Here is a 57,057-nt window from a genome sequence, read left to right as displayed (position 1 = left end):
GGTGGAGGCGTACGTGCGGCGCGCACACCCCGCCTACCGCTTCTCCGAAGGGACCGACGTGACACGCAAGACGGTGCGTATCGCCATGAACGGCGTGACCGGCCGCATGGGCTACCGCCAGCACCTCGTACGCTCCATCCTCGCCCTGCGCGACCAGGGCGGACTCGACCTCGGCGACGGCACCCTGCTGTGGCCGGAGCCGATCCTCGTCGGCCGCCGCGAGCACGCCCTCACGGCGCTCGCCGAGCGGCACGGCCTGGAGCACTGGGCGACGGACCTGGACGCGGTCCTCGCCGACCCCACCGTCGACATCTACTTCGACGCCCAGGTCACCTCCGCCCGCGAGGAGGCGATCAAGAAGGCGATCGCCGCCGGCAAGCACGTCTACACGGAGAAGCCGACGGCGACCGGCCTCGCGGGCGCCCTCGAACTGGCCCGGCTGGCGGCGGCCGCCGGCATCAAACACGGCGTGGTCCAGGACAAGATCTTCCTGCCGGGCCTGCTGAAGCTGAAGCGCCTCATCGACGGCGGCTTCTTCGGCCGGATCCTCTCCATCCGCGGCGAGTTCGGCTACTGGGTCTTCGAGGGCGACTGGCAGCCCGCCCAGCGCCCCTCCTGGAACTACCGCGCCGAGGACGGCGGCGGCATCGTGGTCGACATGTTCCCGCACTGGGAGTACGTCCTGCACGAGCTGTTCGGCCGGGTGACGTCCGTCCAGGCCCTCACCGCCACCCACATCCCGCAGCGCTGGGACGAGAACGGCAAGCCCTACGACGCCACCGCCGACGACGCGGCGTACGGCATCTTCGAACTCGAAGGCGGCGCCATCGCCCAGATCAACTCCTCCTGGGCGGTCCGCGTCAACCGCGACGAACTCGTCGAGTTCCAGGTCGACGGCACGGAGGGCTCCGCCGTCGCCGGGCTGCGCAACTGCCGTGTCCAGCACCGCAGCGCCACCCCCAAGCCGGTCTGGAACCCGGACATCCCCGCCACCGAGGTCTTCCGCGACCAGTGGCAGGAGGTCCCGGACAACGGCGACTTCGACAACGGCTTCAAGGCGCAGTGGGAGCTGTTCCTCAAGCACGTCTACGCCGACGCCCCCTACCACTGGGACCTGCTGGCCGGCGCGCGCGGCGTGCAGCTCGCCGAACTGGGCCTGAGGTCCTCGGCCGAGGGCCGCCGCCTCGACGTGCCGGAGGTCTCCCTGTGACGATCCGACTGCCTCGGGGCGACGGGCGGCTGCGGGCGTACGAGCCGCGCGGCGAACCCCTCGCCGTGACCCCCGGCACCCCCTTCACCTCCCGGACGGTCTTCTCGGCGGCGCATGTCGTCGCCGACCCGTTCGCCGACGTGACCCCGGACTCCCCGGCGGCCGTCGACTGGGACACCACCCTCGCCTTCCGCCGCCACCTGTGGTCCCACGGGCTCGGCGTCGCCGAGGCGATGGACACCGCCCAGCGGGGCATGGGGCTGGACTGGGCGGGCGCGGCGGAGCTGATCCGCCGCAGCGCCGCCGAGGCGCGTGCCGTGGGCGGCCGTATCGCCTGCGGGGTCGGCACCGACCAGCTGGCCGCCGGTTCCCTGGCGGAGGTCCGGGCGGCGTACGAGGAGCAGCTCGCGCTCGTGGAGGAATCCGGAGCCCAGGCGATCCTCATGGCCTCCCGCGCCCTCGCGGCGGCGGCCCGGGGACCCGAGGACTACCTGGAGATCTACGGCCGGCTCCTGCGCCAGTCGGCCGAACCGGTGATCCTGCACTGGCTGGGCCCGATGTTCGACCCCGCGCTGGAGGGCTACTGGGGCTCGACCGACCTGGACGCGGCGACGGAGACCTTCCTGGAGGTGATCTCGGCCCACCCCGACAAGGTGGACGGCATCAAGGTGTCCCTCCTGGACGCCCGGCGCGAGATCGACCTGCGCCGGCGCCTGCCCGACGGGGTCCGCTGCTACACCGGCGACGACTTCAACTACCCCGAGCTGATCGCGGGCGACGAGAAGGGCTTCAGCCACGCCCTGCTCGGCATCTTCGACCCGCTGGGCCCCCTGGCGGCGGAGGCGGTACGGATCCTGGACACGGGGGATGTGAGGGGCTTCAGGGGGGTGCTGGACCCCACGGTCGAGCTGTCCCGCCACCTCTTCCAGCCCCCGACCCGCTTCTACAAGACGGGAGTCGTGTTCCTGGCGTGGCTGGCCGGCCACCAGAGCCACTTCACGATGGTCGGCGGTCTGCAGTCGGCCCGCTCCCTCCCGCACTTCGCGCGCGCGTACGAACTGGCGGACGGGCTGGGCCTGTTCCCCGACCCGAAGCTGGCGGAGGAACGCATGAAGAACCTGCTCTCGCTGTACGGGGTGGACCAGTGACGTCGGATCTCGCGCGTTTCAGCATCAACCAGATGACGGTGAAGCAGCTGTCGATGCCCGAACTGGTCGAGGCGTGTGTGCAGTTGGGCGTGCCAGGGGTCGGCCTGTGGCGCGAACCGGTCCACGCGTACGGCGTTGAGGCGACGGCCAAGTTGATCCGCGAGGCGGGCCTGACGGTCACGACCCTCTGCCGGGGCGGCTTCTTCACGGCGATCGACCCGGCGGAGCGGACGGCGGCCCTGGCGGACAACAGGCGGGCCATCGAGGAGGCGGCCACGCTCGGCACGGACGTCCTGGTCCTGGTGTCGGGCGGTCTCCCGTCCGGCTCGAAGGACCTCCACGCCGCCCGCGAACGCATCGCGGACGCACTGGCCGAACTGGGCCCCTACGCGGAACAGCACGGCGTGAAGCTGGCGATCGAACCCCTCCACCCCATGTACGCCTCCGACCGCTGCGTGGTCTCCACCCTGGCCCAGGCCCTGGACCTCGCGGAACGCTTCCCGGCACACCAGGTGGGCGTCACGGTCGACACGTACCACATCTGGTGGGACGACACGGCCCCGGCCCAGATCGCCAGGGCGGGCGCCTCCGGCCGCATCCACACCTTCCAACTCGCCGACTGGACCACGCCGTTGCCCGAGGGCGTCCTGAACGGCCGGGGCCAGATCGGCGACGGCGCGATCGACATGCGGGAGTGGCTGGGCCATGTGACGACGGCCGGCTACACGGGACCGATCGAGGTGGAACTCTTCAACGAGGACCTGTGGGCGCGGGACGGACGGGAGGTGCTGGGGGAGACGGCGGAGCGGTTCGCGCGGCACGTGATCGCGTGAGTCGCCGCCGGGGGAAGGGCCGCACGGCCGTCGGGCGCGAGGGAGCGCCCGGCGGCCGTTTGGCTTGACCTCGCGTTGCGTTCGCAACAGCGCGCACGAGAGGGTGGTCTGTGAGCTGAAGTGCGAATGTGCTGTCGGTCAAGTGGTTTCGTCGCTGGGTGCCCACAAGCAGGGGATGTTCGGGCCCGGTGCTGACCAGATCATTTTTGCCGAGGATCTGGCGCGCAGCGGAGTACCGCCGCAAAATATGGACTTTGAATACAAAATCCCGCCGGGTTCGGATGCTGATATTCGCATCAGGGATGATTCAGGATTCGTGTATTCCTATCAAATGAAGCACCTCAATAACCCTGCGAATGAAGTAGCCGAGATTACGAGAGGTAAGTATTTGCTGCAGTTGGCCCGGAGTGAGGCCGACTGTCGCATCATGCTCGTGGACGGTGCTCGAGGGACGCGAGCCGATTGGATCGCGAACGGCTCCTACGATGCTCTCATGGATGTTCATAACGGCGTAGACGGTCCGAAGGGTGAGGGCATCACCTTCGTCGTACGCCTGGAAGACGGCACGCTGGTGATCCCGCCCGGCGCCAAGACCGACCCTAAGGACATGCTGTGATCACCACCGACCCCGTTGGCGAGTGGACCTGGGAGGTCGACTCCGACGGTCCCGGCGTCCAGCCTTCGAGAGCGCTCGAACTCGTGGTGGTCGTTTGGAAGACCTTGGTCAAGACCGGAATCGCCGTCGCGGCCGCAGAGGCCGACATCGCTGTACGTGCCATGCGTGACGCGCGGGATATCGCTTTCGAGGAGACCGGTCTTTCCATAGAAGGAGAACCGCTTGCGCCTGGGTCTGCGTGGTCCCGCGTCGCCACGCATGTCGATTCCTTGTCGGGTGACTTTGTCATCGGCGTTCGTATGCGATGCCCGGGTCTGTGGTCGGAATCGGGCGCTCGACATCGAGCTGAGGAACTGTTCACGATCCAGGTCGACGTCTGGAAGCGGAGTCTCGTCGTTGTGACACTCCAAACCTACTCCGATGTCTGGCTGACAATGGACACTCGCGGTCGTGAACAGATCGCCATCTGCAAGGAGAACGCCCCTCGGCTTGCGCTGGCCCTGAATGAAATTTCGGGTCTTATCGGCTGTCCTCCTGAGCCAGGTGACGAGAACCGCTATGCGGTCCCCACTGTGAGTGGCTTTGAAGATGTCAGGGACGAGGGTCCCGCATATGTCGACGCCTGGGGAACGTTCGAGGTCGCGGCCCGCTCTCGACGGCTCAGATCCCCGCTTCCTTCGACTGAGGACGAGTATCCGGAGACCACCGAGCAGCCCGTTCATTACTTCACCGTGCAGGACGACGGCGGGACACTGGGCTACGTATGGGCGGCACAGGGAGACAACGCAGCCGGCTTCGAGCCCCGGACTGCCGCAGGTGAGCCGGCGTTCCAGGCCGGGCGGGCGTGGCTTCTGAGGCTGCGCGAGGCACATCGGCTCGGCATTCCCGCCGCCGGTGTCCTGAACTGGCTTGTCCAGCAGAAGACCCCTGCTGGGGCAGGGCACATCGCGGAGGACGAACCCCGAACCTGCGCCTCGCTCGATGCGCTGGAAGAGCTCTCAGGGCGCTGGTAGCCATGGCGCGCTTCACTCGTTCCCCTGAACGGCATCGAGCTCACGGAGACACCGGATGACGAAGGATGTCGTCGCTCTCACCCCGAAGATGCCCGATACCCGCTCCTTGCTGGTCGGTCTCTTCGCGGGAGGCCCGGAACTGCGCCTGACCGCTGCCAGTGACGGTGCCGTCCTCCATCTGTGCACCCCCGACGGCAGCCCGCTGGTTTCCATGGAGGCCCCGCTCCTCGTCCACACGCCGGGTGAGGCCGAGCGGCTCCTCGGCCCGGATGTGTCCGTTCCGCCGCTGCCCTACTGGTGGACGGACATCAGGACCTCGGACGCCACACCCGAGGCTGGCGTGCTCGCCGGGTCGGTTGGTGGGAGGCTGACGACCCTTCTCGGAGGCACCGTGTGGCCACGGGGCGCGGCCACCACCCGTACGGTGGACATCCCGGCAGCTCAGGACCGGGCGATTCCCGATCAGCACGATGACCTCGCGGCCTCGGTCGACGTCCTGACCGAGTCGACGGCCGTCGTCCTCTCCGATCGCCCGGTGCTCGGCCTCACCACCCGGCTGGCTGATCTCCTCCGCCTGACCAGCGCCGCGAACCGCGCCCTTAACCTGGTCACCCCCGCCCGCACCCGCCTCACCCTGCCGTTCCGCACAGCCCTGGGGGCGGCGCCGAACCGCTGGGTGGTTCAGGATCGCGACGGTGGCTATTACGACGGCCTGTCCGGGGTTCCACTGGCCTGGCGGGGCGGCTCGTTCCTGCCGACCGGTGACGGGGTGGTCGCCGACTCGTTCACCGGCGGAGCCGCACCCACCGAGCAGCGGCAGCTCACCCTTGCCTTCCGGTCCGTGCACGCACCCGACCATCACCTCGTCCTCGGTCGTGCCCTGGAGGCCGCCTGGCGCCACCTCACCGGCGCGGCGCCCGTCGGCTGGGGTACCGCCGAGCCGGTCAACCTTCCCTGGTCGACGGCCCAGTTGACCGACCTCGCCCGCGATCGGGCGCCCGCCCCCACCCAGCTCATCGCCGTGGGCAGTCCCGACCGACCGGCCATCGCCACGCACCGCGTCTCCCGTACGACGGCGGGTGTCGTCGAGGAGGTCAACCTCACCCTCGGCTATGACCAGCCCCATGACATGCCCCTGGATGCCGTGGAGTCCCTCGCCGAGATCCTCGTCGCGGAACACGGCCTGACGACCATGCTCGTCACCGTCCGCGCGGCCCGCGCCGACCTCACCGTGCCCGCGCATGTGGAGGGACCGCCCCTCCCGATGTCCTTTACTCTCGGCCCGCGGGACGTGCGCAAGGTCGGCCTCGCTCAGCGGCGCCCCGCTGCGCGCCGCCCGCAGCACGTTGGGTCGTCTGCGTCACCGGCTCTGCACTACCCCCTTGGGGACGGGGCCGACCCCAATTCTTGGATGGTGCTCCAGAGTCTCGCCGCGCACCTCAAGACAGCGGCGACCAGCGGAATTTCCCGTCTCTGACGGCAACCACGAACGCCGACCAGCTGTCCGACGAGAAGACCACAGCCGGGCCGGTGGCCGCCTTGCTGTCGCGGACCGGTATGGCGGCGTGGCCACGGGCGACCTCTAGGCAATCGGCCTGACTTCCGCCGCTGTAACTGGACTTGTACCAGCCGGTGATCGTGAGTGCATCGGTGACGGTGTAGTCACTGCTGACCATGTGCGTGCTCCTCAGCCGCGGCTCTGACGAGGGCCAGCGACTCCTGTCGGGACATTGCGTCACTCAAGGCCAGAGCGTAGGCCGTCTGACAGGCGTTCACCAACGGTGGATCGTCCATCAGGCGCCCGGTTTCGAACGCGTCGACGTAGGCCACCGGGGCGGAGTCCTCGAAGCTCATCAACGTGAGCAGGCTCTCCATGAGCGGGTGCGCACCAACGCTGTACGGCAGTACGTGCAGCCGAATCCGTCGTGACTCGGCCAAGTTCGCGATCTTTCGCAGCTGTTCCGCCATGACCTGAGGTCCCCCGACCGCGCGTCGCAGTACGGCCTCGTCCAGAAGCGTCCAGATGACAGGGGCCGACGGTCCGTCGAGGATCCGGGCACGGCCTGTTCGAATGACAACCGCTTCGTCAAGTTCCTCTTCCGTGGAATTGGTGCGATATGCGGCGAACACCGCCCTCGCGTAATCGGGGGTCTGAAGCAGTCCTGGAACCAGCGTGAGCGCGAACTGCTGGATCAGCGTGGCCTGCCGCTCCAGTTCGGCAGCAGCAGCGAATCGGGGGTCGTACCTGCTCTCCAGGTCCTCAAGCCACCGCGCGAAGAACCCGTCCGTGCCCAGCGCCTGATCGATCCGCTGAGCGTCATCCGGCTTCGGCAATCGCCGCCCCGCCTCGAAGTGGCTGATCAACGTGGCCGAGCACACGACCAGTTCACCCAGTTCCTCCTGCGTGAGGCCGGCCGCTGTGCGCCGAAGCCTCAGCTCTTCCCCGTACTTCTCCCGCTGAGTGCGCGGTGTTCGAGGATTCGACATCCGGCAACTCCCAACTTGACGAGTGCGTTGTCAAGCTCCACCCCCTGGAAGCGTAGCCACGGCCGACCCCACTCTGTGAGTGATTCGCAACAGACCGCAGTCACCCCAGGTGAGAAAGCAGGCCGACGTGCCCGGATCCATCGCCCGTCTCTTCGAGGGGCTCCGGAAGCTCTGCCCCCTGGCGCGCAAGCGTCGCCCCATTGCCGTAGAGGAACGTCCGCCCACAACGCCGCCCAGCGTCCTTGGCGTCGGCGTCGGCTCGCTGTTCTTTCCGCGTGAGGAGAGCGACAAGTGAGCGGCACGGGACACGAGGAGCCGGCTGCACGCCTGCTGCCCTGGACGAGCCCCGAGGGCAAGCCCTGCTACGTCGTGGGTGACGGCACCGGCTACGTCTCTCGGCTCGCCGACGAGATGGAAGGTGTCCAGCTCCGCATGGCCGGTGAGCTGCTCGGTCACGCCGACGCGCTGCTCGCGGAACGTCGGGCCACCGCCGGGGAATTGCGTTACCTGGCCCGACGGCTCTGTGATTCACTACGCGATCTCACCCGCATCGCCGAGAGCCGTGGGGCCCGGCTGGGGCACGGTGGTGACGCCGGGGTGGAGTTCTTCGTTGAACAGGGCCTTGGTAGTGAATGAAGAAGGGTCGCCGGCTGATGGGTGAAGTCGTGGGGACGGTCGGGGCGTTGTGGCGGTATCCCGTCAAGTCGATGCTCGGGGAGCGGATCGCCGACGCGGAGGTGAGTGAGCGGGGGATCGATGGCGATCGGGGGTTCGCCTTGTTGGATCAGGAGACCGGCAAGGTCGCCAGCGCCAAGTCGCCCCGCTTGTGGCGGGAGTTGCTGCGGTGTACGGCGACCGGCACCACCGGCACCGGGGGTGTTCGGATCGCCACGCCCGACGGTGCCTCATGGCACGCCGGTGATCTCGACGTCCACGACGGGCTCTCCGCCTATCTGAATCGCAAGGTGAGCCTCATCGACATCCCGCCGACCGGCGCCACGCTCGTGCGGGACCGGCCCGACGAGGTTCTCGAAGCCGGGGTCGACGCCGATGTCGCCGCCGACCTCGTACCGTTCGGTTCCGCCGCCCCGCCCGGCACCTTCTTCGACTTCGCCCCGCTGCACCTGGTCACCACCTCGTCCTTCCGGAGCATCGCGAGCCTCAGCTCACGAGGTGACATCGAGATCCGGCGCTACCGCCCCAACCTCGTCATCGACACCGACGCCGCCGGGTTCCCCGAGCACGAGTGGGTCGGCGAGCGGCTCCGGATCGGCGCCGACGTCATCGTGGAGATCGTCGCCTCGACTCCCCGGTGCGCCGTGCCCACCCTCGCCCACGGCGATCTTCCCCGTGACACGGAAGCCCTGCGCGTTCCGGCCCGGCACAACCGCGTCCCCGCTCTGCCGGGGCGTGCGCCGGATGCCTGTGTCGGGGTCTACGCGAGGGTCGTACGGGGCGGGCGTCTCTGTGCGGGAGACGGCGTACGGATGTGACCGGTTTGTGTCGGATCTGACCGTTTTAAAAAATCTTCGGGAACCCTGCAACCCTCCCGACTCCGAGCGTGTCGTACATGGCGTCAGAACTTCTGGAGGGGGACCCGGGGGGATCGGGGGGTTCTGGCAAGAGGGGGGCAGCCGAGGGGCCCGGTCGACGGACCGGGTCCCTCGAAGTAATTTCGCGGGTCGAAGTATTTCCGCAGGGCGAAGAGTTCCGCAGGGCGGTCGGTCAGAAAAATACCCCGCACCTCAGCAGCACATTCGCATACGGCCGAGCCTCCCCCGTCCGCACCACCAGCCGCGCCCCCGCCGACAGCTCCTTCAGCCGCTCGTGCGAGACATACGTCAGCTCACCGAAGCTCTCCTCCAGCAGCTCCGCCGCCGCCGGATTCGCGCCCCGTACCTCGGATGCCGCCGTCGCCCCCTCCACCACCAGCTCGGCCAGCAGTCCCTCCAGCACCTCCGCGAAGGACGGCACCCCGGCCCGGAACGCCAGGTCCACCACCCGTGGCCCGACCGGTATCGGCATGCCCGCGTCGCACAGCAGCACCCCGTCCCCGTGCCCCAGCTCGGCCAGCGCGCCCGCGAGATGGCGGTTCAGGATTCCCGCCTTCTTCACAGCGCCTCGACCTCCTGCGCCGTCGGGAACGACTCCTGCGCCCCCGGCCGCGTCACCGCCACCGCCCCGACCCGGGCCGCGTACGCCGCCGCCTCCGCCAGGGACGCGCCCGCGCCCAGCCGCCATGCCAGGGCCGCCGTGAAGGAGTCACCCGCGCCGGTCGTGTCGACGGCCTCCACCTTCACCGGGTCCACCCGCACCACGCCCTCGGCGGAGGCCACCAGCGCGCCCTCCCCGCCGAGTGTTACCACCACCGACCGCGGCCCCTTCGCCAGCAACAGCCGGGCCCAGTCCTCCGGCGCGTCACTGATACACGCCTCGCCCAGGATCACCTTGGCCTCGTGCTCGTTGACGATCAGTGGGTCGCAGGCCGCGAGCAGCACGGCGGGCAGCGGGCGGGGCGGGGATGGGTTCAGCACGAAGCGGCTGCCCGGCGCGAGGCTCGCCGCCACCGCCACCACCGTCTCCAGCGGGATCTCCAGCTGCGCCGACACCACCCGCGAGGCGTGGAAGAGGCTCGCCGCGGCCCGTACGTCCGCCGGTGTCAGCCGGCCGTTCGCGCCCGGCGACACCACGATGCTGTTGTCGCCCGACGGGTCCACGGTGATCAGCGCGACCCCGGTCGGCGCCCCGCCCACCAGCACGCCCACCGTGTCGACCCCGGCCGCCCGCTGGGCGTCGAGCAGCAGTCGGCCGTGCGCGTCGTCGCCCACGCGGGCCAGCAGGGCCGTACGGGCTCCGAGGCGGGCGGCGGCGACGGCCTGGTTGGCGCCCTTGCCGCCGGGGTGCACGGCCAGGTCGGAGCCGAGCACCGTCTCACCGGCCGCCGGCCTGCGCTCGACGCCGATCACCAGGTCGGCGTTGGCCGACCCCGCGACCAACAGGTCGTAGTCGTACATCAGGCAACTCCCCCATCACACATCAGCTATCTCCCCGATCACGCATCAGCCGTTTCCCCGATCACACATCGCACTTCTCCCCGTCACGTCCAGCGGGCGGTCACCCCCAGGCGACCGCCCACCCCTCACCCGTCTCAGCCGTCTCAGCCGCTGAACCCGGCCACGTTCTCCTTCGTGACCACCTTCACCGGCACCTTCACCGTCTGCGGGACCTCCTTGCCCTGCAGGGCCCGCAGCGCGTTGTCCACCGCGATCCTGCCGAGCTGGGACGGCTGCTGCGCCACCGAGGCGAACAGCGCACCCTGTTCAACGGCCTTCAGCCCGTCCGGAGTTCCATCGAAGCCGACGACCTGCACGGACGTACCGGCCTTCGCGCCCAGCGCCTTGATCGCGCCCAGCGCCATCTCGTCGTTGGCGGCGATCACGCCCTGCACGTCCGGGTGGGCCTGGAGCAGGTTCGACATCACGTCGAGGCCCTTGGTGCGGTCGAAGTCGGCCGGCTGCTGGGCCACCACCTGGATGCCGGGGTACGCCTTCAGCCCCTTGGCGAAACCTTCCGCCCGCTCGCGCGCCGCCGACGTACCGGCCTGCCCCTGAAGGATCACGATCTTGCCCTGGCCGCCCAGCTTCTCGGCGATCGACTTCGCCGCCAGCTCACCGCCGGCCACGTTGTCCGACGCCACCAGGGCGTTCACATCGGCCTTGTTGACGCCGCGGTCCACCGCGATGACCGGGATCTTCGCCTTGTCGGCGGCCTTCACCGAGTTGCTCGCCGCGTCCGAGTCCACCGGGTTGACGATGATCGCGCCGAAGCTCGAACTGGTGAAGTTCTGCAGCTGGTTGGCCTGCTGCGAGGCGTCGTTCTGCGCGTCCGTTACCGTGAGGTCCACGCCCAGCTTCTTGGCCTCGGCCTGCGCGCCGGAGCGGATCTGCACGAAGAAGGGGTTGTTCAGCGTCGACAGGGACAGGCCGACCTTCGGCCGGTCCGTGGCGGAGCCGCCGTCGTGCAGGAAGGACGTCGCACCGACGATCGCCACGGTCACCACGGCCGCGAGGGCGTACGTGGCGGCCTGCCGGCCCTTGCCGAAACCGCCACCGATACCGCCGCCGAGACCGCCGACCCCGCCCGCACCGCCGGCCGCGGGAGCCGCCCCGGCCTTGCGGCGCACCGTGTCGAGCAGCACCGCCAGCGCGATGACCACGCCGATGACGACCTGCTGCCAGAAGGCGGAGACGGACAACAGGTTGAGCCCGTTGCGCAGCACCGCCAGGATCAGCGCGCCGATCAGCGTGCCGGACGCCTTGCCGGTGCCGCCCGCGAGAGAGGCACCGCCGATGACGACGGCCGCGATCGCGTCGAGCTCGTAGCCATCGGCGGCCTGCGGCTGCGCGGAGGACAGACGGGCGGCGAGCACGATGCCCGCGGCGGCCGCGAACAGGCCGGAGAGCGCGTAGATCGCGAGCTTCTGCCGCTTCACCCGCAGACCGGAGAGGCGGGCGGCCTCCTCGTTGCCGCCGATCGCGTACATGGAGCGGCCGATGTACGTCCGGCCCAGCACGAAGGCGGCGATCAGACCCATGACGACCATCACCAGCACCGGCACCGGCAGCCAGCCGCCGAGCGTGTCCCCGAGGTGCGAGACCGAGTCGGGGAAGGCGATCGGGGAGCCCTCGGAGATCACCAGCGACAGACCGCGGCCCACCGACAGCATCGCGAGCGTCGCGATGAACGGCGGCAGCTTGCCGTACGCGATGAGGAAACCGTTCACCAGACCGGCCGCGACGCCGGTCGCGACGGCGAGCACCACGGCCAGGACGACCGGCACCCCGTGGGACGTCGCGCTCCACGCGAGGACGGTGGCCGACAGCGCCGCGACGGACCCGACCGACAGGTCGATGCCCGCCGAGACGATCACGAAGGTCACACCGAAGGCGAGGATGGCGGTCACGGCCGCCTGGACACCCACGTTGAGCAGGTTGTCCGTGGTGAGGAAGTCACCCGACAGCGCCGACATGGCGATGACGAGGACGATCAGCGCGGTGAGCGCGCCGTTGTCGAGGAGCAGACGGCGGACCGCCGCGGCGCCACCGGCGCCCGTCGTGCTGCCCTTGAGCGTGTCAGTGGCCACGAGCGGCCTCCTTGTCGTGCGTGGGGTCGGTCGTGGAGGTGACCGCGGGGTTGCTGACGGCGAGTGCCATCACGGAGTCCTGGGTGGCCTCGTCGGCGGACAGCTCGCCCGCGATCCGGCCCTGTGCCATCACCAGCACCCGGTCGCTCATGCCGAGCACCTCGGGCAGATCGCTGGAGATCATGAGTACGGCGGCACCCTGAGCGGTGAGCTCGTTGATCAGCTGGTAGATCTCGACCTTCGCGCCGACGTCGATGCCGCGCGTCGGCTCGTCGAGGATGAGGACCTTGGTGTCGGCGAGCAGCCACTTGCCGATGACGACCTTCTGCTGGTTGCCGCCGGAGAGCGTGCGCACCTGCTGGCCGAGGCCCGCCATGCGCACACCGAGCTGCCGCGCGATCCGCTCGGCCGCCGTGTGCCGGCTCTTGAGGTCGACGAGCCCCGCGCGCGTGGTGGACCGCAGGGTCACCAGCCCGAGGTTCTCCTCGACGGACTGGTCGAGCACCAGGCCCTGGCCCTTGCGGTCCTCGGGCACCAGGCCGATCCCGGCCGCCATCGCCGCGTTCACGTCGTGCCGGCGCAGGCCCTGCCCGCCGACCTTCACGGCGCCCTTGTCGTACGGGTCCGCGCCGAACACCGCCCGGACGACCTCGGTGCGGCCGGCGCCGACCAGCCCCGCGATACCGACGACCTCGCCGGCGTGCACCTCGAAGCTGACGTCGTGGAAGACGCCGTCGCGGGTGAGGCCCTCGACGGACAGCAGCGCGGCGCCCCGGTCGGCCCGCTCCCTCGGGTACTGCTGCTCGATGGACCGCCCGACCATCAGGCGTACGAGCTCGTCCTCGGGCGTGGTCGCGGGGACCTGGCCGACCGACCTGCCGTCCCGGATGACCGTGACCCGGTCACCCAGGGCGGCGATCTCCTCCAGGTGGTGGGTGATGAAGACGATCCCGACGCCGTCCTCGCGCAGCGTGCGCACGATCGCGAAGAGCTTCTCGACCTCCTCCGAGGTCAGCACGGCGGTCGGCTCGTCCATGATGAGCACGCGCGCGTTGAGGCTCAGCGCCTTGGCGATCTCGACCATCTGCAGGCGGGCGATGCCGAGTTCGCGCACCCGCGCGCGGGGCGACACGTTCACGCCCACGCGCGCGAGGAGGACCTCGGCGTCGGCCTCCATCCGCTTCCGGTCGATCATCCCCAGGCGGCGCGGCTGCCGGCCGAGGAAGATGTTCTCGGCGACCGTCAGATCGGGAACGAGGTTGAACTCCTGGTAGATGGTGGCGATGCCCAGCCGCTCGGCGTCCTGGGCGCCACGGATGCGCACCTCCTCGCCGTCCACCAGGACGCGGCCCGCGTCGGGGTGGTAGGCGCCCGAGAGCATCTTGATCAGCGTGCTCTTGCCGGCGCCGTTCTCGCCGAGCAGCACGTGCACCTCACCGCGGCGCAGCTCGAAGTCGACGCCGTCGAGCGCGACCACGCCGGGGAAGGTCTTCCGTATGCCCTCGATGCGCAGCAACTCGTCCGGGTTGCTCACGACTGGCTCCTGTTCACTACGGGGGGCCGCACAGCGGGGGACTGTGCGGGGTACTGCGCCGGGTTCTCGCCGCACGAGCGGCGTACGACGAGCCGGGCGGGGAGGGTGACGGACTGCGGGGGCCGTCCCTCGATGCGGTCGACCAGCGCGCGTACGGCCGCGCGCCCCAGCTCGCCCGTCGGCTGGGCGATCGCCGTGATCGGCGGATCGGTGTGCACGAACCACGGGATGTCGTCGAACGCGGCCAGCGCGATGTCGTCCGGTACGCGCAGCCCACGCGCGCGTACGGCGTCCAGCGCGCCCAGCGCCATCAGGTTGTCCGCGGCGAACACGACCTCGGGCGGCTCGGGCAGGTCGAGGAAGCCCTCGGTGACCCGCCGGCCGCTCTCGGCCTGGAAGTCGCCCTGGCCGATGTAGGCGTCCGGGAGGGGCAGCCCGTACTCGGCGAGCGCCGCCCGGAACGCCTCGACGCGCTCGCTGCCGGTGGTGGTCGCCGCCGGGCCCGCGATGATGGCGAGCCTGCGATGCCCCAGCCCGTGCAGATGCGCGACGAGATCCCGTACGGCCTCGCGCCCGTCGGCCCGTACGACCGGCACGGCCACGCCCGGGATCCACCGGTCGACGAAGACCATGGGCGTCCCGGCCCGCACGGCGTCCAGCATCAGCGGGGAGCCGCCGTCCGTGGGGGAGACCAGCAGACCGTCGATACGGCGGTCCAGCAGGGTCCGTACGTGGTGGTCCTGGAGGTCGGGCCGCTCGTCGGCGTTGCCGATGATGACGCTGTAGCCGAGCGCGCGGGCCTCCTCCTCGACGGAGCGGGCCAGCTCGGTGAAGTACGGGTTGAGCACATCGCTGATGACGAGGCCCAGGGTGTGGGTCTGGTCGGTGCGCAGCGACCGGGCGACGGCGTTCGGGCGGTAGCCCAGCGCTTCGACGGCGGCCAGCACGCGCGTGCGTGCGTCGTCGCTGACCGACGGATGGTCGTTCAGGACGCGCGAGACCGTCGCGACGGATACGCCCGCCTCGGCGGCGACGTCCTTGATGCTCGCCATCGCCGTTCCACCTCCTCGTGGAATCGATTACATCGACTGTAGGGAGGATTGGAATCGATTACACGGCGATTAATCAAGCCCTCAACCACATCCCGAGACCGGATCGTGATGAAGGCGGGTGGGCGATGTCCTCGGAGGCGCGGTGGGCGATGGTCACGGAAACATCACCTCTTTCACGCTTCCTCCATGCGGGCATCCGGCGCGCACTACGGTCACCCCCACCCGTAACGCCCTGGGGGGACGAGATGAGCAATCCGTACAACGCGCCCATGCCGCCCGTGCCGCCGATGCCGCCCGCGCCGCGTCCGCCCGACCTCCGCCCGCTGCGCAGGCGCAAGCGCGTGTGGTTCGGCGGCGCGGGTCTGTTCCTCGCGGGCGCGCTGATCGTCGGCGGCGGGAACAGCGGGAACGACGCGAAGCAGCCCGTCGAGGCCAAGGTCCGGCCCGCCGTGACCGTCACCGCGACCGTGACGGCCACGCCCGCGCCCGCCCCGACCGTCACCGAGACCGTCAAGGCCACGGCCGAGCCCGGCCCCACCGTCACGGTCACCCGGACCGCCGCCGCCAAGGCGGCCGGCACCGGCAGCGGCACCGGCGCGAGCAGCCAGGACAGCGGCAGCGAGGACAGCACCGGGACGTGCTCGATCGTCTCCAACGCGGGGAACTGCTACTCGGCGGGCCAGTACTGCCGCAACAGCGACCACGGCGCCTCCACCACCACCGCGAGCGGCGCGAGGATCGCGTGCGTGTACCGCTCGAACGCGTGGCGCTGGGCCTACGCCTGACGGGGCTTGGTCAGGCGGCGGCACTGTCAGTCGCCGCCGGTACCGTCGGATCATGGCCAATGAGGCGGGGAGCGGGGAGCGGCGACCAGCCGTTGTCGAAGGCGTACTGGAGCGGATCACCTATGCCAACGAGGAGAACGGCTACACGGTCGCCCGGGTGGACACCGGCAGAGGAGCGGGCGATCTCCTCACGGTGGTCGGCGCGCTGCTCGGCGCCCAGGTGGGGGAGTCCCTGCGCATGGAGGGACGCTGGGGATCCCACCCCCAGTACGGCAAGCAGTTCACGGTGGAGAACTACACCACCGTCCTGCCGGCCACCGTCCAGGGCATCCGCCGCTATCTGGGATCCGGCCTGGTCAAGGGCATCGGCCCGGTCTTCGCCGACCGCATCACCCAGCACTTCGGCATCGACACGCTGACGATCATCGAGGAGGAGCCCAAGCGGCTGATCGAGGTCCCCGGCCTCGGCCCGAAGCGGACGAAGAAGATCGCCGACGCCTGGGAGGAGCAGAAGGCGATCAAGGAGGTCATGCTCTTCCTCCAGACGGTGGAGGTGTCGACGTCCATCGCCGTGCGGATCTACAAGAAGTACGGCGACGCCTCGATCTCCGTGGTGAAGAACCAGCCGTACCGCCTCGCCGCCGACGTCTGGGGCATCGGTTTCCTCACCGCCGACAAGATCGCCCAGTCGGTCGGCATCCCGCACGACAGCCCGGAGCGCGTGAAGGCGGGGCTTCAGTACGCGCTGTCGCAGTCGGCCGACCAGGGCCACTGCTACCTCCCCGAGGAGCGGCTGATCGCCGACGCGGTGATGCTGCTCCAGGTCGACACCGGCCTGGTCATCGAGTGCCTCGCCGAGCTGGCGGCCGCCCCGGAGGACGGCGAGGACCCGGGGGTCGTACGGGAGAAGGTGCCCGGCGAGCACGGCGAGCCGATCACCGCGATCTACCTCGTCCCCTTCCACCGGGCCGAACTGTCCCTCTCCGCCCAGCTGTTGCGCCTGCTGCGCACCGACCAGGACCGTATGCCCGCCTTCCGCGACGTGGCCTGGGACAAGGCGCTCGCCTGGCTGGGGGCGCGCACCGGCGCCGAGCTCGCCCCGGAGCAGGAGGCGGCCGTGAAGCTGGCGCTGAGCGAGAAGGTCGCCGTGCTCACCGGTGGACCCGGCTGCGGCAAGTCCTTCACCGTGCGCTCGATCGTGGAGCTGGCCCGCGCCAAGAAGGCCAAGGTGCTCCTCGCCGCCCCCACCGGCCGGGCCGCCAAGCGCCTGGCCGAGCTGACCGGCGCCGAGGCGTCGACCGTGCACCGCCTGCTGGAGCTCAAGCCCGGCGGTGACGCGGCCTACGACCGGGACCGGCCGCTCGACGCCGACCTGGTGGTGGTCGACGAGGCGTCCATGCTGGACCTGCTGCTGGCCAACAAGCTGGTGAAGGCCGTGCCGCCGGGCGCGCACCTGCTCTTCGTCGGGGACGTCGACCAGCTGCCCAGCGTCGGCGCCGGGGAGGTGCTGCGGGATCTGCTCGCCGACGGCGGTCCGATCCCCGCCGTGCGCCTCACGCGCGTGTTCCGCCAGGCGCAGCAGTCCGGTGTGGTGACCAACGCGCACCGGATCAACGCGGGGCAGCATCCGCTCACCGACGGCCTGAAGGACTTCTTCCTCTTCGTCGAGGACGACACGGAGGAGGCCGGCCGGCTCACCGTGGACGTGGCCGCCCGGCGCATTCCGGCCAGGTTCGGCCTCGACCCGCGCCGGGACGTGCAGGTGCTGGCGCCGATGCACCGAGGCCCGGCCGGCGCCGGCACGCTCAACGGGCTGCTCCAGCAGGCCATCACCCCGGGCCGCCCCGACGTGCCGGAGAAGAGGTTCGGCGGCCGGGTCTTCCGTGTCGGCGACAAGGTGACCCAGATCCGCAACAATTACGACAAGGGCAGCAACGGTGTCTTCAACGGCACGGTGGGCGTGGTGACATCACTCGACCCGGTCGACCAGCGCCTCACGGTGCTGACGGACGAGGACGAGGAGGTGCCGTACGAGTTCGACGAACTGGACGAACTGGCGCACGCGTACGCGGTCACCATTCACCGTTCCCAGGGAAGTGAATATCCCGCCGTGGTGATCCCCGTCACCACCGGGGCATGGATGATGCTCCAGCGGAACCTGCTGTACACGGCCGTGACGCGCGCCAAGCGGCTGGTCGTCCTCGTCGGTTCGCGCAAGGCGATCGGCCAGGCGGTGCGCACGGTCTCGGCGGGCCGGCGCTGCACGGCGCTGGACTTCCGCCTCTCGGGGGCCTGACCTCCGGGGCCTGACCTCGGGTGTCGCGGCGGCTTTCCGGTGCGGGCCGTGCGCACATCGTGAGGCATCAGAAAAAATGATCGATCAAATGAGTCATGAAGGTCACAAGCACTTCCGGAAGCGGGACGAAGGCGGCAGGATGAGCAAGTTGGCGGCACTGAGTGCCGTCAATAAGCCCAATGGTCGACCCCGAGTGCACTCTCCTGCGCCAAATGGGGGATGGTAGAGACAGTCAGGGCAACCTCGAAGATGAGGCACAACGTCGGTGAGGGAAGACGTGAGCGACAACTCTGTAGTACTGCGGTACGGCGACGGCGAGTACACCTACCCGGTGATCGACAGCACCGTCGGCGACAAGGGCTTCGACATCGGGAAGCTCCGCGCCCAGACCGGTCTCGTGACCCTGGACAGCGGGTACGGCAACACGGCCGCCTATAAATCCGCGATCACCTACCTCGACGGTGAGGCGGGCATCCTCCGCTACCGCGGCTACCCGATCGAGCAGCTGGCCGAACGCTCCACCTTCCTGGAGGTCGCCTACCTGCTGATCAACGGCGAGCTGCCGACGGTCGACGAGCTTTCGTCCTTCAAGAACGAGATCACGCAGCACACCCTGCTGCACGAGGACGTCAAGAACTTCTACAAGGGCTTCCCGCGCGACGCCCACCCGATGGCCATGCTGTCGTCGGTCGTCTCCGCGCTGTCGACGTTCTACCAGGACAGCCACAACCCGTTCGACGAGAAGCAGCGCAACCTCTCGACGATCCGGCTGCTCGCCAAGCTTCCGACGATCGCGGCGTACGCGTACAAGAAGTCGATCGGTCACCCGTTCGTCTACCCGCGCAACGACCTCGGCTACGTCGAGAACTTCCTGCGCATGACGTTCTCGGTCCCCGCGCAGGACTACGAGCTGGACCCGGTCGTCGTCTCGGCGCTGGACAAGCTGCTGATCCTGCACGCCGACCACGAGCAGAACTGTTCGACGTCGACGGTCCGGCTCGTCGGCTCGTCGCAGGCGAACATGTTCGCGTCGATCTCGGCCGGCATCTCCGCCCTCTGGGGCCCGCTGCACGGCGGCGCCAACCAGTCCGTCCTGGAGATGCTGGAGGGCATCCAGGCGACCGGCGGTGACGTCGACTCCTTCATCCGCAAGGTGAAGAACAAGGAGGACGGCGTCCGCCTGATGGGCTTCGGCCACCGGGTCTACAAGAACTTCGACCCCCGCGCCAAGATCATCAAGGCCGCCGCGCACGACGTCCTCTCGGCCCTCGGCAAGTCCGACGAGCTGCTGGACATCGCGCTGAAGCTGGAGGAGCACGCGCTCTCCGACGACTACTTCGTCTCGCGCAGCCTCTACCCGAACGTCGACTTCTACACCGGCCTGATCTACCGCGCCATGGGCTTCCCGACCGAGATGTTCACGGTCCTGTTCGCCCTCGGCCGCCTCCCGGGCTGGATCGCCCAGTGGCACGAGATGATCAAGGAGCCCGGCTCCCGTATCGGCCGCCCCCGTCAGATCTACACGGGCGTCGTCGAGCGCGACTTCGTCCCGGTCGAGGAGCGCTGACCCCAGCGCGGAGCCGCGTAGTACAGCGAAAGGCGCCCTGGCGCCGGTCCCCCCACGGGCCGACGTCCAGGGCGCCTTCCCATGTCCCGGTGCGGATTCCCCCCACGGGATCCGGCCGGGCGTCTGTGAGGACACAGCGCCTGAATCGCTGGTGAACATGTGCGATCTGCCGGGACAGCGCACGCTGGGAGGGCCGCTCAAAGCTTCCCGGTGTACGTGCCCCGGCAACGCATCTCTGGAGAAGTCCCCCAAGACGACTCCAGATGCCAGTCAGCGCCCCCCAAGACGCTTTCTGACATCGCCAACTTAGACCTTCGAACCCCCTCGATGGTTACGTTCGCATCACTGTGATCTGCGTCTCTTGCTTATGTCCGTTAGATGCGCAAGAGACCGGATGCAGCGACCGAGCACCAGCGTAAGGAGGATGCGTGAGCCTTGTGAAGAGCTTATGTGAGGCGCGTGCCTCAGCGAAAGGCCCGCAGCCGGAGGCTGTTGCTCACCACGAACACCGACGAGAACGCCATCGCCGCCCCCGCGATCATCGGGTTGAGCAGCCCCGCGGCGGCCAGCGGCAACGCGGCCACGTTGTACCCGAAGGCCCACACCAGGTTGCCCTTGATCACCGCCAGGGTCCGCCGGGACAGCCGAATGGCGTCCGCGGCCACCCGCAGATCCCCGCGCACCAGCGTCAGATCGCTCGCCTCGATCGCCGCGTCCGTGCCGGTCCCCATCGCCAGCCCGAGATCCGCCGTGGCGAGCGCGGCCGCGTCGTTCACCCCGTCGCCCACCATCGCGACCACCCTGCCCTCGTCGCGCAGCCGCCGTACGACGTCCACCTTGTCCTCGGGCAGCACTTCCGCGATCACCTGGTCGATGCCGACCCGCCGGGCCACCGCCTCGGCGACGGTCCGGTTGTCCCCGGTCAGCAGCACCGGCGTCAGCCCCAGCCCGCGCAGCCGCCGTACCGCCTCGGCGCTGGTCTCCTTCACCGCGTCCGCGACGGCCAGTACGCCGTACGCCGTCCCGTCCCAGCCGGCCACCACCGCCGTACGACCGTCCCGCTCGGCCTCGTCACGGGCCCGGACCAGTTCCGGCGGGAGCACGTCGTAGAGCCGCCCCACGGCCACCTCGCGGCCCTCCACGCGCCCGCGGACGCCCCGGCCGGGCACGTTCTCGAAGTGCTCGGCCACCGGCAGCTCCCCGGCCCGCTCCTCGGCGCCCGCGGCCACCGCGCGGCCGACCGGGTGCTCGGAGGCGTGCTCCAGGGCGCCCGCGAGCCGCAGCAGCTCCTTCTCGTCGGCGCCCTCCGCGACGTAGACCTCCTGAAGGCGCATCCGGCCCGGGGTGACCGTGCCCGTCTTGTCGAGGACGACCGTGTCGACGCGGCGCGTGGACTCCAGCACCTCGGGGCCCTTGATGAGGATGCCGAGCTGCGCCCCGCGCCCCGTACCGACCATCAGCGCGGTCGGCGTGGCCAGCCCCAGCGCGCACGGGCAGGCGATGATCAGCACCGCGACGGCGGCGGTGAACGCGGCGACGGTGTCGCCGGTGACCACCAGCCAGCCGCCGAAGGTCGCGGCCGCGATGAGCAGCACCACGGGCACGAAGATCCCGGCGACCCGGTCGGCGAGCCGCTGCACCTCGGTCTTGCCGCTCTGCGCCTCCTCGACCAGCCGGGCCATCCGCGCGAGCCGCGTCTCGGCGCCGACCCGCGTGGCCTCGACGACGAGCCGTCCGCCGACGTTGACCGTGGCCCCGGTGACCGCGTCGCCCACGGCCACGTCGACCGGCACCGACTCGCCGGTCAGCATGGACGCGTCGATCGCCGACACGCCCTCGACGACGGTGCCGTCGGTGGCGACCTTCTCGCCGGGCCGTACGACGAAGCGGTCCCCGACGGCCAGCCGCTCCACCGCGATCCGCACCTCGCGCCCCGCGCGCAGCACGGCCACGTCCTTCGCGCCCAGGTCCATCAGCGCCCGCAGCGCCGCGCCCGCCCGCCGCTTGGAGCGGGCCTCCAGGAAGCGACCCAGCAGGATGAACGCGGTGACGCCGGCGGCGACCTCCAGATAGATCGTGGAGGCGCCGTCGGTACGGGAGACGGTGAGGTCGAAGGGGTGGCGCATGCCGGGCATGCCCGCGTCGCCGAAGAACAGCGCCCACAGCGACCAGGCGAACGCGGCGAGCGTGCCGACCGAGACGAGCGTGTCCATGGTGGACGAGCCGTGCCGCAGATTCGTCCAGGCGGCCCGGTGGAAGGGCCAACCGCCCCAGACGACCACCGGCGCGGCGAGCGTCAGCGACAGCCACTGCCAGTTGTCGAACTGGAGGGCCGGGACCATGGCCAGCAGCACCACGGGCGCGGCGAGCAGCCCGGAGACGAGCAGCCGGTGGCGCAGGGCGCCGAGCCCGGGGTCGGCATCGGCATCGGCGTCGGCGCGGGCGTCGGGATCGGCGTCGGCCGGGTCCTCGGGGGTCTGCTCACGTACCGGTTCCTCGGCCGTGTACCCGGTCTTCACGACGGTCGCTATGAGATCGGCGACCTCGACGCCCGCCGGGTACGTCACCCTCGCCTTCTCCGTCGCGTAGTTGACGGTGGCGGTGACGCCCTCCATGCGGTTGAGCTTCTTCTCGATCCGGGCCGCGCACGAGGCGCAGGTCATCCCGCCGATGAGCAGCTCGACGTCCGAGGTCGGGCCGGACGCGGGGGCCGCGTCCGGGCCGGATATCGGTGCGGTGGTGCTGGACATGTCCACTCCAGAGGCGGAAGCGCCGTGCGGGGGCGCGGGAAGCGCCGTGAAGGGGGCGCGGGAAGCGCCGTGAAGGGGGCGCGGGCTCGCTCAGACCGTGTGCGGGATCGCTCGGACCGTGTGCAGGATGCTCAGACCGTGCCGACCAGCTCGAAGCCGGCCTCGTCCACGGCGGAGCGGACCGCCTCCTCGTCCAGGGCGGCCGCGGAGACGACGGTGACCTCGCCGGTGGAGGCGACGGCCTTGACCGAGCTGACACCGGCGATCTGGGAGATCTCGCCCGATACCGCGCCCTCGCAGTGGCCACAGCTCATGCCGCTCACCTTGTAGACGGCGGTGACGGAACCGGGGGTGTCGGTGTGCGCGGTCATCTCGTTGCTCCTCATCGAGGCGTGCGGGTCTGCGGGGAACCCGGAAGGGCTCTCCCGTCACCCCACTGTACCCCTAGGGGGTATTTCCACCGATGGACGCGCCCGGTCGGCCGCCGACCAGGGGGTCGAGGTAGCGGACGAGCGCGTTCTTCAGCTCGCCGACGTACGCCTCGCGCTCGGCGCCCTCGTGGGCCAGGATCAGCTCCAGGCCCGCCTTGTACATGCCGAGGCACATGTGTGCCGTGCGGGCGAGGTCGGCCGGGGGCGCGTCGGGCAGGAAGGACGACAGCAGGCCCTCGATGCGGGAGAGCAGGGTCGCGTGGAGGGCGTCGTGCTCCTCGGTGAGGCGGCCGGGGATGTCCGGGCCGTGCATCAGCGCGAAGAACACCGGGTGGTCGCAGTTGAACGCGATGAACCGGTCGACGGCCCCCGCCACGGCCTGCTCCAGTGGAGTCGCGGGGTCTACCGGCGCGAGCGCCTCGCCGTACGCCTCCCGCATCTGCTGGATCAGCCGCTCGCCGAGCTCGATCGCGATCGCTTCCTTGTTCGGGAAGAACTGGTAGAGCGTGCCCGGTGAGACGCCCGCCTCGCGGGCGATCGCGTTGGTGCTGGCGGCGGTGTAGCCCGTGCTGGTGAAGACGGTCGCGGCGGCGTCGAGCAGCTGGGCGATACGGCGCTCACCGCGCGCCTGACGCCGGCGAGGCTGCTCCTTCTCCTGGGTGTCGGGCACCGGTTATCCCCAACTCTCCGAACGCGGTTGACAAACACGAGCGGTCGCTCGCATTCTGGGTCCATGAAACGCGAGCGATCTCTCGTGTTTCTCATTCTACGGTTGTCACGGGTTTCCGCGTCTCTGTCGTTTCCGCCTCCCACGGTGAAGGGGACACCGCACCATGACCGAAGTCAACAGCCCACCCCGCTTCGGCGGCTGGACCCGCTTCGTCACCGCCCGTCCCAGGCTGTCGCTGCTCGCGGCCCTGGTGCTCACCGTGCTCGCCGTGCTGGCCGGCAGCGGCGTCGCCGACCGGCTCGGCAGCGGTGGCTGGGAGGACCCGGCCGCCGAGTCGACCTATGCGACCCGGGCGCTGGAGCACGCGTTCCCGGCATCGCAGCCCAACCTCCTGCTCCTGGTGGACGCGGGAAGCTCCTCCGTCGACGACCCGGCGGTGGCCGCCGAGGCCCGCAGCCTTGCCGGGCGGCTGGCCGGGGAGAAGGGCGTCATAGGCGTCGGCTCCTACTGGCAGGCCGACCCCGCGGCGGCCCCCGCCCTGCGCGCCAAGGACGGCCACGAGGCGCTGATCGCCGCGCGGATCACCGGCGAGGAGAAGGAGATGGGCCGCACCCTGGACCGCATCGCCCCCTCCTACCGGGGCGAGCACGGTCCGGTGAAGGTCACGATCGGCGGCCCCGTCGCCGTGCGGCACGAGATGCAGACCATCATCCGGGAGGACCTCACCCGCGCCGAGATGATCGCCCTGCCGGTCACGCTCCTGCTGCTGGTGATGGTCTTCGGCAGCGCGATCGCCGCCCTGCTGCCCCTCGGCATCGGCATCGTCGCGATCCTCGGCACCAACGCGGTGCTGCGCGGCCTCACCGAGTTCACCGATGTCTCGGTCTTCGCCCTGAACCTCACCACGGCCCTCGGCCTGGGCCTCGCCATCGACTACGCCCTGTTCATCGTCCGCCGCTTCCGCGAGGAGCTGTCCACCGGCGCCGAACCGCTGCCGGCGGTCGCCACCACCCTGCGCACGGCCGGCCGCACGGTCCTCTTCTCGGCCCTCACGGTCGCCGTGTCCCTGGCGGCGATGCTGCTCTTCCCGCAGTACTTCCTGCGGTCCTTCGCCTACGCCGGCATGGCGGTGGTCCTGCTGGCGGCGGCCGCCGCGCTGATCCTGCTCCCGGCGGCCCTGGTCCTGCTGGGCCACCGGGTCAACTCCCTCGACCTGCGCCGCCTGTTCAAGCGCGGCGAACCGGCACCGGCGCCGGCCACGGCGGAGGGTGCCGACACGGCGGGCACCACGGACCGCAAGGCCTGGGCGCGCGCGGCCACCCTGGTCATGCGCCGGGCCCCCTTCTTCGCCCTCGGCACCACCGCCGTCCTGGTCCTGCTCGGACTGCCCTTCCTGGGCGTGAAGTTCGGCACCGCGGACGACCGTCAGCTGCCCTCCGGCGCCGAGTCCCATGTGGTCCAGCAGCACATCCGCGACGGCTTCCCGGGCAACCCCGGCGGCGGCCTGGAGGTGCTCGCGGAGGGCCGGGCGACCCCGGCGCAGTACGCGGCGTACCGGCAGCGGATCGCCGAGCTCCCCGACGTGCTGCGGGTCGACGGGCCGCTGGTGAAGGGCGAGTCGGCGTACTTCACGGTGCTGCCCAAGGGCGAGGCGGTCGACGACGCCGCCCAGCGTCTCGTCGGCGACCTGCGCGCCACCGACGCCCCCTTCGACACCGCGGTGACCGGCACGGCGGCGGTCCTGGTCGACTCCAAGCACGCCATCGCCGGACAGCTGCCCTGGGCGGCGGCCTTCATCGCGATCGTCACCCTGCTGCTGGTCTTCCTGCTGACCGGCAGCGTGCTGATACCGCTCCAGGCGGTCCTGCTCAACGCGCTCAGCCTGACGGCGATGTTCGGCGCGGTGGTCTGGGTCTTCCAGGACGGCCATCTCTCCGGCCTCCTCGGCTTCACCAGCCCCGGCTCCATAGAGACGACGCTCCCGGTCCTGATGTTCTGCGTGGCCTTCGGTCTCTCCATGGACTACGGCGTGTTCCTGCTCTCCCGCATCAAGGAGGAGTACGACAGGACGGGCGACCACAACGAGGCGGTCCGGCACGGCCTGCAGCGCACGGGCGGACTGATCACCGCGGCGGCGGTCATCCTGGCCGTGGTGATGGTGGCGATCGGCACGTCCCGCGTGACCAACACCAAGATGCTGGGCCTCGGCATCGCGCTGGCGGTCCTGATGGACGCGATGATCGTCCGCAGCCTCCTGGTCCCGGCGGTGATGCGCCTGACGGGGAAGGCGACCTGGTGGGCCCCGGCCCCCCTGAGGAGGCTCCACGACCGGTTCGGCTTGAGCGAGGGCGAGGCCGAGCACCCCGACAGGGGCGCGGTTCGCCATACGGCTCCGCCGAGCGCCGCGACCGGCCACGATGTACCGGCAGACGAGAACGGCGAGGGGAGCCCGGATGAGAGCGGTGGTCTTCGAGAAGTTCAGCGAACCCGCTGAGGTGCGCGAGCTCCCCGACCCGCGGCCGGCCCCCCACGGGGTGGTCGTACGGGTCGAGGCCACCGGCCTCTGCCGCAGCGACTGGCACGGCTGGCAGGGCCACGACCCCGACATCACCCTCCCGCACGTCCCCGGCCATGAACTCGCCGGCACCGTGGAGGCGGTCGGCCCCGGGGTGAGCAACTGGCACCCCGGCGACCGGGTCACCGTCCCCTTTGTGTGCGCCTGCGGAACGTGCGGGGCCTGCGCGGCCGGCGACCAGCAGGTGTGCGAACGCCAGACCCAGCCCGGCTTCACCCACTGGGGTTCCTTCGCGCAATACGTGGCGCTGGACCACGCCGACGTGAACCTCGTCGCCGTACCCCAGGAGCTGTCGTCGGCCACGGCGGCGGCGCTGGGCTGCCGGTTCGCCACGGCGTTCCGGGCGGTCGTGCAGCAGGGCCGGGTCGCGGCGGGGGAGTGGGTCGCCGTGCACGGCTGCGGCGGGGTCGGGCTGTCCGCGGTGATGATCGCGGCGGCCGCCGGGGCGAGGGTGATCGCGGTGGACGTGTCGCCCAGGGCCCTGGACCTGGCCCGGACGTTCGGGGCGGCGGAGTGCGTGGACGCGACGACCGTGCCCGACACGGCGGTCGCGGTCCGCGAACTGACGGGCGGGGGCGCCCACCTCTCCCTGGACGCCCTGGGTTCGCCCGCCACCTGCGCCGCGTCGGTCGACGGCCTGCGCCGCCGGGGCCGTCACATCCAGGTCGGCCTGCTGCCCTCCCCGGACGGTACGACCCCGGTGCCGATGGCCCGCGCGATCGCCCTGGAGCTGGAGATCCTCGGCAGCCACGGCATGGCCGCGCACACGTATCCGGCGATGCTGGAGGCGGTCCGCGCGGGCGTGCTGCGTCCCGACCTCCTGGTCACCTCCACGATCTCCCTGGACGCGGCCCCGCGGGCCCTGGCGGCGATGGGGACGGCCCCCGGAGCGGGGGTGACGGTCATCGAGCCGTGGAGCTGACGGCGGCCGGCGGCCGGATTCCCGGGAGGTCAGTCCTGTCTGCGGCCCCGGTTGCCCGGCCGGGAGGCCACCCAGGCGCGGACGGTTTCGACGTACCAGTAGGGCTTGCCGCCCTCCACGTGGTCGGGGGCGGGCAGCAGTCCGTGCTTGCGATAGGACCGCACGGTGTCCGGCTGCACCTTGATGTGCGCCGCGATCTCCTTGTAGGACCACAGCCTCTGGTCGGTCATGGGTCGCACCTCCCTGCGCGCGGGGCGGCGGCCGGGAGACCGCCCGGGGGAGCCCCGCGCCGCACTGGTGACCGCCGCACGGCGATCACCAGCCCTGTGCCCCGTGAACGACGGTCGGTGACCGACGGAAAGCGGCTGTTGACCGGGCGTGACGAGGAACCCGCGTACATGCGACACGTGTGACAGAAAGAGGTCATTTGTGACGCGTCTGAAGCAGAGGCGCGACTCCGCCCCGCAGGAACGACCGACCACGGCCGACTCGCCGACGACCAGCAGACGGCGATCGGCCGAGATGGCCTCGCCGACGACCAGCGGACCGCGTATCCCCTAGGCCCCGCACGACCTCAGGAACGCCCGGGTTCGCACGGCGATCGGCAGGGGAGCGTCCTGCTCGCAGGGATACATGTCCTGCTCGACGATCGCGAACAGGTCCACGTCCAGCTTCTGCGCGGCCTCCAGTACGGGCCCCAGCGCGGGTACGCCGGAGGGCGGCTCGCACATCACGCCCTGGGCGACGGCGGGCCCGAACGGCGTCCCCTTCGCCCGTACGTCCGCCAGGATCTCCGGGTCGACCTGCTTGAGGTGCAGATACCCGATCCGCTCCCCGTACGTCTCGATGAGCTTGACGCTGTCGCCGCCGCAGTAGGCGTAGTGCCCGGTGTCCAGGCACAGCGAGACCTGGTCGGAGTCCGTCGCGTCGAGGAAGCGGACGACGTTCTCCTCGCTGTCGATGTGGGTGTCGGCGTGCGGGTGGACGACGATCGTCAGCCCGTACTCCTCGCGCACCCGGCGCCCCAGCCGCTCGGTCAGGGAGGTGAGATCCCGCCACTGACCGGCCGTCAGGGTGCTGGGTTCCAGCACCTCGCCGGTCTTGTCGTCCCGCCAGAAGGACGGGATGACGACCAGGTGCTTCGCCCCCATCGCCTGGGCCAGCGCCGCGTTGTCCGCGACATGCGCCCAGGTCTTCTCCCAGACCGCCTCGCCGTGGTGCAGCCCGGTGAACACCGTGCCGGCCGAGACCTTCAGACCGCGCCGGGCGGTCTCCTCGGTGAGGACGGCGGGATCGGTCGGCAGATAGCCGTAGGGGCCCAGCTCGATCCACTCGTAGCCCGCCTCGGCGACCTCGTCGAGGAAGCGCTGCCAGGGGACCTGGACCGGGTCGTCGGGGAACCAGACGCCCCAGCTGTCGGGGGCCGACCCGATCCGGATGCGGGAGAGTGAGGGGTGCGGTGACAACGACGTCATGGCCGTCAGCGTGCTGGCTGCCCCGAGGGGTGTCAAGGTCTGGTCCGAATGTCTGGACAAAACATTGACAGGGCTCGGGGGTCGGCACTACAACCGGGAGGAGTCCAAGCGAAGGGAACCCGATGGCGTACGACCTGATCACCATGGGGCGGATCGGAGTGGACCTCTATCCGCTGCAGACGGGTGTTCCACTGGCCCAGGTGTCGACCTTCGGGAAGTTCCTCGGCGGCTCCGCGACCAACGTGGCCGTCGCCGCCGCCCGGCTCGGCCGCCGCACGGCCGTGATCACCCGCACCGGCGACGACCCGTTCGGCGCCTACCTGCACGAGGCGCTGCGCGGCTTCGGCGTCGACGACCGCTGGGTCACCGCCGTTCCCGGCCTGCCGACGCCGGTCACCTTCTGCGAGGTCTTCCCGCCGGACGACTTCCCGCTGTACTTCTACCGCCGCCCCAAGGCGCCGGACCTGGAGATCGACGCGCACGAGCTGGACCTGGACGCCGTCCGGGACACCCGCGTCTTCTGGGTCACCGGCACGGGCCTGAGCGAGGAGCCGAGCCGTACGGCCACCCTCGCCGCCCTCGCCCACCGCGCCAAGTCCGGTACGACGGTCTTCGACCTGGACTGGCGCCCCATGTTCTGGAGCGATCCGGCGGCCGCCCGCCCGTTCTACAAGGAGGCCCTGCGCCACACCACCGTCGCGGTCGGCAACCTCGACGAGGTCGAGGTCGCCACCGGGGTGCGCGAGCCGAGAGCCGCCGCGCAAGCGTTGCTGGACGCCGGAGTCGAGCTGGCGGTGGTCAAGCAGGGCCCGAAGGGCGTGCTCGCCGTGAACAGCGACGGTGAGGAGGCCGAGGTGCCCCCGCTCCCGGTGAACGTCCTCAACGGCCTCGGCGCCGGCGACGCCTTCGGCGGCTCCCTGTGCCACGGCCTGCTGGAGGGCTGGGACCTGGAGACGATCATGCGGCACGCCAACGCGGCGGGCGCGATCGTCGCCTCCCGCCTGGAGTGCTCGTCCGCGATGCCGACCACCGACGAGATCGAAGCCGCCCTCAAGGCCGGAGCGGTCCTGTGAGGGCGGGCCGGGTGGAAGGCGCCGCACACGGCGGCGGGACGACGACCCCGAGCAACGCGCACGGCGGGGGCACGACAACCCCGAGCGCCGACGCGCACGGCGAAGGCACGACAACGCCGAGCGCCGACGCGCACGGCGAGGGCACGATGACCCCGAGCGCCGCCGCGCACGGCGGGGACACGACGACCCCGCGCAGCGCCGCGCCCACCGGGCAAGCGCTTCCCCCCGTCGACATTGCCGAGCTGGTCCGGCTCCGCGCCCACCACCCCGAGGCGATCGCCGAGGCCGCCGCCCGGCGCACCCGGCGCCCGCTCCTCGGCGACTCCGGTCGGCTGATGATCGTCGCCGCCGACCACCCCGCGCGGGGCGCGCTCGGCGTCGGTGATCGCAAGATGGCCATGGCCAACCGCGCCGACCTGCTGGGAAGGCTCTGCCTGGCGCTCTCCCGCCCCGGTGTCGACGGCGTTCTCGCGACCGCCGACATCCTCGACGACCTCCTGCTGCTCGGCGCGCTCGACGGCAAGGTCGTCATGGGGTCGATGAACCGCGGCGGCCTCCAGGGCGCCCGCTTCGAGCTCGACGACCGCTTCACCGGTCACCGCCCCGAGGACATCGAGCGCCTGCGCTTCGACGCGGGCAAGCTGCTCCTGCGGATCGACTACGACGACCCGGGCTCCCTCACCACCCTGGAGTCCACGGCCCGCGCCGTCGACGCCATGGCCGAACGCCGGCTGCCCGTCTTCGTGGAGCCGTTCATCTCCCGCCGCACCCCCGAGGGCCGGCTGAAGAACGACCTCTGCGCCGAGGCGGTCACCCGGTCGATCGCCATCGCCTCGGGCCTCGGCGGCACCTCGGCGTACACCTGGCTCAAGCTGCCCGTCACCGAGAACCCCGACGACATGGCCGAGGTCATGGAGACCTCCACCCTGCCCGCCGTGCTCCTCGGCGGCGAGGTCGGGGACGACCAGGACGGCGCCTACGAGAAGTGGCGCGGGGCGCTCCAACTGCCCACCGTCCGGGGCCTGGTGGTCGGCCGTTCGCTGCTGTATCCGGCGGACGGCGACGTCGCCGGCGCCGTGGACACCGCCGTAGGACTGCTGTGAGGGCCGCATGAGCAACGAGCTGTATCTGCCGAAGGGCGCCACCGCCGACGGAGTTCACTCCCTCGCCATCGATCCGAAACGGGCCGGCTGGAGCCACAGCAGCCTGCGTGTCGTGGAGTTGGAGCCGGGCGGCAGCCACACTCTGCTCACCGGTGAGAGTGAGTGGATCGTGCTTCCCCTCGAAGGCGGATGTGTCGTACAAACAGAAGGAAAAGAGTTCCAACTCCTGGGCCGGGACAGCGTGTTCGCGTCGGTCACCGATTTCGCGTACGTACCCCGGGACACCCAGGCCCTGATCGCCTCCGGCGCGGGAGGCCGCTTCGCCCTGGCAGGAGCGAAGTGCGAGCGACGACTCCCCGCCCGCTACGGCCCCGCGCCGGAGGTCCCCGTCGAGAAGCGCGGCAGCGGCACCTGCCTGCGCCACGTCCGCAACTTCGCCTCGGCGGACGCCTTCGACTGCGACAAGCTGATCGCCGTGGAGGTCGTCACCCCCGGCGGCAACTGGTCGTCGTACCCGCCGCACAAGCACGACGAGTACCGCCCGGGCGAGGAGTCGCGGCTGGAGGAGATCTACTACTTCGAGATCGACGGACCGGGCGGTTTCGGCTATCAGCGCGTCTCGCCCTCCCGTGAGGGCGGATCGGACGTCCTCGCGGAGGTCCGCTCCGGCGACGCCGTCCTCGTCCCCGACGGCTGGCACGGCCCGTCGATCGCCCAGCCCGGCCACGACATGTACTACCTGAACGTGATGGCCGGTCCCGGCGAGACCCGGGAATGGCGGATCTGCTTCCACCCAGAGCACACGGAGGGGTACCGATGACCTCAACGACGAGGCTGACGGTCGCACAGGCGCTGGTCCGCTTCCTCGCCGCCCAGTACACCGAGCGCGACGGGGTCCGCCGGCGGCTCATCGGCGCGACCTGGGGCATCTTCGGCCACGGCAATGTGGCGGGCCTCGGCCAGGCGCTCGTCGAGCACGCCGACGTCATGCCGTACCACCAGGGCCGCAACGAGCAGTCGATGGTGCACGCGGCGGTCGGCTACGCCCGGCAGTCGAACCGTCTGTCCACGCACGCCGTGACGACGTCGATCGGCCCGGGCGCGACCAACCTGGTCACCGGCGCCGCCCTCGCGACGATCAACCACCTCCCGGTGCTGCTGCTGCCCGGCGACATCTTCGCGACCCGCGTCGCGGACCCGGTCCTGCAGCAGCTGGAAGTGCCGTACGCGGGCGACGTCTCCGTCAACGACACCCTGCGCCCGGTGTCGAAGTACTTCGACCGGGTCACCCGCCCCGAGGCCCTGATCCCGGCCGCCCTCCAGGCCATGCGGGTGCTCACCGACCCCGTCGAGACCGGCGCGGTCACCCTGGCCCTCCCGCAGGACGTGCAGGCCGAGGCGTACGACTGGCCGGACGACTTCTTCGCCGACCGCGTCTGGGTCGTACGCCGTCCGGGCGCCGACCCCACGGAGCTCGCGGAGGCGGTCCGGGCGATCAGGTCGGCCCGCCGGCCCCTGGTCGTGGCGGGCGGCGGCGTCCACCACAGCCGTGCCGAGGAGGCGCTCGCCGAGTTCGCCGCCGCCACCGGCATCCCGGTCGCCTCCACCCAGGCCGGCAAGGGCTCCCTGCGCTACGACCATCCGCAGGACGTCGGCGGCGTCGGCCACACCGGCACCGCGACGGCCGACGAACTGGCCCGCACCGCCGACCTGGTGATCGGCGTCGGCACCCGCTACACCGACTTCACCACCGCCTCCGGCACCCTCTTCGCCCACCCGGACGTCCGCTTCGTCAACCTCAACATCGCCCCCTACGACGGCCACAAGCTCGCCGGGATGCCGCTGGTCGCGGACGCCCGCAGCGGCCTCGCGGAGCTGACCGAGGCGCTCGGGATGCACGGGCACCGGGTCGCCGACTCCTACGTCACCGAGTACACCGAGGACAAGGAGCGCTGGGAACAGCGCGTCGACGCCTGCTACGAGGCCGAGGAGATCGACGTACGCCCCACGCAGACCCAGGTGCTCGGCGCCCTCGACGCCCTCGCCGACGAGTCGGACGTGGTCATCAACGCGGCCGGCTCGCTCCCCGGCGACCTGCACAAGCTGTGGCGGGCCCGCTCCCGGGACCAGTACCACCTGGAGTACGGCTACTCCTGCATGGGCTACGAGATCCCGGCGGCGATCGGCGTGAAGCTGGCCGCGCCCGAGCGGAACGTATGGGCGCTGGTCGGCGACGGCACCTATCTGATGATGCCGACGGAGATCGTCACGGCCGTGCAGGAGGGGATCGCGATCAAGATCCTGCTCGTGCAGAACCACGGCTACGCCTCCATCGGCGGCCTGTCGGAGTCGGTGGGCGGCGAGCGGTTCGGCACCGCGTACCGCTTCACCTCCGACGACGGCACGTTCACCGGGGCCCCGCTGCCCGTCGATCTCGCGGCGAACGCCGCCAGCCTCGGGATGCGGGTGCTGCGCGCGAAGACCGTCCGCGAACTGCGCGACGCGCTCGCCGAGGCGCGCGCCGCCGACACTCCCACTTGTGTCTACGTCGAGACCGAAACGTCAGACACTGTGTCGGGCGCGCCTCCGGCGCAGGCCTGGTGGGATGTTCCTGTGGCCGAGACCGCGACCCGAGCGTCGGCGGTCAAGGCACGTGAGCTGTACGAACGGCACGTCTCTACCCGACGCCGCCATCTGTGAAGGAGCAACCGGGCATGACGAAGATCGTCAACCACTGGATCGGCGGCAAGTCCGTCGAGGGCGCGTCGGGCACGTTCGGGCCGGTCACCGACCCGGCGACCGGCGCGGTCACCACGAAGGTCGCGTTCGCCTCCGTCGACGAGGTCGACGCGGCGGTCGCGGCGGCCAAGGAGGCCTTCGTGACGTGGGGCCAGTCCTCGCTGGCCAGGCGCACCGAGATCCTCTTCCGCTTCCGCGCCCTGCTGGACGCCAACCGCGACGCGATCGCCGAGCTGATCACCGCCGAGCACGGCAAGGTGCACTCCGACGCCCTCGGCGAGGTCGCGCGCGGCCTGGAGATCGTCGACCTGGCCTGCGGCATCAATGTGCAGCTGAAGGGCGAGCTGTCGACGCAGGTCGCCAGCCGGGTCGACGTGGCGGCCATCCGCCAGCCCCTCGGCGTGGTCGCGGGCATCACGCCGTTCAACTTCCCGGCGATGGTGCCGATGTGGATGTTCCCGATCGCCATCGCGTGCGGCAACACCTTCGTCCTCAAGCCGTCCGAGAAGGACCCCTCGGCCTCGATCAAGCTCGCCGAGCTGCTGGCCGAGGCCGGTCTGCCCGACGGTGTCTTCAACGTGGTCCACGGCGACAAGGTGGCCGTCGACCGGCTGCTGGAGCACCCGGACGTCAAGGCCGTCTCCTTCGTCGGCTCGACCCCGATCGCCCGCTACATCCACACCACGGCCTCCGCGAACCACAAGCGGGTCCAGGCCCTGGGCGGCGCCAAGAACCACATGCTGGTCCTCCCGGACGCCGACCTGGACGCGGCGGCGGACGCGGCCGTCTCCGCCGCCTACGGCTCGGCGGGCGAGCGCTGCATGGCGATCTCCGCGGTCGTGGCCGTGGGCTCCATCGGCGACGCGCTGGTCGACAAGATCCGGGAGCGCGCCGAGAAGATCAAGATCGGTCCCGGCAACGACCCGACCTCCGAGATGGGCCCGCTGATCACCGCCGCCCACCGCGACAAGGTGGCGTCCTACGTCACCGGTGCGGCGGCCGAGGGCGCCGAGGTCGTCCTCGACGGCACCGGCTACACGGTCGAGGGCTACGAGGACGGCCACTGGATCGGCATCTCGCTGCTCGACAAGGTGCCGACCTCGGCGAAGGCGTACCAGGACGAGATCTTCGGCCCGGTGCTGTCGGTGCTGCGCGTGGACACCTACGAGGAGGGCGTGGCCCTCATCAACGCCTCGCCCTTCGGCAACGGCACCGCGATCTTCACCCGGGACGGCGGCGCCGCCCGCCGCTTCCAGCTGGAGATCGAGGCCGGCATGGTCGGCGTGAACGTCCCGATCCCGGTCCCCGTCGGCTACCACAGCTTCGGCGGCTGGAAGGACTCGCTCTTCGGCGACCACCACATCTACGGCAACGACGGCACGCACTTCTACACCCGCGGCAAGGTCGTCACCACCCGCTGGCCCGACCCGTCCGAGGCCCCGGCGGGCGTGGACCTGGGCTTCCCGCGCAACCACTGAGGTTGTCGGCCTCGGTGCCCCGTCTCCTCCGGGAGGCGGGGCACCGTCGTGTCAGCGGCGGCTCAGCGACCCGTGGCTTCCTTGATCGCCGCAGTCATGTCACCCGTCTGGGAGGCGGGCGGGGGCGTCACCTTGGCCGTCTTGCCGAACTTCTCGAAGTCCATGGTGATCTTGACCTTGCCCAGGACCTCGTGGAAGCGGACCGGGAGGTCGTCCTCGCCCACCCAGATGTCCATGGCGACCGAGTCCACGCCGCCGGTCATCTGGCCCATGAGGCTCTTGTCGTTGGTGTAGGCCTCTTTGAACTTGCCCATCTTCTCCGGGCTGATCACGGCGTGGTAGTGAGTGGTGCTCTTGCCGTTCACCGTCTCCTTGCCGAGGTCCTGGACGTCGTCGGCGTACTTCAGGCCCTTCATGGAGGCCGTCGGGCTGCCGTTCTGGCCGCTGAGGGCCTGGGAGCCCGCCTCGCCGAAGATGGCCGAGCCGTCGATCTTCATCCACTCCTTGCCGGCGATCGGGCCGGAGGGCTGCGGGTCGATGTCGTAGTAGTACGCGCCGTTCACGAAGAGCACGCGGATCGTGGGGTCGTTCTGGAGGGTCTGCATGTTCGACGCCTTGGTGTCCATCTCGACGTCGTACGCGTAGCCGCCGCCCCACGAGTACGTGCCGTTCATGGCGATCGGCTTGCCGTTGCCCAGGTCGCTGGAGAGCTTCACCTCGGCCGAGCCGAGCTGCTCGGTCCGGTCGGTCGCCCGGGTGAGGGCCGCCATGATCTGGTCGGTGCCCTTGTCGGCGGCCTTGACGGCCTTCTTCGCGGTGTCCTTGGCGGTGTCCTTCGCGGACTCGCCCCCACAGCCGGCGGTCGCCACCAGCGCCGCCGCCGTGAGTCCCACCCAGACAGCCTTGTGCGCGATCCTCATGTCTTTCCCCACCCGAATCTGTGAACGATCTGTGCTGTGGACTCTACTGGGCCACACTGACAGGCCCACATGCCGGACCGCCTCACGTTTTTTTGACGCGTTGCCTACGGTTCCCGTATGCCGCCAAGGGGCGCGGCGCAAGCGGAATACGGTGGCTCATGCTGCCGAATACGTGATCAACGAGGTCTGAAAACTGCGAATTCCGTAGGTAAACAGCTATTGACGCCTCGGTTTTCGTCGGGGTTCCATGCCTGCACCTCACCCCTGACATCGCGCACCCCGCCGCACGAGTCGATCGGAACCGCTGCATGACCGACACGCTCAGCCCTGTCGCCACGGCCGTCGCCGAGGATCACGTCAGTCCCCAGAAGCTCAAGCGCTCCATCGGCGTCGTCGGCGGCACGCTGCTCACGCTGTCGTGCGTGACCCCGGCGTCCACGCTCTTCGTCGTCGTCCCCGACCTGTTCGGCACGCTCGGCACCGCCACCGCCCTCACCATCGCCATCGGCTCCCTGCTCTGTATCGCCGTGGCGTTCTGCTACTCCGAGCTGGGCACCCTCATCCCCAGCGCGGGCGGCGAGTACGCCATGGTCTCCACGCTGGCGGGCCGCCTCGCGGGCTGGCTCGTCTTCGTCCTGTCCCTGCTGGTCGTGATGATCGTCCCGCCCGTCATCGCGATGGGAACCGCCGACTATCTCGCCCCCGTCGTCCACCTGGACCCGTCCCTGACCGGCGCCGCCGTCATGCTCCTCGCCACCCTCGCGGGCCTGCTCGACCTGCGCGCCAACGCCTGGATCACCGGCGTCTTCCTGGTCCTGGAGGTCATCGCGGCGGCCGTCGTCGCGGTCCTGGGCTTCACCCACGGCGAGCGCGGCATGGGCAGCCTGGTCTCGATGCGCGTGGCGGGCGCCGACGGCCACGCCGACACCGTCACGGCGATGCTGGTCGTCTCCGGCCTCGCCATCGCCCTCTTCGTCACCCAGGGCTTCTCGACGGCCGTCTACCTCTCCGAGGAACTGGAGAACCCGCGGCGCAACGTCGCCCGCACGGTCCTGGCCACCCTCGCCATCTCCTCCGTGATCATCCTGGTCCCGGTGGTGGCGATCACACTGGGCGCCTCCGACCTCTCGGAACTCACCGGCGGCGACATCAGCGGCATGGTCACCGCCTGGTCGAACTCCGCCGTCGGCACCTTCGTCAGCCTCTGCGTCGCCCTCGCGATCATCAACGCGGGCATCGTCATGGTCATCCAGAACTCCCGGGTCCTGTTCGCCTCGGCCCGCGACAAGGCATGGCCCGAGCCGGTCAACAACATCTTCTCCAAGCTGGGCCGCTTCGGCTCCCCCTGGGTCGCCACCCTCGCGGTCGGCATCCCCGGCGCCCTGCTCTGCTTCGTGAACCTCGACACCCTGTACGGCGTCACGGGCGTCTCGGTGACGGGCATGTACCTCCTCGTCGCGGTCGCCGCCCTCCTGTCCCGCCGAGGCTCCCACCGCCACACGCGCGCGTGGCGCATGCCCCTGTGGCCCGCGATGCCGGTCCTCCTCATAGCGGTCCTCGCCTACATCCTCAGTCAGCAGGAGACGACCTACCTCCTGTGGACGGGCGGCATCACGGCGGCGGCCACCCTGTACTGGGCGCTGTACCTCCGCCCGCGCGGGGAGACGAGATGGCTGGTGTCGATCCCGGCGGAGGACTGATGATCCCCTGACAGCCCCGAAGGGGCTGGAAAGGGGCGCGGGGAACTGCGCGACGAGCCACGACGGCGCAACAGCCGGCACAACACAGGTCCCATCCATTGAGCAGCCGTACCGCACCTGCTGTACGCCGTAGGCCATGCGTACGCCCCGAGAAGCACCGCCCGTTCACCCCCCGGTCTGCCCTCGATGTCGGACCCGGCGCTTACCGTTGACGCATGGATCTTCGACTGCGCGGCCTCCTGCGAGGGCCCCGCCGGCTCATGGCCGCCGGGGCCGCCGTGGTCGCGCTGGCAGGCGCCGGCACCTGGACGGCCGTGGCCCAGGACAACGCACCGCGGGTGCACCGCACCGACCAGGTCATGCCCCTCGACGGCGTCCGCCTGGACACCTCGTACTTCACGACGGGCGGCACCGCGGACCGTCCCGCCGTCCTGCTCGGCCACGGCTTCGGCGGCAGCAAGGACGACGTCCGCGCCCAGGCCGAGGACCTGGCCCGGGACGGATACGCGGTACTGACGTGGTCGGCCCGCGGCTTCGGCGACTCCACCGGAAAGATCGGGCTGAACGACCCGAAGAGCGAGGTCGCCGACGTCTCCAAGCTCATCGACTGGCTGGCCGAGCAGCCCCACGTCCAGCTGGACAAGCCCGGCGACCCGCGCGTGGGCCTGGCCGGCGGATCCTACGGCGGAGCGATCTCCCTCCTCGCCGCCGGACACGACAGCCGGGTCGACGCCATCGCCCCGGCGATCACCTACTGGAACCTCGCGGACGCCCTCTTCCCGAACGGCGTCTTCAAGAAGCTGTGGACCGGCATCTTCTTCAACACCAGCGGCGGCTGCGCGCGGTTCGAGCCCGCCCTGTGCGCGATGTACCAGCGCGTCGCCGAGTCCGGCACCCCGGACGCCGCGGCCCGCGCCCTCCTGGAGGAGCGCTCGCCGTCCACCGTGGCCGACCGCATCAAGGTGCCCACCCTGCTCGTCCAGGGCCAGACCGACTCCCTGTTCACCCTCGCCCAGTCCGACGCCGCCGAGAAGGCGATCCGCGCCAACGGCGCGCCCGTCGCCGTCGACTGGATCGCGGGCGGCCATGACGGCGGCGACCTGGAGACCGACCGCGTCCAGGCGCGCGTGACGGCCTGGTTCGACCGCTACCTCAAGGGCGAGAAGAACACCGGCACCGGCCCCGCCTTCCGCGTCACCCGCACCGGCGGCATCGACTCCACCGACGGCGCCGCCCAGCTGCGCGGCGCGAGCGCGGACCACTACCCCGGCCTGGCGAGCGGCGACCGCTCGCTCGCCCTGACCGGCCGCCGGCAGAGCTTTGCCAACCCGGCCGGCGCGAGCCCGCCCGCCGTCTCCGCCCTGCCCGGCCTCGGCGGCGCCGGCGGCCTCGCCCAGCTCTCCTCCCTCGGCGTCGGCGTCTCCCTCGACTTCCCCGGCCAGTACGCGTCCTTCGAGTCCGCCCCGCTCCGCGACGGCCTGCGCGTCACGGGCGCCCCGACGGTCACCGTGCACGTGACGTCGACGAGCGAGGACGCCGTCCTGTTCGCCAAGGTCTACGACGTCGGCGACGGCGGCCGGCAGGTACTGCCCGCGCAGCTGGTCGCCCCCGTCCGCGTCGAGGGCGCCCGGGCGGGCAAGGACGTCACGCTCACTCTCCCGGCGATCGACCACGAGGTCGACAAGGGCCACCGCCTCCGCCTGGTCCTCGCCTCCACCGACCTCGGCTATGCCTCACCGGTGACGCCGGCGACGTACACCGTCTCCCTGAAGGGCGACCTGAAGGTCCCGACCGCGCCGGGCGTCACCACCGCGGCCGCCCCGCTGCCGTCCTGGGTGTGGTGGCTGCCCCTCGCCGGCGCGGCGACCGCCCTCGCCCTGCTGCTGACCGCCCGCCGCCGCGCCACGACCCCCGCACCGGACCCGGCGCTCGCCGACGTCCCGCTCCAGATCACGGACGTGAGCAAGAAGTACGCCAAGGGCGACCGCTACAGCGTCCGCGATCTGTCGTTCCGCGTGGAGAAGGGCCAGGTCCTCGGCCTGCTCGGGCCGAACGGCGCGGGCAAGACCACCACCCTGCGCATGCTCATGGGCCTGATCACGCCCGACGCCGGCGAGATTCGCATCTTCGGCCACGCCATCCGCCCCGGCGCGCCCGTCCTGTCCCGGGTCGGCGCGTTCGTCGAGGGCGCGGGCTTCCTGCCGCATCTGTCCGGCCGGGACAACCTGGAGCTGTACTGGCAGGCCACCGGCCGCCCGCCCGAGGACGCCCATCTCGACGAGGCCCTGGAGATCGCCGGCCTCGGCGACGCGCTCGCGCGCGCGGTGCGCACCTACTCGCAGGGCATGCGCCAGCGCCTCGCGATCGCCCAGGCCATGCTGGGCCTGCCCGACCTGCTCATCCTCGACGAGCCGACCAACGGCCTCGACCCGCCGCAGATCCGCGAGATGCGCGAGGTGATGATCCGGTACGCGGCGGGCGGCCGCACGGTGATCGTCTCCAGCCATCTGCTGGCGGAGGTCGAGCAGTCCTGCACCCACCTCGTGGTGATGGACCGCGGACGCCTCGTCCAGGCGGGCCCGGTCGGCGAGATCGTCGGCTCCGGCGACACCCTGCTGGTCGGCACCGCCGCGCCCGTGGAGGAGCCGGTCGCCGAGAAGGTCGCCGCGCTCCCCGGCGTCGCCTCCGCCGTACGGACCGACGACGGACTCCTGGTCCGCCTCGACCCCGACGGCACGGCCGAGCGCCTGATCGCCGAACTGGTCCGGCTGGACGTGCCCGTGCGGTCCGTCGGCCCCCACCGCCGTCTGGAAGACGCCTTCCTCACCCTGATCGGGGGCTCCGCATGAGCACGCTCACCGAGGTCGCCTCCGGCTACCGGGCGGGCCGCACCCTGCCGCTGCGCGTCGAGCTGGCCCGCCAGCTCAAGCGCCGCCGCACGCTGGTCATGGGCGGCATCCTCGCCGCCCTGCCCTTCGTCCTGCTGATCGCCTTCGCGATCGGCGGCGACCCCGGCAGCCGCAACAACCAGGTCACCCTGATGGACACGGCCACCGCGTCGGGCGCCAACTTCGCCGCGGTGAACCTGTTCGTCTCGGCGGGCTTCCTGCTGGTCATCCCGGTCGCCCTGTTCTGCGGGGACACCGTGGCGTCGGAGGCGAGCTGGTCCTCCCTGCGCTATCTGCTGGCGGCACCCGTGCCCCGCGCGCGCCTGCTGTGGTCCAAGCTCGCGGTCGGACTCGGCATGAGCCTCGCCGCGATGGTCCTGCTGCCGGTGGTCGCCCTGGCCGTCGGCACCGCGGCCTACGGCTGGGGTCCCCTGGAGCTGCCCACCGGCGGCGCGCTCGACTCCGGTACGGCGGCCCAGCGGCTCGTCGTGGTGGTGGCGTACATCTTCGTGTCCCAACTGGTCACCGCGGGGCTGGCGTTCTGGCTGTCGACGAAGACGGACGCGCCGCTCGGCGCGGTGGGCGGCGCGGTCGGCCTGACCATCGTCGGCAATGTCCTCGACGCCGTCACCGCGCTCGGCGACTGGCGCGACTTCCTGCCCGCGCACTGGCAGTTCGCCTGGGCCGACGCCGTCCAGCCCACCCCCGAGTGGTCCGGCATGATCCAGGGCACCGCCGTCTCGACGACGTACGCGCTGGTGCTGTTCGCCCTGGCCTTCCGGGGTTTCGCGCGTAAGGACGTGGTCTCCTAGGGCCTCTCCTCCGAATCTTGCCGGGGTCGACGGAGGATCACCCACCGATTCCGGCACCCGGCTTCCGTGCCCGATCCGAGACCCATCCGCAACGCTTCGTGCCGCACGTTCCCGCCCCCGCCGCCGTCACAGTCGCAGAAGTCGACGTCAACGGACACAGGGGGCACGGCAGATGGACAGCCAGGGGACACGCCGGATACGACGACCGCTCGCTCTGCTCGCCGCCGCGCTGGTGCTGCTCACCGGCTGCGGCGGGGTCGACTCGGGCGGCAGCGCGGTCGACGGCGCGAACCGCCGGGGCGGCTTCCCGGCACCGGACCAGCCGCGGGGCACGGGCGGCGCGTACGGCGACCAGAAGGGCGAGTCGCGGGAGAGGGAACGCCCGGCGGAGAACCATCTCTCCACCTTCGCCCTCGACGTCGACACCGCCTCCTACGGCTACGCCCGCCGCACCCTCGCCGGGGGCGCACTGCCCGACCCGTCGACGATCCGCCCGGAGGAGTTCGTCAACAGCTTCCGCCAGGACTACGAACGCCCCGACGGCAACGGCTTCTCGGTCACCGTCGACGGCGCCCGCACCGGGGACGACGACTGGTCCCTGGTGCGGGTGGGCCTCGCCACCCGCGCCGCGGCCGACGCCGACGACCGTCCGCCCGCCGCCCTCACCTTCGTCGTCGACGTCTCCGGCTCGATGAGCGAACCCGGCCGCCTCGACCTCGCCCAGAAGTCCCTGGACACCATGACGGACCGCCTCGGCGACGACGACTCGGTCGCGCTCGTCTCCTTCAGCGACAAGGCCGAGCAGGTCCTGCCGATGACCCGCCTCGGCGGCCACCGCTCCCGCGTCCACGACGCCGTCGACAGCCTGGAGGCCGCCTACTCCACCAACCTCGGCGCGGGCGTGGAGACCGGCTACGAGACCGCCGTCGAGGGCCTGCGCAAGGGGGCCACCAACCGGGTCGTCCTCGTCTCGGACGCCCTCGCCAACGACGGCGAGACCGACCCCGACGCCATCCTCGAACGCATCGACTCCGCCCGCCGCGAGCACGGCATCACCCTCTTCGGGGTCGGCGTCGGCAGCGACTACGGCGACGCTCTGATGGAACGCCTCGCCGACAAGGGCGACGGCCACACGGTGTACGTGTCGGACGAGGCCGACGCGGTGCGGGTCTTCTGCGAACAGCTGCCCCGCAACATCGACCTCACCGCCCGCGACGCCAAGGCCCAGGTCGCCTTCGACCCGCAGACGGTCGCCGAGTTCCGCCTCATCGGCTACGACGACCGGCGCGTCGCCGACGACGACTTCCGCGACGACCGCGTCGACGGCGGAGAGGTGGGCCCGGGCCACACCGTCACCGCCCTCTACGCCGTCCGCACGACGCCCGGCGCCCGCGGCCACCTCGCCACGGCCACCGTCCGCTGGCTGGACCCCGACACCCGCACCCCGCACGAGGAGTCGGCGCAACTGGAGAGGACGGCCCTGCACCCCACCCTGGCCGAGGCCCCCACGGGCCTCCAGGTCGCCTCGACGGCCGCCTACTTCGCGGACGCGTTGCGCGACGACCCCACGCTCCCCGACGCCCCCTCCCTCACCGAACTCGCCCAGCGCGCCCACGGCTTGGCCGACAGCACCGAGGACAAGGACGTACGCGCCCTGTCCGAGGCCATCGACACCGCCGCGCGGCTGGGGGCCGACCGGCGCTGACGGCCGGCGCCGAACGCTCCCGATCGCAAACCGTCCACTTCGAGATCGACGAGGCCGACGCCACGCCGTACGACGGGAGCGTCCCGTCCGCCATGGCGTGCGCCCACAATTCCGTGGGCAAGGGCTGCTTCCGCGAGGTGGGGGACTGGTTCGAGATCGTCGACGAGAACAACGACGGGCACGCGACCCTCGTCGCCTGGCGCAGCGTCTACCCCCAGACGGGTACGTCATGACGAACGGCGGGTCACCGGCATTCCGGTGACCCGCCGCGCGGCGGTGCGAAGGGGCTCAGCCGTTGCCGGCGCCGTTGCCCGAGAGCGCCGAGATGTCGTCCAGGATGTGCGACAGGGGCTCGTCGCCCTTGGCCTGGGTGGAGTTCTCGACGCACTGCTGGTTCTGCGGGGCGGACAGGATCGGGATGTCCTGGACGCCGACGTTGATCAGCGCGACGAGCGACTGGGCGTTGAGCTTCGCCGGCAGGCCGATGCACGGCTTGTTCAGCGAGCCCTGGACCAGCGACAGCTGCGGGCTCATGTCGCCCTTGGTCACCGAGTTGCCGAACTCCTGCGAGGCACCGTTGCCGCTGGCGGAGGTGGTGCCGCTGTCGTCACCGATGGCCAGGGCCTGGGGGGCGGACATGGCCGCGACACCGGCGACGGAGGCGGCGACGGCCGCGGTTGCCCACAGCTTCTTCATGATCATTCCCTTCGAAAGGCGGACTCCGGGGGAGGAGCTGCGTGATCGTCAACTCCTGACGCGGCGGCGGGGTTGCGCAAGATGCCCCGATTGGCCCAGCGGTCGGTGTTTCGGCCGCGCGCCCCTCACGCGCACGCGTACGTGCTCCCCCGTACGGGCTTCGCCGAGCCGATGATGCTCGGCGGGTCCTTCGGCTTGGGGTCCGTCCCCTTCGCGACCATCGGCTGGTCCCCCCGCATCTTCGCGAACAGCGCGTCCGCCTTGGCCTCGTCCCAGGCCAGCGCGGAGCCGATGCCCACCGACTCCGGGGCGAACCCGGCGATCGGCACGGTCGCGAACTCCGTCGCCGACGCGGGCACCCGGTGCAGCGCGGCCGCCAGCTCCGCGAGCTCCCCGGCGCTGAAGCCCTGCGGCCCGCTTCCGAGCAGCGTCCGCACCATGCGGGCCGTGCGCTGCGGGTCGGTGAGCAGCTTGCGGGCCTGGAGGTTGCGCAGGGCGTTCACCAGGAACCGCTGCTGGCGCTGGATCCGGCCGAGGTCCGCGCTGGTGTCCCCGGCGAGCTTCCGGGACCGCACGTACTGCAGCGAACGCCCGCCGTTCAGCTGGTGCTTGCCCGGCTTGAGGTCGAGCTTGGTCGCCTGGTCGGTCAGCCGCCGCGCGGTGCACACCTCGACCCCGCCGACGTCGTCGACGGTGTCGATGAACTGCCGGAAGTCGACGTGCACATAGCGGTCGACGCTCACCTTGGTCATCTCCTCGACGACCCGGATGGTGAGCTCGGGACCGCCCTCCTGGAAGGCCGCGTTGAGCTTCGCGGGATGCGCGGGCCGCTCCTTCTCGCCCGGGGCGGGGCGGTACGGCGGGATCTCGGCCCAGGAGTCCCGGGGCATGCCGACGACACTGACCCGGTCCCGGCGGGCGGACACATGCACCAGCATCAGGACGTCCGTGCAGCCGCACGCCTGCCCGCCGGCGTGGAAGTCCTCGCGTTCCCGGGCCGTGATGCTGTCGCGTTCGTCCGTGCCCATCACCAGGATGTTCAGGGGGCGGGGCGCCTGCTGCCGGCCGGTGAGCGCGGGGGCGCCGCCGAGGACGGCGCCGGTGGTCGCCAGGACGACTCCGGGAATCGCCAGGCGTCGTGGCCAAAGGTTTCTCTTCATCGTCACGGGCCGGAACGTAGGACAGCGGGCCGCCGGAAGACCGGCGGCCCGCTGGAGGGGCGGCGAAAACCGCCCCGAGGGCTCAGCGAATGAACCCGTTCGCCCGCGCGCGGATCAGTGGTTGCCCGCGCCGTTGCCCGCGAGGACCGAGATGTCGTCCAGGATGTGCGACAGCGGCTCGTCGCCCTTGGCCTGGGTGGAGTTCTCGACACACTGCTGGTTCTGCGGGGCGGACAGGATCGGGATGTCCTGGACGCCGACGTTGAGCAGCGCGAGAACGGACTGCACGTTGGCCTTCGCCGGCAGACCGATGCAGGGCTTGTTGAAGGAGCCCTGGATGAGCGCCATCTGGGGACTCATGTTGCCGTAGGTGGCCGAGTTGCCGAACGACTGCGAGGCGCCGTTGCCGCTGGCGGACGTCGTGCCGCTGTCGTTGCCGATGGCGAGGGCCGGGGCTGCTGCGGCGGCGGAGGCGCCGACGACGGAGACGGCGACCGCGGCGGTGGCCAGTACCTTCTTGATCACTTCTGAATGTCCCTTCGTGAGAAACCCCGTCCACCGGAGCGGTCTGCTCAACTCCCGTGGCGTTCTTCGGTTCTTCCGCTTCACTCCGATGGCCTATTCGTGAGAGCCGTCCGGTCGGCTGGAAAACCGATCGGGTGAAGAGCCGCAACCAAAACCGATGGAACCGGTTGGTTCGGGGGCAGGCACAAGGTCCTGGTCCGGAACCAGGACAGGGAAAGGAATAGCGAAATGCTGAAGAAGGCCATGGCCGTGGCGGCGGTCGCCGCTTCCGTCGTCGGCGTGTCGGCGTCGGTCGCGCCCCAGGCGCTCGCCATCGGCGACGACAGCGGCACCACCTCCGCCAGCGGCAACGGTGCGCACTCGGCGTTCGGCAACTCGGTGACCAAGGGCGACATGAGCCCGCAGGCCACCCTGGTCCAGGGGTCGCTGAACAAGCTGTGCGCCGGCATCCCGGTCAAGGCCAACGTGCAGTCCGTCCTCGCGCTGCTCAACGTCGGTGTCCAGGACATTCCGGTCCTGTCCGCCCCGCAGAACCAGCAGTGCGCGGAGAACTCCACCCAGGCCAAGGGTGACGAGCCGCTGTCGCACATCCTGGACGACATCTCGGCCCTGTCGGGCAACGGCGTCTCCAACGGCTGACGTTCGTCGCGTCGGCGCCCGGGCGGCCCGCCTCTCTCGATGCGGCCGTCCGGGCGTTTTTCTGCGCCGGCCCGCTGTCATATCGTCTGTGCTGTCTGGAGAAGCGTTTCCCTTACTGCGATTCGATGATTATATGAAGGCGTTCGAGTGAATTCCCGGGCGTCGCGTGTTCCTGAGTTTCTTCGGCCGTCTATCTCTCGTTTGCAGCCTGCAGGTCATGGTGCGAGCCGTTCCGGCTGTGCTCGCTCGGTTTTCCGACCGTCATTCGAGGCATGACCGCAGAGAAGGGAAACTCATGAAGAAGAGCGCTGCTGTCGTCGCGGGCCTGATCCTGGCCCTGGGCGGAGCCGCCCCGGCCTTCGCCGACGCCGGGGCCAACGGTGCGGCCATCGGGTCCCCCGGTGTCCTGTCCGGCAACGTCGTCCAGGTGCCGATCCACATCCCGATCAACATTTGCGGCAACTCCGTCAACCTGATCGGGGCGCTGAACCCCGCGATCGGCAACGTCTGCGTCAACGACTGACGACGCTTCATCACCAGCCGTCGGGCTGGACTGAGCCGGCCTTGGACAACTCGTGTGCGATCCAAGGCCGGCTTTTCCCACTTCTTCAAGCAGGAAGACAACGAGATTGCGACAGACCCTGAGCAGGGGAATGGTCGCGGCGGCAGCCGCGACGAGCATTCTGTCCCTGTGCGGCAGTCCGGCAGTCGCCGACACGCAGACGAACGGCTCCACGGGCGGATCGCCCGGTGTCCTGTCCGGCAACAACGTCGAGGTGCCGGTCGACGTCCCGGTCAACGCCTGTGGCAACACGGTCGACCCGGTCGGCGCCCTGAACCCCGCGTTCGGCAACTCCTGCGCGCACCGGACGGTGAAGCGCGACCACGGCCACGACACGGCCTACGGCGAGGACGACGACCACGGCTACGGCGAGGACAGCGGCTACGGCGACGACCACGGCACCCCGCCCTCCGGCGGCCACGGCGCCCCACCCGGCTGGGACGGCCCCTGGCCCCCGGCGGGCGGCACCGACCACGGAACCCCTCCGGGCGGCGGCGACCACAGGACGCCCCCGGCCGGCGGCGACCACAGGACACCCCCGGTCGGTGACGACTACGGGACTCCTCCGGGCGGCCACGACCACGGGACACCCCCCGGCGGCGGTGACTATGGGACCCCGCCCGGTGGTGGCGACTACGGGACTCCTCCGGGCGGCGGTGGCCACGGGACCCCACCGGGCGGCCACGACCACGGGACGCCCCCCGGCGGCGATTACGGGACACCTCCCGGCGGCGGCGATTACGGGACGCCCCCCGGCGGCGGTGACTACGGGACCCCGCCCGGCGGCGGCCACGAGACCCCGCCGGGCGAGGACTGCAACGAGACCCCGCCCCCCGGCGGCGGTGGCGGATCGACGCCTCCCAGTGGCGGGGGCGGTGGGTCGACCCCGCCCGGTGGTGGCGGCGGTTCCACGCCTCCCGGTGGCGGTGGTGGCTCCACGCCTCCCGGTGGTGGCGGTGGGTGGACGCCTCCTCCCGGTGGCGGCGGCGAGACGCCCCCTCCGTCCGGCGGTGGCGGCCACGGTCACACCCCGCCCACCCTGCCGCACACCGGCAGCGAGGGCCTGCTGGCCGCGTCCGGCTTCAGCGCGGCCCTGATCGCCGGCGGCGCCGTGCTGTACCGGCGAGGCCGCCGCACCGCTCCCCGTCGCTGAACGCACCGGGTGCCGGACGCCCCGCGCCCGGCACCCACCCCCGCTCCCGCTCCCGGGGACGTTCAGCCCCGTGCCGCCCTGGTCGGCCGATCGCCGTCCCGCCGACCGTTCGCCGGGGACGGGATCCGGGCGGCGGGCGCGTCCTGGCGCAGCCGCTGCCGTACGCCTCGTACGAGGGTGGCCGCCGTGAAGGTCGCGCCGTGGACGAAGCGCATCGCCGGGCCGAAGCCCGTGGCGGTGATCAGGCCGGCCAGGAACAGGCCCGGGCAGGACGACTCGAAGGTGCGGCCCAGACGGGGGGAGCCGTCCGCCGCCGTCGCCAATGTGTCGCGCAGGTCCGGTGAGAGGAGCGCCAGCCGGGAGCCCGTGGCGCGGAAGCCGGTCGCGGCGATCACATGGTCGGTGTCGAGGGCGGCGGTCCCCGTGGCCGTCCGCACCTCCAGGTTCAGACCGCCGTCCCCGGTCGCCCGGGCCGCGCGCACCTCGTGTCCCAGGAGGACCTCCACCGCGTCCGTCACCCGTTCCCGCACCCACCACGCCCCCGCCGGGCCGAGCGCCGTCGAGGTGACGCGGGCGCGGGTCGGCTCGGGGAGCCGGTGGTAGAGGTCGGGCCGCTCGGCGTAGAACCAGTTCCGCCAGCCGCAGCCCAGGGCGCTGTGCGGGGCGCGGAGCCGGTGTCGGAGGGGGCGCTCCAGGGGCGGCGGTACGTCGTTCCAGCGCAGGCGGTCCGCGCGGGCCAGTACACGGACGCGGGTGCCCTGTTCGGCCAGCAGTGCCGCCGTCTCCAGGGCCGCCTGGCCGGCGCCGACGACCGTGACGTCCCGCCCCCGGAAGCGCTCCAGGTCGCCGTGGTGGACGCTGTGCGAGACCAGTTCGCCGGGCAGACCGCGCAGGGCGGCCGGGATCTCCAGGAACGGCGTCACGCCGACGGCCAGCGCCACCGTACGGGCCCGCACGGTCTCCCCGTCCTCGGTGACCGCCTCGAAGCCGCCCGGACGGGCCGCGATCCGCGTGACCGTGCGCTCGTCGACCTCGGGGACGGCGTTGCGGGCGAACCACAGGCCGTACTCGGCGAACGTCTCCAGCGGGATGGGCCGCCCATGACGGGCCGTCACCCCGCGTCCGGCGCAGTACGCCTCCAGCCGCCACCGCCCGTCGGGGTCGGAGAGGTTCGACGCCCATGGTTCCGACTTCAGGAACATGCCGCGCGGCATGTGGTCGCGCCAGGACGCCATGGGGCGTCCGAACACGCGCAGGCCGAGCCCCGCGGTCGCCGCGTGGGACGCGATGGACAGGCCGTACGGGCCCGCGCCCACCACCACCAGGTCGTACGTCAGCAACTGCTCGCCCTCTCGTCGTCGGTCGGTTCGGTCAGGCCCGCCACGGCGGCGGGCGGCGCCCCCTGCCGTACCACCCGAGGCACCTGCTCGCCCCCACCTGCCGGACCCGCACCCGCGGATTCCAAGTGCGCCGGGCTGACGGCCGTCCGGTCGGTGGGGGTCTCGTGCCGTAGTCGGTCCAGCAGGCGGCGGCCCACATGGCGGCTCCACAGCCCCCACATCGCCCGGCCCGGCGCGGTGTCGTCCCCGGCGTGCCAGGCCAGCTCGCGGCCGGCCGGCGCGGCGGCCGACGCGCGCAGCGCGCTCAGCGGCGCGTAGTTCTCCACCACGAACGTCCGCCCGGGCAGCGGCGCCCCCTCCGGCAGCGGACGGTGCGTCAGATCCAGGTGCTGCGCCCGTACGACGTCCAACCCGGCCCCGTCCGTGAACAGCCGGAACTGCGCCCCGGGGCGCGGGTTGAAGTCGAGCAGGTGATAGCGGCCGGTCGTGGCGCAGCGGCGGAAGTCCAGGTCGAAGATGCCCCGGAAGCCGAGCTCGCCGGTGAGGCGCTCGGCCAGCGCCCGCACCCCCGGGTTCGGCGCCCACTCGCCCACCGCGGTCAGCCCCGCCCCGCGCGGCCAGGCCAGCAGCTTGCGGCCGGCCCCGCCGCAGCGCACCGCGCCCGAGCGGTCGGCGTACCCGTGGAAGAACCAGTCGCCGTCGCCGCTCGCCGGCAGGAACTCCTGGAGCAGCAGCCCGCTGCCCGCCTCCGCGGTGCGCGCGTACAGCTCGCGCGCCTCCCGCGGCGAGCGCACCACCAGCGTGCTGCGCAGTCCGCCGCCCGGAGGCAGCAGCCAGGGCCGGCTCCACTTCGCCACCACAGGCAGACCCAGCCGCCAGGCGGCCGCGGCGGCCTGGGCGGCGCTGTCCGGGACGACCGTCACCGGGTGCGGCACGTCGGCCGCCGCGCACAGGCCGGCCAGTTCCGCCTTGTCGGCGACCCGTTCGGGCAGCGCGCCCGGCTGCTGCGGCAGCAGATACGCGGGCGAGAGTTCCTCGCGCAGCCGGTTCACCGCGACCGCGCCCGCGTCGTCCATCGGGATCAGCACGGCGGGCCGTTCGATCCGCGCGGCCACCCGCAGCAGGACGGCGGCGATCTCGGCGACGCCGGCACCGGGTGGCGGCGGGGGGTGCAGCCGTCGTACGAAACGGCTGGCGCCGACCGGACTTCCCGTCACATCGGCGACCAGATCCACCGCGACTCCGGCTCTGCCGAGGGACCGGACGGCACCCAGCGTTCCGTGGTGAAAGGGATTCCGGTCGATCCGCAGCAGCACGGCGGGGACGCGGGTGTCGAGCAGGGTCACGGGGTTGTTCCTTCGATTCGGTTCACCGGTTCCATTCACCGGTGCGGAGGAGCGGAACACTCGAAAGCCGTAGCGGCGGTGGCGTACTTCCTTTTCGTGTGACTTTCATGTGACTGAGTGTCAGTAATTGCTCGGAACGAAGAGTGGAGAAAGGAGCAGGCATGGCCCCACAGCAGCGACGCGCCCGGTCCCGGCGGCTGGCCGTGGTGGCGGCCGCGGTCGTCACGTCGGTCGCTCTGGCGACCGGTTCTGGATTCGCCGCGGGCGCGGGGGTGGTGCGGGTCGCCGATCCTCCCGCTCCCACGCCGTCCGTCCCGGCCCCCGCGGCGGACGAACCGGCGGCCACCCCGCAGGCCACCCCGGCCACCCCGGAGGCGACGCCCGCCGCCCCGGACGCGACGCCGAGCCCGGCCGCCACCCCGACCGGCGACCCCACGCCGGTCACCCCCGCCAAGGCCGTCCCCGCCTTCGGCGCCTACCTCGACTACGGCGCGCGCGGCGTGGCCCGGATCGCCGAGCTCAGCGAGTGGCTCGACGGCGCCGAGCTGCGCGTCGGCCACACCTATCTGCCGGGCGACCGGTGGGCGAACATCGAGGGCCCGCCGGGGTTCCTCGACATCTGGGCGGACTGGCGCCAGGAGAAGGACGACCGGATGCTCGTCCTCAACGTGCCCATGCTGGAGCGCAACGAGGACGGGGTCTCCGACGCCGAGGTGCGGACGCTGCTGCGGCAGGGCGCGGCCGGGCAGTTCGATCACCACTTCAGGGCCCTCGCCGAGCGGCTGGTCGAGGTGGGTGCGCCGGACACGGTCATCGTGCTCGGCTGGGAGATGAACGGCATCACGTACACCCATCGGTGCGGCCCGGACCCGGAGGCCTGGAAGACGTACTGGAACAGGATCGTCACCACCATGCGTTCCGTGCCGGGGCAGAAATTCAAGTTCGATTTCTCGCCGAGCCGGGGTCGGGACGCCGTTCCGTGGACGGAGTGCTATCCGGGGGACGACACGGTCGACATCGTCGGAATGGACTCCTACGACCAGCCGAGCGGACTGACGTTCGACGAGCAGGTGAAAGAGCCGTACGGCCTGCAGAAACACGTGGATTTCGCCAAGGAACACGGCAAAGCCATTTCCTATCCCGAATGGGGGCTGTTCCGCAACGGTGACAACGCCGAATACATGCGGCGCATGCTGGCCTGGATGGACGAACACCAGCCGCTCTACAACACCCTGACGGACTATTGCCCGCACGGCGTATGGCAGTGCCGGCAGAACCCGCGCGCGTCCCAGGTGTACCGCTCGGTGCTGTCCGGCCGCACGGACGAACCGACCCCGACCCCGACGCCCACGCCCACGCCGCAGCCCACCCCGACCGAGCCGCCGGCGAACTGCTCGCCGCTGGACCTCGGTGACTGGGTCGAGTACTGGATCGGCGGCAAGCTGTGCGTCCGCCTCGACTGGTGGTCGCGCAACCGCTAGCGCCCACACCGCCGGCCCGCACCCCACTGCCGGGCCGGCCGGTGGCGGCAGGCTCCCCGTCAGGACCTGCCGCCACCGTCGCTCCCTCGCTGCCGCTGCCGCCGCTCCTCCCGGCGGCGCAGCAGCTCCTTGCCCCGGCGCCGCGCGGCCACCTCGCACAGGGCCGCCGACATCAGCGGGGCGGTGCGCCGACGGGCGAGCAGCAGCCGCTGGTTGACGACCGGTTCGGGCCGCCAGTGGTGCTTGTACGGCTCGTCGCCGCGCAGCAGGCTCAGCGTGCCGTGCCCGCCCGTGCCGGTGTGCTCGGCGCAGGCGTCGAGCAGCATCACCGCCACGTCCGCCTTGCGCTCCCGCAGCCGGGGGTGGGCGCCGTAGAGATAGCCGCCGGCCAGCCGCCGGGACAGCAGGGTGAGATCGACGGCCACCACGTCGTCGTCCAGCCGGAACTCGGTGACCACCGCGTTACCCGAGCGCACCATCGGCCCCACCGAGCGCACCAGGTGCTCATGGAAACGGGACTGAAGGTGCTCGTTCGTCACCTTCCGGTCCTGCCACTGGAGCCGGTGCAGCTCCAGCAGCCGGCGCAGCGCCGCGTCCACGCCGTCCGGCCGTACGACGGTGCGCTCCACGCCCAGCGCGGTCAGTTTGCGCAGCTTGGCGCGCACCCGCTGGGCCTTCGCCGAGGGCAGCCGGGCGATCAGCTCCGCCATCGGTACGGCGGGCAGCTCCAGGCACACCGAGTCCCCGACCTTGCGCCGGGGCCCGCGCCAGCGGTCGTAGACCTGCTCGACCGCGCTGCCCGGGCGCACCTCGCGGAAGTCGATCAGCGCGGTGCGCGCGGCAGCCGCGAGGCCCTCGGTGAGCGCGGCGACGGCCTCCTCGCCGCGCTCGTCGTCGACCAGGACGTCCCCGTAGTCGGAGATCGCCCCGCCGAGCGGCACCAGCGCGGGCAGCGGGCGGCGTACGGCGGTCAGCGGGGCGGCGGCCAGCAGCTCACGCCCGTCGCGCACCAGCAGCAGCCGCAGCCGGCCGCGCCGCCCGTACGACAGCCACCACGAGTGCAGCCAGGCGTGACTCTGGAACGGCGTGGCCGCCGCGCACCGCCCGTACAACCGCCCCCACTCCGGGGCGAGTTCGGCGAAGGCGCGCTCGTCGGTGAGGACTTCCGTCGTGTATGCCGGTTTCACAGCGCCCCGTGGACCTCGGCCGCCGGAGCCGGACCCGGTACGGCGGCCGGGCGGCCGGTCTCCCGCTCGCGCTCCCGCTTCGGGCGGACCAGCAGCACCAGGGCGCCGAGCAGCCCGCCCGCGCTCGCGCCGACCAGACCGGTCACCGCCGGGGACGCGCCCGACGGCTCGGCCGGCTCGACCGCGCGGGCGAACTGCTGGAGCTCCACGTTGGTGGCGGTCCGCGCGGCCTGCGCGTGCTTGGTCAGCGAGCGCGAGACCGCGTTGGCCATGTCGGCGGCCAGGTCGGCGCGGTCGGAGGTGGCGGTGATCGCGACCATCGGCGCGTCCGGCGAGGTCGCCGTGCGCACGCTCTCCTGGAGCGTCCCGACCGGCACCCCGGCCCACACCTGGGCGTCCCCGAGCACCGCGAGCTGCGTGGCGACCCGGCCGTACGCCTGGGCGAAGCCGAGCGCGGTCGCCGGGTCGGACTTCTCGGTGGGCACGGCGACCACATACGCCGTGGCCGAGTACACGGGTGGCTTGAGCGCGCCGTACGCGCCGCCGAGCAGTCCGCCGGCGACCGCGCCGGCCGCGAGCAGGGACCAGGGCGGGAGCGCCTTGGCGCGACGCAGACGGGCGGACCGGCCGTGCTGCCGGGCGGTGTTCTCGGTCATGAGGAACCGGCTTTCTGGGGTGAGGGGGACGACGGGACGGACGACAGGGGCTGACGGGCGACGACGGCCGCGTACACGTCCATGAGGCGGGCCGCGCTGCGGGCGATGTCGTAGTGGCGGGCGGCGTCGGGCGCGGTGCGCGGGCGCGGTCCTCGCGCGCGTGCCTCGGCGATCGCCGGTACGAAGGCGTCGGGGCCGCCGGTGACACGGCGGGCGTCGGCCGCGCTGTGCGCGGGGAGGTCCTCGATCGCGGGGCAGGAGGCGTACAGCACGGGCAGCCCGGCGGCGAGCCCCTCGACCACGGCCAGGCCGAAGGCCTCCTCGGCGGACGGCGAGGCGAGAAGGTCCATGGCGCAGGTGAGGGAGGGCAGGTCGGGGCCGGGGGAGCCGTCGGGGACGTAGGGCCGTTCGCCGGTGAACAGGACGCGGTCGGCGACCCCGGCCTCGTGGGCGGTGCGCCGCAGCACGTTCTCCTCGGGGCCGCCGCCCACCAGCAGCAGCCAGCAGTCCGCGGGCAGGCGGGCCAGGGCGTGGATCAGCACGTCGAAGCGTTTGCCGGCGGTGAGGCGCCCGACGCCGCCGACGACGTAGGCGCCCTCGGGCAGGCCGAGGCGCTGCCGGGTGCGGTGGCGCAGCACCGGATCGAAGCGGAAGCGGGCCAGGTCGATGCCGTTGGGCACCACCTCGATGCGCGGCGCGGGAACGCCCCAGTGCGTGAGCCGGTCGGCGACCGTGGGGGAGACGGCGACCGTGGCGCGGCCCAGCCGCTCGCCCGCGAGATACAGCGCGCGGACCCCGGGGCTCAGGCCGCGTCCCTCCATCTGCGAGTCGCCGAGGGAGTGTTCGGTGGCGACGATCGCCCGCACGCCGGCGAGCCGCGCCGCCAGCCGTCCGTACAGGCAGGCCCGGTAGAGGTGGGTGTGGACGAGGTCGTAGCCGCCGGAGCGGACGATCCGCACCAGCCGGGGCAGCGCGGCCAGGTCCCGGTTGCCCGCCATGCCGAGGTCGATGACCTTCACGCCGTCCGCGGCCAGCCCGTCGGCGACCGCGCCCGGGTTGGTCAGCGTCACGACGTCGCACTCGACGGGCAGATGCCGCAGCAGCAGCCGCAGTTGCTGCTCGGCGCCGCCCACCCCGAGCCCGGTGATGATGTGCAGCGCCCTCATCGCGTCCCCCCGACGGGCCGGCGGCGCAGCGGGTGCAGCCGGTGCTTGAGGAACAGGCGTACGGCGGTGTCGTTCTGCCCGATGTGCAGCCGGGGCAGGGCGTGCGGGCCGGTCAGCGGGCCGGGGTCGATGGCGCACGCGTACGCGTACCCGGCGTCGCGCACGGCGGCGACGGTCCGTCGGTCCACGGCCCCGTACGGGTAGCAGAAGCCGTTCACCGGTGCCCCGAGGAGCCGTTCCAGCGCGGCCCGGCTCTCGACGGTCTCCGCCGTCAGGGTGAGGTCGTCGGCCCGTGTCAGATCGACGTGGGTGAGGCCGTGCGAGCCGATCTCGACGCCCTCGGCGGCGGCCGCGCGGATGCCGTCGGCGGTCAGCAGCCGTTTGCGCGGGCCCAGCGGATCCCAGGCGTTGTCGCCGCCGAGCCGGCCCGGCAGCACGAACAGGGTCGCCGTGCAGCCGTGGCGCCGCAGCACCGGCAGGGCGCCGGTGAGGAAGTCGGCGTACCCGTCGTCGAACGTCAGCCCGACCAGCTCACCGCCCGCGCCCCGGGAGCGCGCGGCGATCAGCTCGCTCACGGAGACGCCCGTCAGGCCCCGGCGGCGCAGCCAGGCCAGCTGGCCGTCGAGGCGGTCGGGGGTGACCGTGACGCGGTACGGGTCGTGGGCCCGGTCGCCCACCGAGTGGTACATCGCCACCCACGGGACGCGGCCGGGCCGCCGCCCGGCCGGCAGGGGCTCGATGGATTTAACGGGCACGGACATGCGGGAGCCTTCGGGTCGCGGAACGTGCGGAGGTGAGTGCGGTGGCGATGCCCTGGGCGCCCAGCGCCCAGCCGAGCAGGACGAAGACGGCGGTCACGGTGAGCGCGCCCGCGACGAGCGACGGCACGGGCCCGGACACCCGGGACGCGACGAACGTCCCGGCGACCGCGGCGACCGCCGCAGCCCGCACCGGCCGGCTCAGCTCGCGCAGCACCCCGCGCACCCGGATCGGAACGGCCCGCGGCCGCCGGTGCCGGCCCGGCGCCTTCGCCCCGACGAGCAGGACGAGGGCCGTGACGGTGATCCCGGCCGCGTTGGCGGCGGCGATCCCGCCCACGCCCCAGGGCCCCACGGTGAGCGCGCCGACCCAGGACGTCACCACGATCCCCACGGTCATCGCGCCGACCGGGTACCAGGTGGCGCGGCCCGCCGAGAAGTACGAGCGGGCCAGCACGCCCACCATCGTCTGGCCCAGCAGCCCCAGCGCGTACACCCGCATGACGCCCGCCGTGGCGGCCGTGTCCCGCGCGGTGAACGCGCCCCGCTGGAAGAGGAGTTCGACGATCGCCGGGGCGCAGGCGACGACGGTGGCGGTGCCGAGCAGCACCACGCAGGTGGCCAGCGCCAGATCCCGCTCCACCCGGCCACGGGCCCGCTCGACGTCCCCCTCGGCCAGCGCCCGCGCCACCACCGGGAAGGTGACCGTGCACAGCATCAGCGACAGCATCATCGGCATCTGGGCGACCTTTTGGGCGTAGTTGAGGTGCGAGATGGCGCCCTCGGGCAGCCGCGAGGCGAGGAACCGCTCGATGAGGACCTGCGACTGCCGGCACAGCGCGAACAGCAGCACGGTCGCCACGACGGCGGCGTCCAGCGGGCGCGGCTGCTCGTCCACCGCCTCCGCCCCGGCGTCCGTCCTCCTGCGCAACTGCCGCAGCAGCGAGGGAAGCTGCACCGCGACCATCAGACAGCCGCCCGCCGCGACCCCGGCCGCCGCCGAGCGCACCCCCCAGGAACCGCCGAGGACGAGCATCCCGGTGACGATGCCGACGTTGTACGCCACGTAGATCGCCGCCGGTGCCACGAACCGCCGGTGCGCGCGCAGGGCCGCGCTGCAGTACCCGGCGAGCCCGAAGCTCACCACGCAGGTCGCGGTGAGCCGGGTGCAGTCGACGGCGAGGCCCTGGTCGGGCAGGCCGGGGGCGAGGGCCTCCACCAGCTGGGGTGCGAGCGCGGCGACCAGCGCGCCGACCGCGACGAACGCGAGGGCCAGCCGGGGCAGCGTGCCCGCGACCAGCGCCCGCACCGGATCACCGGGGGCGCCCCGCGCGCGCCGGGCCAGCGCCACGCTGAACGCCGGGATCAGCGCGAAGGCCAGCCCGTCCTCGATGAGCAGCGTGGCCGCGAACTCCGGGACGGTCCACGCCACGAGGAAGGCGTCCGTGTCGCGGCCCGCCCCG

The 57,057-nt window shown here is 71.6% G+C and carries 50 protein-coding genes (1 of these 50 running past the window's edge); 27 read left to right on the top strand and 23 right to left on the bottom strand.

Going from position 1 to position 57,057, the window contains the following annotated elements:
- Positions 1–58: 58 nt before the first annotated feature.
- The 6 genes from ACZ5NW_RS35395 (at position 59) to ACZ5NW_RS35370 (ending at position 6,297) form a co-directional block, all read left to right on the top strand.
- The gene (locus tag ACZ5NW_RS35395) at positions 59–1,210 is read left to right on the top strand and encodes a Gfo/Idh/MocA family protein (RefSeq protein WP_468748131.1); all 1,152 of its coding nucleotides are present in this window, start codon (positions 59–61) and stop codon (positions 1,208–1,210) included.
- Positions 1,207–2,358 (top strand): dihydrodipicolinate synthase family protein, encoded by a 1,152-nt coding sequence (locus tag ACZ5NW_RS35390; protein WP_468748130.1) that lies wholly within the window; start codon positions 1,207–1,209, stop codon positions 2,356–2,358. The genes ACZ5NW_RS35395 and ACZ5NW_RS35390 overlap by 4 nt, the downstream gene beginning before the upstream one ends.
- Positions 2,359–2,390: 32 nt before the next feature.
- Positions 2,391–3,191 (top strand): sugar phosphate isomerase/epimerase family protein, encoded by an 801-nt coding sequence (locus ACZ5NW_RS35385; protein ID WP_468748129.1) that lies wholly within the window; start codon positions 2,391–2,393, stop codon positions 3,189–3,191.
- A 142-nt stretch (positions 3,192–3,333) separates the two neighbouring features.
- Positions 3,334–3,807 (top strand): hypothetical protein, encoded by a 474-nt coding sequence (locus ACZ5NW_RS35380; protein ID WP_468748128.1) that lies wholly within the window; start codon positions 3,334–3,336, stop codon positions 3,805–3,807.
- Positions 3,804–4,820 carry a hypothetical protein gene (locus ACZ5NW_RS35375; RefSeq protein WP_468748127.1) on the top strand — a complete coding sequence of 339 codons (1,017 nt, stop codon included), beginning with the start codon at positions 3,804–3,806 and terminating at the stop codon, positions 4,818–4,820. The genes ACZ5NW_RS35380 and ACZ5NW_RS35375 overlap by 4 nt, the downstream gene beginning before the upstream one ends.
- 55 nt (positions 4,821–4,875) lie before the next feature.
- Positions 4,876–6,297 (top strand): DUF6177 family protein, encoded by a 1,422-nt coding sequence (locus ACZ5NW_RS35370; protein ID WP_468748126.1) that lies wholly within the window; start codon positions 4,876–4,878, stop codon positions 6,295–6,297.
- On the opposite strand, the gene ACZ5NW_RS35365 is transcribed toward ACZ5NW_RS35370, so the two are convergent.
- Together ACZ5NW_RS35365 and ACZ5NW_RS35360 are read right to left on the bottom strand one after the other, a co-directional pair.
- Entirely contained in the window at positions 6,260–6,496 is a 237-nt protein-coding gene (locus ACZ5NW_RS35365) for a DUF397 domain-containing protein (protein WP_468748125.1), read from the bottom strand. The genes ACZ5NW_RS35370 and ACZ5NW_RS35365 overlap by 38 nt on opposite strands.
- A complete protein-coding gene (locus ACZ5NW_RS35360) occupies positions 6,483–7,307 on the bottom strand; it encodes a helix-turn-helix domain-containing protein (protein ID WP_468748124.1) in 825 nt (274 codons plus the stop codon). Before ACZ5NW_RS35360 ends, ACZ5NW_RS35365 begins: the two co-directional genes overlap by 14 nt.
- Positions 7,308–7,598: 291 nt before the next feature.
- Here ACZ5NW_RS35360 and ACZ5NW_RS35355 point away from each other — a divergent pair, with 291 nt between their 5' ends.
- On the top strand, positions 7,599–7,943 hold the full coding sequence (locus ACZ5NW_RS35355) for a hypothetical protein (protein ID WP_468748123.1): 345 nt from the start codon (positions 7,599–7,601) through the stop codon (positions 7,941–7,943).
- A gap of 17 nt (positions 7,944–7,960) precedes the next feature.
- Entirely contained in the window at positions 7,961–8,800 is an 840-nt protein-coding gene (locus ACZ5NW_RS35350; protein ID WP_468748122.1) for an MOSC domain-containing protein, read from the top strand.
- Positions 8,801–9,032: 232 nt separating this feature from the next.
- Here ACZ5NW_RS35350 and rbsD read toward each other — a convergent pair whose 3' ends face one another.
- From rbsD to ACZ5NW_RS35325, 5 genes are all read right to left on the bottom strand, one after another.
- Positions 9,033–9,422, bottom strand: coding sequence for a D-ribose pyranase (gene rbsD, locus ACZ5NW_RS35345; RefSeq protein ID WP_468748121.1), 390 nt, complete (start codon positions 9,420–9,422; stop codon positions 9,033–9,035).
- Positions 9,419–10,321 (bottom strand): ribokinase, encoded by a 903-nt coding sequence (locus ACZ5NW_RS35340; protein ID WP_468748120.1) that lies wholly within the window; start codon positions 10,319–10,321, stop codon positions 9,419–9,421. The genes rbsD and ACZ5NW_RS35340 overlap by 4 nt, the downstream gene beginning before the upstream one ends.
- Positions 10,322–10,464: 143 nt before the next feature.
- The gene (locus tag ACZ5NW_RS35335; RefSeq protein WP_468748119.1) at positions 10,465–12,450 is read right to left on the bottom strand and encodes an ABC transporter permease/substrate-binding protein; all 1,986 of its coding nucleotides are present in this window, start codon (positions 12,448–12,450) and stop codon (positions 10,465–10,467) included.
- Positions 12,440–13,984, bottom strand: a complete 1,545-nt coding sequence (locus ACZ5NW_RS35330; RefSeq protein WP_468748118.1) for a sugar ABC transporter ATP-binding protein — start codon at positions 13,982–13,984, stop codon at positions 12,440–12,442. Before ACZ5NW_RS35330 ends, ACZ5NW_RS35335 begins: the two co-directional genes overlap by 11 nt.
- On the bottom strand, positions 13,981–15,036 hold the full coding sequence (locus tag ACZ5NW_RS35325) for a LacI family DNA-binding transcriptional regulator (RefSeq protein WP_468748117.1): 1,056 nt from the start codon (positions 15,034–15,036) through the stop codon (positions 13,981–13,983). The genes ACZ5NW_RS35330 and ACZ5NW_RS35325 overlap by 4 nt, the downstream gene beginning before the upstream one ends.
- Before the next feature lie 245 nt (positions 15,037–15,281).
- On the opposite strand from ACZ5NW_RS35325, the gene ACZ5NW_RS35320 reads away from it, so the two are divergent.
- The 3 genes from ACZ5NW_RS35320 (at position 15,282) to ACZ5NW_RS35310 (ending at position 19,684) form a co-directional block, all read left to right on the top strand.
- Complete coding sequence (locus tag ACZ5NW_RS35320) at positions 15,282–15,821, top strand: hypothetical protein (RefSeq protein ID WP_468748116.1); 540 nt, start codon at positions 15,282–15,284, stop codon at positions 15,819–15,821.
- A 52-nt stretch (positions 15,822–15,873) separates the two neighbouring features.
- The gene (gene recD2, locus ACZ5NW_RS35315; protein WP_468748115.1) at positions 15,874–18,117 is read left to right on the top strand and encodes an SF1B family DNA helicase RecD2; all 2,244 of its coding nucleotides are present in this window, start codon (positions 15,874–15,876) and stop codon (positions 18,115–18,117) included.
- Between the two features lie 277 nt (positions 18,118–18,394).
- On the top strand, positions 18,395–19,684 hold the full coding sequence (locus ACZ5NW_RS35310; protein ID WP_468748114.1) for a citrate synthase: 1,290 nt from the start codon (positions 18,395–18,397) through the stop codon (positions 19,682–19,684).
- 464 nt (positions 19,685–20,148) lie between these two features.
- On the opposite strand, the gene ACZ5NW_RS35305 is transcribed toward ACZ5NW_RS35310, so the two are convergent.
- The 3 genes from ACZ5NW_RS35305 to ACZ5NW_RS35295 form a co-directional block, all read right to left on the bottom strand.
- On the bottom strand, positions 20,149–22,434 hold the full coding sequence (locus ACZ5NW_RS35305; RefSeq protein ID WP_468748113.1) for a heavy metal translocating P-type ATPase: 2,286 nt from the start codon (positions 22,432–22,434) through the stop codon (positions 20,149–20,151).
- A gap of 131 nt (positions 22,435–22,565) precedes the next feature.
- Positions 22,566–22,805, bottom strand: coding sequence for a heavy-metal-associated domain-containing protein (locus ACZ5NW_RS35300; protein ID WP_468748112.1), 240 nt, complete (start codon positions 22,803–22,805; stop codon positions 22,566–22,568).
- A gap of 73 nt (positions 22,806–22,878) precedes the next feature.
- Positions 22,879–23,535 (bottom strand): TetR/AcrR family transcriptional regulator, encoded by a 657-nt coding sequence (locus ACZ5NW_RS35295; protein WP_468748111.1) that lies wholly within the window; start codon positions 23,533–23,535, stop codon positions 22,879–22,881.
- Positions 23,536–23,698: 163 nt separating this feature from the next.
- Here ACZ5NW_RS35295 and ACZ5NW_RS35290 point away from each other — a divergent pair, with 163 nt between their 5' ends.
- Complete coding sequence (locus ACZ5NW_RS35290) at positions 23,699–26,029, top strand: MMPL family transporter (RefSeq protein ID WP_468748110.1); 2,331 nt, start codon at positions 23,699–23,701, stop codon at positions 26,027–26,029.
- Positions 25,989–27,032 (top strand): zinc-dependent alcohol dehydrogenase family protein, encoded by a 1,044-nt coding sequence (locus ACZ5NW_RS35285; RefSeq protein ID WP_468748109.1) that lies wholly within the window; start codon positions 25,989–25,991, stop codon positions 27,030–27,032. Before ACZ5NW_RS35290 ends, ACZ5NW_RS35285 begins: the two co-directional genes overlap by 41 nt.
- A gap of 29 nt (positions 27,033–27,061) precedes the next feature.
- Here the strand turns inward: ACZ5NW_RS35285 and ACZ5NW_RS35280 are convergent, their stop codons facing one another.
- The gene (locus tag ACZ5NW_RS35280) at positions 27,062–27,262 is read right to left on the bottom strand and encodes a helix-turn-helix transcriptional regulator (protein WP_468748108.1); all 201 of its coding nucleotides are present in this window, start codon (positions 27,260–27,262) and stop codon (positions 27,062–27,064) included.
- 327 nt (positions 27,263–27,589) lie between these two features.
- On the bottom strand, positions 27,590–28,507 hold the full coding sequence (locus tag ACZ5NW_RS35275; protein WP_468748107.1) for a sugar phosphate isomerase/epimerase family protein: 918 nt from the start codon (positions 28,505–28,507) through the stop codon (positions 27,590–27,592).
- A gap of 122 nt (positions 28,508–28,629) precedes the next feature.
- Between ACZ5NW_RS35275 and iolC the strand changes: the two genes are divergently transcribed.
- From iolC to mmsA, 5 genes are all read left to right on the top strand, one after another.
- Positions 28,630–29,580 carry a 5-dehydro-2-deoxygluconokinase gene (gene iolC / locus ACZ5NW_RS35270; RefSeq protein ID WP_468748106.1) on the top strand — a complete coding sequence of 317 codons (951 nt, stop codon included), beginning with the start codon at positions 28,630–28,632 and terminating at the stop codon, positions 29,578–29,580.
- Positions 29,581–29,813: 233 nt separating this feature from the next.
- Positions 29,814–30,683 (top strand): Cgl0159 family (beta/alpha)8-fold protein, encoded by an 870-nt coding sequence (locus ACZ5NW_RS35265; protein ID WP_468748140.1) that lies wholly within the window; start codon positions 29,814–29,816, stop codon positions 30,681–30,683.
- 7 nt (positions 30,684–30,690) lie between these two features.
- Positions 30,691–31,503 (top strand): 5-deoxy-glucuronate isomerase, encoded by an 813-nt coding sequence (iolB, locus tag ACZ5NW_RS35260; RefSeq protein ID WP_468748105.1) that lies wholly within the window; start codon positions 30,691–30,693, stop codon positions 31,501–31,503.
- Complete coding sequence (gene iolD / locus ACZ5NW_RS35255; protein WP_468748104.1) at positions 31,500–33,383, top strand: 3D-(3,5/4)-trihydroxycyclohexane-1,2-dione acylhydrolase (decyclizing); 1,884 nt, start codon at positions 31,500–31,502, stop codon at positions 33,381–33,383. The genes iolB and iolD overlap by 4 nt, the downstream gene beginning before the upstream one ends.
- 14 nt (positions 33,384–33,397) lie before the next feature.
- Complete coding sequence (gene mmsA / locus ACZ5NW_RS35250) at positions 33,398–34,900, top strand: CoA-acylating methylmalonate-semialdehyde dehydrogenase (protein ID WP_468748103.1); 1,503 nt, start codon at positions 33,398–33,400, stop codon at positions 34,898–34,900.
- Positions 34,901–34,962: 62 nt separating this feature from the next.
- Here the strand turns inward: mmsA and ACZ5NW_RS35245 are convergent, their stop codons facing one another.
- Entirely contained in the window at positions 34,963–35,820 is an 858-nt protein-coding gene (locus ACZ5NW_RS35245; RefSeq protein WP_468748102.1) for an SCO4651 family lipoprotein, read from the bottom strand.
- A gap of 308 nt (positions 35,821–36,128) precedes the next feature.
- Here ACZ5NW_RS35245 and ACZ5NW_RS35240 point away from each other — a divergent pair, with 308 nt between their 5' ends.
- The 5 genes from ACZ5NW_RS35240 to ACZ5NW_RS35220 all read left to right on the top strand — a co-directional run bounded on the left by ACZ5NW_RS35240 (position 36,129) and on the right by ACZ5NW_RS35220 (position 43,158).
- Positions 36,129–37,520: an APC family permease gene (locus ACZ5NW_RS35240; protein ID WP_468748101.1), complete on the top strand. Its 1,392-nt coding sequence runs from the start codon at positions 36,129–36,131 to the stop codon at positions 37,518–37,520.
- 215 nt (positions 37,521–37,735) lie between these two features.
- A complete protein-coding gene (locus ACZ5NW_RS35235) occupies positions 37,736–40,369 on the top strand; it encodes an alpha/beta fold hydrolase (RefSeq protein WP_468748100.1) in 2,634 nt (877 codons plus the stop codon).
- Complete coding sequence (locus ACZ5NW_RS35230) at positions 40,366–41,220, top strand: ABC transporter permease (RefSeq protein ID WP_468748099.1); 855 nt, start codon at positions 40,366–40,368, stop codon at positions 41,218–41,220. Before ACZ5NW_RS35235 ends, ACZ5NW_RS35230 begins: the two co-directional genes overlap by 4 nt.
- Before the next feature lie 172 nt (positions 41,221–41,392).
- A complete protein-coding gene (locus ACZ5NW_RS35225; RefSeq protein ID WP_468748098.1) occupies positions 41,393–42,925 on the top strand; it encodes a vWA domain-containing protein in 1,533 nt (510 codons plus the stop codon).
- Positions 42,926–43,017: 92 nt separating this feature from the next.
- Positions 43,018–43,158, top strand: coding sequence for a hypothetical protein (locus ACZ5NW_RS35220; RefSeq protein WP_468748097.1), 141 nt, complete (start codon positions 43,018–43,020; stop codon positions 43,156–43,158).
- Between the two features lie 55 nt (positions 43,159–43,213).
- On the opposite strand, the gene ACZ5NW_RS35215 is transcribed toward ACZ5NW_RS35220, so the two are convergent.
- The 3 genes from ACZ5NW_RS35215 to ACZ5NW_RS35205 all read right to left on the bottom strand — a co-directional run bounded on the left by ACZ5NW_RS35215 (position 43,214) and on the right by ACZ5NW_RS35205 (position 45,306).
- A complete protein-coding gene (locus tag ACZ5NW_RS35215; RefSeq protein WP_468748096.1) occupies positions 43,214–43,621 on the bottom strand; it encodes a rodlin in 408 nt (135 codons plus the stop codon).
- 125 nt (positions 43,622–43,746) lie between these two features.
- Complete coding sequence (locus ACZ5NW_RS35210) at positions 43,747–44,781, bottom strand: LCP family protein (protein WP_468748139.1); 1,035 nt, start codon at positions 44,779–44,781, stop codon at positions 43,747–43,749.
- 114 nt (positions 44,782–44,895) lie between these two features.
- Positions 44,896–45,306, bottom strand: coding sequence for a rodlin (locus tag ACZ5NW_RS35205; protein ID WP_468748095.1), 411 nt, complete (start codon positions 45,304–45,306; stop codon positions 44,896–44,898).
- A gap of 228 nt (positions 45,307–45,534) precedes the next feature.
- Here ACZ5NW_RS35205 and ACZ5NW_RS35200 point away from each other — a divergent pair, with 228 nt between their 5' ends.
- The 3 genes from ACZ5NW_RS35200 to ACZ5NW_RS35190 all read left to right on the top strand — a co-directional run bounded on the left by ACZ5NW_RS35200 (position 45,535) and on the right by ACZ5NW_RS35190 (position 47,660).
- Entirely contained in the window at positions 45,535–45,945 is a 411-nt protein-coding gene (locus ACZ5NW_RS35200) for a rodlin (RefSeq protein ID WP_468748094.1), read from the top strand.
- Between the two features lie 295 nt (positions 45,946–46,240).
- A complete protein-coding gene (locus ACZ5NW_RS35195) occupies positions 46,241–46,468 on the top strand; it encodes a chaplin (protein ID WP_468748093.1) in 228 nt (75 codons plus the stop codon).
- 106 nt (positions 46,469–46,574) lie between these two features.
- Positions 46,575–47,660 (top strand): chaplin, encoded by a 1,086-nt coding sequence (locus ACZ5NW_RS35190; RefSeq protein WP_468748092.1) that lies wholly within the window; start codon positions 46,575–46,577, stop codon positions 47,658–47,660.
- Between the two features lie 62 nt (positions 47,661–47,722).
- On the opposite strand, the gene ACZ5NW_RS35185 is transcribed toward ACZ5NW_RS35190, so the two are convergent.
- Both ACZ5NW_RS35185 and ACZ5NW_RS35180 read right to left on the bottom strand, forming a co-directional pair.
- Positions 47,723–48,997 (bottom strand): FAD-dependent oxidoreductase, encoded by a 1,275-nt coding sequence (locus ACZ5NW_RS35185; RefSeq protein WP_468748138.1) that lies wholly within the window; start codon positions 48,995–48,997, stop codon positions 47,723–47,725.
- Positions 48,994–50,346, bottom strand: coding sequence for a carboxylate--amine ligase (locus tag ACZ5NW_RS35180; RefSeq protein ID WP_468748091.1), 1,353 nt, complete (start codon positions 50,344–50,346; stop codon positions 48,994–48,996). Before ACZ5NW_RS35180 ends, ACZ5NW_RS35185 begins: the two co-directional genes overlap by 4 nt.
- Before the next feature lie 161 nt (positions 50,347–50,507).
- Here ACZ5NW_RS35180 and ACZ5NW_RS35175 point away from each other — a divergent pair, with 161 nt between their 5' ends.
- Positions 50,508–51,827 carry a glycoside hydrolase family 26 protein gene (locus tag ACZ5NW_RS35175; protein ID WP_468748090.1) on the top strand — a complete coding sequence of 440 codons (1,320 nt, stop codon included), beginning with the start codon at positions 50,508–50,510 and terminating at the stop codon, positions 51,825–51,827.
- Between the two features lie 59 nt (positions 51,828–51,886).
- On the opposite strand, the gene ACZ5NW_RS35170 is transcribed toward ACZ5NW_RS35175, so the two are convergent.
- The 5 genes in view from ACZ5NW_RS35170 to ACZ5NW_RS35150 are tightly spaced (each overlapping or abutting the next) and all read right to left on the bottom strand, a layout consistent with a single transcriptional unit that may run on beyond the window.
- Positions 51,887–53,014 (bottom strand): GNAT family N-acetyltransferase, encoded by a 1,128-nt coding sequence (locus tag ACZ5NW_RS35170; protein ID WP_468748089.1) that lies wholly within the window; start codon positions 53,012–53,014, stop codon positions 51,887–51,889.
- Complete coding sequence (locus ACZ5NW_RS35165) at positions 53,011–53,670, bottom strand: YveK family protein (protein WP_468748088.1); 660 nt, start codon at positions 53,668–53,670, stop codon at positions 53,011–53,013. Before ACZ5NW_RS35165 ends, ACZ5NW_RS35170 begins: the two co-directional genes overlap by 4 nt.
- Positions 53,667–54,836: a glycosyltransferase gene (locus tag ACZ5NW_RS35160; RefSeq protein ID WP_468748087.1), complete on the bottom strand. Its 1,170-nt coding sequence runs from the start codon at positions 54,834–54,836 to the stop codon at positions 53,667–53,669. The genes ACZ5NW_RS35165 and ACZ5NW_RS35160 overlap by 4 nt, the downstream gene beginning before the upstream one ends.
- Entirely contained in the window at positions 54,833–55,597 is a 765-nt protein-coding gene (locus tag ACZ5NW_RS35155) for a polysaccharide deacetylase family protein (protein ID WP_468748086.1), read from the bottom strand. The genes ACZ5NW_RS35160 and ACZ5NW_RS35155 overlap by 4 nt, the downstream gene beginning before the upstream one ends.
- Positions 55,581–57,057 carry the 3' portion of a lipid II flippase MurJ gene (locus ACZ5NW_RS35150; protein WP_468748085.1) on the bottom strand. Its footprint extends 218 nt past the window's final position, so only the last 1,477 of its 1,695 coding nucleotides appear in the window; its start codon lies beyond the right edge, outside the window — the gene reads right to left on this strand; the stop codon is at positions 55,581–55,583. Before ACZ5NW_RS35150 ends, ACZ5NW_RS35155 begins: the two co-directional genes overlap by 17 nt.

The organism is Streptomyces sp. NPDC032126 (assembly GCF_055580085.1).
The sequence above is the reverse complement of the archived record's forward strand: the minus strand, read 5'-3'. Positions and strand labels throughout refer to the sequence as shown.

Bases quoted from the DNA above. Each gene is read 5' to 3' on its own strand.
- ACZ5NW_RS35385 (WP_468748129.1), top strand. From the start codon at position 2,391: ATGACGGTGAAGCAGCTGTCGATGCCCGAACTGGTCGAGGCGTGTGTG.
- ACZ5NW_RS35370 (WP_468748126.1), top strand. From the start codon at position 4,876: ATGACGAAGGATGTCGTCGCTCTCACCCCGAAGATGCCCGATACCCGC.
- ACZ5NW_RS35365 (WP_468748125.1), bottom strand. From the start codon at position 6,496: ATGGTCAGCAGTGACTACACCGTCACCGATGCACTCACGATCACCGGC.
- ACZ5NW_RS35360 (WP_468748124.1), bottom strand. From the start codon at position 7,307: ATGTCGAATCCTCGAACACCGCGCACTCAGCGGGAGAAGTACGGGGAA.
- ACZ5NW_RS35350 (WP_468748122.1), top strand. From the start codon at position 7,961: ATGGGTGAAGTCGTGGGGACGGTCGGGGCGTTGTGGCGGTATCCCGTC.
- ACZ5NW_RS35340 (WP_468748120.1), bottom strand. From the start codon at position 10,321: ATGTACGACTACGACCTGTTGGTCGCGGGGTCGGCCAACGCCGACCTG.
- ACZ5NW_RS35325 (WP_468748117.1), bottom strand. From the start codon at position 15,036: ATGGCGAGCATCAAGGACGTCGCCGCCGAGGCGGGCGTATCCGTCGCG.
- ACZ5NW_RS35320 (WP_468748116.1), top strand. From the start codon at position 15,282: ATGAGCAATCCGTACAACGCGCCCATGCCGCCCGTGCCGCCGATGCCG.
- recD2 (WP_468748115.1), top strand. From the start codon at position 15,874: ATGGCCAATGAGGCGGGGAGCGGGGAGCGGCGACCAGCCGTTGTCGAA.
- ACZ5NW_RS35305 (WP_468748113.1), bottom strand. From the start codon at position 22,434: ATGTCCAGCACCACCGCACCGATATCCGGCCCGGACGCGGCCCCCGCG.
- ACZ5NW_RS35300 (WP_468748112.1), bottom strand. From the start codon at position 22,805: ATGACCGCGCACACCGACACCCCCGGTTCCGTCACCGCCGTCTACAAG.
- ACZ5NW_RS35290 (WP_468748110.1), top strand. From the start codon at position 23,699: ATGACCGAAGTCAACAGCCCACCCCGCTTCGGCGGCTGGACCCGCTTC.
- ACZ5NW_RS35285 (WP_468748109.1), top strand. From the start codon at position 25,989: ATGAGAGCGGTGGTCTTCGAGAAGTTCAGCGAACCCGCTGAGGTGCGC.
- ACZ5NW_RS35280 (WP_468748108.1), bottom strand. From the start codon at position 27,262: ATGACCGACCAGAGGCTGTGGTCCTACAAGGAGATCGCGGCGCACATC.
- ACZ5NW_RS35275 (WP_468748107.1), bottom strand. From the start codon at position 28,507: ATGACGTCGTTGTCACCGCACCCCTCACTCTCCCGCATCCGGATCGGG.
- iolC (WP_468748106.1), top strand. From the start codon at position 28,630: ATGGCGTACGACCTGATCACCATGGGGCGGATCGGAGTGGACCTCTAT.
- iolB (WP_468748105.1), top strand. From the start codon at position 30,691: ATGAGCAACGAGCTGTATCTGCCGAAGGGCGCCACCGCCGACGGAGTT.
- iolD (WP_468748104.1), top strand. From the start codon at position 31,500: ATGACCTCAACGACGAGGCTGACGGTCGCACAGGCGCTGGTCCGCTTC.
- mmsA (WP_468748103.1), top strand. From the start codon at position 33,398: ATGACGAAGATCGTCAACCACTGGATCGGCGGCAAGTCCGTCGAGGGC.
- ACZ5NW_RS35245 (WP_468748102.1), bottom strand. From the start codon at position 35,820: ATGAGGATCGCGCACAAGGCTGTCTGGGTGGGACTCACGGCGGCGGCG.
- ACZ5NW_RS35240 (WP_468748101.1), top strand. From the start codon at position 36,129: ATGACCGACACGCTCAGCCCTGTCGCCACGGCCGTCGCCGAGGATCAC.
- ACZ5NW_RS35235 (WP_468748100.1), top strand. From the start codon at position 37,736: ATGGATCTTCGACTGCGCGGCCTCCTGCGAGGGCCCCGCCGGCTCATG.
- ACZ5NW_RS35230 (WP_468748099.1), top strand. From the start codon at position 40,366: ATGAGCACGCTCACCGAGGTCGCCTCCGGCTACCGGGCGGGCCGCACC.
- ACZ5NW_RS35225 (WP_468748098.1), top strand. From the start codon at position 41,393: ATGGACAGCCAGGGGACACGCCGGATACGACGACCGCTCGCTCTGCTC.
- ACZ5NW_RS35220 (WP_468748097.1), top strand. From the start codon at position 43,018: ATGGCGTGCGCCCACAATTCCGTGGGCAAGGGCTGCTTCCGCGAGGTG.
- ACZ5NW_RS35215 (WP_468748096.1), bottom strand. From the start codon at position 43,621: ATGAAGAAGCTGTGGGCAACCGCGGCCGTCGCCGCCTCCGTCGCCGGT.
- ACZ5NW_RS35210 (WP_468748139.1), bottom strand. From the start codon at position 44,781: ATGAAGAGAAACCTTTGGCCACGACGCCTGGCGATTCCCGGAGTCGTC.
- ACZ5NW_RS35200 (WP_468748094.1), top strand. From the start codon at position 45,535: ATGCTGAAGAAGGCCATGGCCGTGGCGGCGGTCGCCGCTTCCGTCGTC.
- ACZ5NW_RS35195 (WP_468748093.1), top strand. From the start codon at position 46,241: ATGAAGAAGAGCGCTGCTGTCGTCGCGGGCCTGATCCTGGCCCTGGGC.
- ACZ5NW_RS35175 (WP_468748090.1), top strand. From the start codon at position 50,508: ATGGCCCCACAGCAGCGACGCGCCCGGTCCCGGCGGCTGGCCGTGGTG.
- ACZ5NW_RS35165 (WP_468748088.1), bottom strand. From the start codon at position 53,670: ATGACCGAGAACACCGCCCGGCAGCACGGCCGGTCCGCCCGTCTGCGT.
- ACZ5NW_RS35160 (WP_468748087.1), bottom strand. From the start codon at position 54,836: ATGAGGGCGCTGCACATCATCACCGGGCTCGGGGTGGGCGGCGCCGAG.
- ACZ5NW_RS35155 (WP_468748086.1), bottom strand. From the start codon at position 55,597: ATGTCCGTGCCCGTTAAATCCATCGAGCCCCTGCCGGCCGGGCGGCGG.